Below are 42,110 nucleotides of genomic sequence, written 5' to 3' on the forward strand. Positions count from 1 at the left end.
CCCCAGTGTCGCCCCCCAGTGCTGGCCCCAGTGCTGGGGGGCGACACTGGGGGGCGGCATGGCGCGTCAGGACGCATTGCACTCGGACGGCTGGCTCGATGGCGTGCGCCGCGTGGCATCGCCGCACTTCGGTGAGCGTCCGGAGGGCAACGTCATCGACCTGCTGGTGATCCACAACATCTCCTTGCCGCCCGGGGAGTTTGGCGGGCCATGGGTGGAGCAGCTCTTTTGCGGACAGCTGGACCCGACGGCGCATCCTTACTTCGACGCCGTCGCGGGCAGCCCGGTCTCGGCGCATCTGTTCATCCGCCGGGACGGCGAGACGCTACAGTTCGTGGACCTATGGCAGCGGGCCTGGCATGCCGGGCGCTCGTGCTGGCAGGGCCGGGCCGAGTGCAACGACTACGGCATCGGTATCGAGTTGGAGGGCACCGATGACACGCCCTTCACCGACGTCCAATACCTGCGCCTCACGAGGGTCACCAGGCAGATCATGCGGCGCTTTCCCGCCATCACCCCTGAGCGCATCGTCGGCCATAGCGACGTGGCCCCGGGGCGCAAAACCGACCCTGGGCCGGCCTTCGATTGGGCACGTTATCGGGGGCTGCTGGCCGCCGCCGCCGCCGCCGCGCAAGAAGACTGACGGCGCCGGCTCATCCCGCCTTGGCCATCGCCGCCGACGCGGTCGCGGACAAGGGCCATTCGGTGGTCAGGACCTCCTGCTCCTCGGTCCAGCGCAAGAGCTCCATGGTGCCGTCGTGGTGCTCCACCAATGCCGTGCAGCTCTCCACCCAGTCGCCGCAATTGCAATAGGTGACGCCGTCGATCTCGCGGATCTCGGCATGGTGGATGTGGCCGCAGATCATGCCGTCGACCTGGCGGCTCTTGGCCTCGTCGGCCACCGCCTGCTCGAAGTCGCCGATGTAACTGACGGCGTCCTTGACCCGGTGCTTGAGATACGCGGCGAGTGACCAATAGCCCATGCCGAGGCGCCGGCGTATCCAATTCAAGCGGTGATTCACCGACAGCAGCAGGTCGTACAGATGGGCGCCGAGCACCGCGAGCCAGCGCTCGTGCTGGACGACGTGGTCGAACTTGTCACCGTGCAGGATCAGAAATTCGCGCCCGTCGCAGGTGGTGTGGACGATCTCGTCGCGTACGGCGACGTTGCCGAAATCGCTGCCGATGTGTGGTCGCAAGATTTCGTCATGATTGCCGGGCACATAGATCACCTCGGTACCGCTGCGCGCCTTGTCCAGAACGGCCCGCACGACGTTGTTGTGGGACTGCGGCCAATGCACGCCGCTCTTCATGGCCCAGAGATCGATGATATCTCCGACCAAATAGAGCTGGCGGCATTCGCTCGCTTGCAGGAAGTCCAGCAGGAATTCCGCTTGGCAGCCACGAAAGCCCAAATGGACATCCGAGATCCAGATGCTGCGGTATTTGAGGGGATGAAGGCGCTCGACGTTGCCGGCGCTCGGCTCTGCACGCATACCAACCACCACTGCGGGTTTAAATACCGCTCATGGTGGCCTGCGATTGTTGCGTTGATGTTGACGCTGCGTGAAGATCCAATGAAGCGAGCCAGCTCCAGGGCGTCCGTCGCTGCAATGGCGGCCCGCTCCATGACCGTCAGGCGACCGGCACCGATGGTGGCGTCAGTCGGCGCGCCAAAAGCCGGAGATCGCCGCGACCCCCTGGGCACCATGGGCGAAGCTCCGCTGCAGATCGCCCTCGGACAAGCCGCCGAGGGCATACACCGGCAGCGCAGCCCGATCGGCGAGCGCCGCGAAGCCGGGCCAGCCCAGGGTGGCGGCCTGCGGATGCGTCGTCGTTGGCATGACCGGGCCCAGCAGCGCATAGTCCAGCCCCAGCGCAGCGGCCCGATCGAGCTCCGCCGCGTCGTGGCAGGAGGCGCCGAGCAAGGCGACATCCGCCGGGCGCTCCCGCTGCCGCCGAAGCGCCGCCGCTTGCAGGTGCAGCCCGTGCGCGGACAGATCGGCCACCCGCTGCGGGTCGCGATTCAGCAGCAGCTTGGCGCCCGCCGCCTCGCACAGGTCGAATGCTTTGCGGGCCAGCTCGCGGTAGGCCGGGTCGTCGATGGCGTGGGCGCGCAATTGCACCAGCTCGATGCCGGCTGCCAGAGAGGTCTCTAGGCGGCACAGGAAGCCGGGCACATCGCAGGGGTCCGGGCCGGTGATGAGATAGCGCGGCGGCAGGCGCAGGGCGTCGATGATGGGCTTGTCGGCGGCGGGGAAATGCAGCGGGTCCATGGCCGCCGGGGCCACCCAGTCCAACGGCTGGCCTTCCAGTCCGCGGGGCTCACCGGCAAACGCCGACACCAGGAAGACCTCCAGCACCACGCGGCGGTCGCCGTAGTCGTGGTGGACGCGGATCAGCGGGCGCCCCGCCTGCACTTCGACACCCAGCTCCTCGCGCAGCTCGCGCACCAGCGCCGCCCAGGCCACCTCGCCGGGCTCCAGCTTGCCGCCGGGAAATTCCCATAAGCCCCCCTGATGGACATTGCCGGGGCGCCGGGTCACCAGCACCCGGCCCGTCGCGTCCAACAGGGCGCCCGCGGCGACATGGATTCGGCGCTGGGGGGCAGCGGGCTCGGTGTCAGGTCCGGTACTCGGCGTTGATCCGGACATAGTCGTAGCTCAGGTCGCAGGTGAGCAGCCGGGCTGCGGCCTCGCCCCGCCCCAGCGCCACGCGGATGCAAAAGGCGTCGCGGGCCATGACGGCGCGCCCGGCGGCCTCGGTGTAACCGGCGTCGCGACCGCCGCGTCTGACAATCAGGCAGTCGTCGAGCCAGATGCGCACCCGCTCGATGTCGAGCCCGGACACGCCGGCGCGGCCGACGGCGGCGAGGATGCGCCCCCAGTTGGGATCGGACGCGAAGAGCGCCGTCTTCACCAGCGGCGAGTGGGCGATGGTGTCGGCGACGGCGCGGGCCTCGGCGCGGGTCGCCGCCTCCGCCACCTCCAGGGTCACCAGCTTGCTCGCCCCCTCGCCGTCACGGACGATGGCCGTGGCGAGCTCGTCACAAACCGCTCGCACGGCGGCGGCCAAGGCGTCCGCCGCCGCCGTGCCCTCGGTCACCGCCGGGGCGTCCAGGGTGCCGGCGGCGCAGAGCACACAGGCATCGTTGGTGGAGGTGTCGCCGTCGATACTGATAGCGTTGAAGCTGTCGGCGACGGCCTCACGCAGCATCCGCTCCAGCAGAGCCCGCGGTACCGCGGCATCCGTGGCCAGAAAGGCGAGCATGGTGGCCATGTCCGGGCGGATCATGCCCGCGCCCTTGGCCATGCCCACCACCGTCGCCTCCCGGCCACCGACATCGCAGCGGGCGGTGGCCGTCTTGGGTCTGGTGTCCGTGGTCATGATGGCGCTGGCGGCGTCAGCCCAGCCATCCTCGCGCAGCCCGGCCACCAGCGCCGGCAGCGCTGCGGCGATGCGCTCCACGGGCAGGTATTCGCCGATGACCCCGGTGGAAAACGGCAGGACCTCTTCCGGGGCGCAGTCGCCCGCGGCAGCCAGCGCCGTACAGCAGGTCTCGGCATCCGCGAGGCCGCGGGCGCCGGTGCCGGCGTTGGCATTACCCGAGTTGATCAGCAGCCACCGCGGCGGCGTCTGGGCGAGGTGGTGCCGGGCCAGCTGCACCGGCGCCGCGGAGAAGGCGTTGGTGGTGAAGACCGCCGCCGTTTCCGCCCCCGGCGGCAGCGCGAGGAGCACCAGGTCGTCGCGCCCCTGATAACGAATACCGGCGGCCCCGGCGGCGAGGCGCACACCGGCAATACGCAGTGTCGCCACCGGGCTCAGGCCATCTTGCCGTGGCACTGCTTGTATTTCTTGCCGGACCCGCAGGGACAGGGCTCGTTGCGGCCCACCTTGCGCTCACCGCGCACATAGGGCTGATGGTCGGCGCCCGGCGCCGTTTGCTGCCCGGCGGCGGCCGCCTGGGCCTGCTGTGCCCCCTCGCCCGCCGGCTGACCGCTGCCGGCGGCTGCGGGCTCGGCGGCGGCGTCCAGCCCGGAGAAGGCCTCGTGCTTGAACTGGAAGTCCTGTTGGCGGGGCTCCGCCGGCGCCACGTCCTCCGGCGAGCGCACCTGCATGCGCGAGAGGGTACGCACGACCTCTTGCTTGATGTTCGCGAGCATGGCCGAGAACATCTCGAAGGCTTCGCGCTTGTACTCCTGCTTGGGGTTTTTCTGTGCGTAGCCGCGCAGGTGGATGCCCTGGCGCAGGTAGTCCATCTGTGCCAGGTGGTCCTTCCACTGACTGTCCAGGGTCTGCAGCATCACCGCCTTTTCGATCTGGCGCATGGTGTCGGCGCCGACGAGCTTCTCCTTCTCGGCGTAGTAGCCGGCGACGGTGTCGGCGATGCGCCGCCGCAGGGTCTCCTCGTGCAGATCGTGATCCTCGTCCAGCCATTGCTGTATGGGCCAATCACCGCCGAAGAACTCCGCCAGCGCCTCGGACAGCCCGGGCACGTCCCATTGCTCTTCCAAGCTCTGCGGCGGGATATAGCCGTTGATCAGGTTGGTCAGCACGTCCTCGCGCATGGCGGCGACCGTCTCGGAGATGTCCTCGCCGTCCATGAGCTCGCGGCGCTGCTCGTAGATGACCTTGCGCTGGTCGTTGGCGACGTCGTCGTACTCCAACAGCTGCTTGCGGATGTCGAAGTTGCGCCCCTCCACCTTGCGCTGGGCGTTCTCGATGGCCTTGGTGACCCAGGGATGCTCGATGGCCTCGCCCTCCTGCATACCGAGGCGCTGCATCATGTTGCCGACCTTCTCGGAGGCGAAGATGCGCATCAAGTTGTCTTTCAGCGACAGATAGAAGCGCGAGCTGCCCGGATCGCCCTGGCGGCCGGAGCGCCCGCGCAGCTGGTTGTCGATGCGCCGGGACTCGTGACGCTCGGTGCCGATGACATGCAGGCCGCCGGCGGCGATGACGCGCTGGTGGCGGGCCTGCCAATCGGTCTTGATGCGCTCGCGCTCGGCGGCGTCGTCGACCTCTTCCAGCTCGGCGTCGAGGTTGCCGCCGAGCACGATGTCCGTGCCGCGGCCGGCCATGTTGGTGGCAATGGTCACGGCGCCCGGCTCGCCGGCGCGGGCGACGATGCCCGCCTCGCGCTCATGCTGCTTGGCATTCAGGACCTCGTGATCGATTTGCTCTTGACTCAAGAGCTTGGAGACCAGCTCCGAGGTGTCGATGGAAGCCGTGCCCACCAGGGCCGGCTGCCCGCGCTCGACGCAGTCCTTGATGTCATCGATGATGGCCCGGTACTTCTCCTCCTGGGTCAGGTAGACCAGGTCGCCGCGGTCGTCGCGCACCATGGGCATGTGGGTGGGGATCACGACCACTTCCAAACCGTAGATGCTCTGGAACTCGTAGGCCTCGGTATCCGCGGTGCCCGTCATACCGGCGAGCTTGGGGTAGAGCCGGAACAGATTCTGGAAGGTGATGGACGCCATCGTCTGGTTCTCGGGCTGGATGGGCACGCCCTCCTTGGCCTCCACGGCCTGGTGCAGCCCCTCGGACCAGCGCCGGCCGGGCATGGTGCGGCCGGTGAACTCATCGACGATGATGATCTGCCCGTCGCGGACGATGTAGTCCACGTTCTTCTGAAACAACGCGTGCGCCCGCAGCGCCGCATAGACATGGTGCATGAGCACGATGTGGGAGGCGTCGTAGAGGCTCTCGCCCTCGCCGAGCAGGCCCATGTCCGTGAGCATGGCCTCGACCTTCTCGTGGCCCTCCTCGCTCAGGTAGACCTGCCGCGACTTCTCGTCCACGGAGAAGTCCCCGGGGCCGAAGTCCGGCTGGCCCTCTTCGTTCTTGATGGGCTCCTGGCGGGTCAGGGTCGGGATGATATGGTCGATCTGCTTGTACAGATCCGTGCTGCCCTCGGACGGACCGGAGATGATCAGCGGCGTGCGCGCCTCGTCGATGAGGATGGAGTCCACCTCGTCGACGATGGCGTAGAAGGGATCGCGCTGCACCCGCTGGTCCGGCGTGAAGGCCATGTTGTCACGCAGGTAGTCGAAGCCGAACTCGTTGTTGGTGCCGTAGGTGATATCGGCCCCGTAGGCGTCGCGCCGGGTGCAGGGGCGCAGATGGCGGTAGCCGGCCTCGCCCTGCGCGGGCTCGAAGGCCGCGTCGTAAATGAAGGACGCCGTATCCGGGCTGCCGCCGCCGGAGCTGTTGATGACGCCGACGGTGAGGCCGAGAAAGTCGTAGATTTGCCCCATCCAGGCGGCGTCGCGGCGAGCGAGGTAATCATTGACCGTGACCACGTGCACGCCCTTGGCGGGCAGGGCATTGAGACAAGCCGAGAGCGTCGCGACCAGGGTCTTGCCCTCGCCGGTGCGCATCTCGGCGATCTTGCCGTCGTGCAGGACCATGCCGCCCACCAGCTGGACGTCGAAGTGGCGCATGCCCAGTACGCGCTTGCCGGCCTCGCGCACGACGGCGAAGGTCTCATCCAGCAGGTCGTCCAGCCCTGTCCCGGCGCTGGCGCGCTCGCGCAGCCGCTCGATGCGCCCGCGCAGCTCGGCGTCGCTCGAGCGCCCGAGCGCGTCTTCCAGGGCGTTGATGGACTCGGCGGTCTTGAGCAGCTTCTTGACCATGCGGTCGTTGCGGCTGCCGAAGAGCTTCTTGAAGACGTTGATACCCATGACTTGCCCGCGAAGGGACCTCAGCGGCGTGAAGAAATCTCTACAGGATACCGGAAGGAGGGACGACGCGCTGGTGGTGCTAGGTTACGGAAACGCAACGACGCCGCGCCCGCCTGGCGGCGGGCGCGGCGTCGGGCGGGCGCGCTCGATGGAGCGCCCGATCAGGCGTCAGAGGCGTGCGACGCGGGACTTCTTGCTCAGGTCCAGATACTGCATCGGGTTGACCGCCTCGCCGTTGCGCCGGACTTCGAAGTGGATGTGCGGCCCCGTGGAGCGACCCGTGGAGCCGAGCTTGGCGATGACTTGGCCCTTGCGCACCATGTCACCTTCTGTTATCAGGTTACGGTGGTTGTGCGCGTACCGGGTCTCGAGCCCGTTGGCGTGGCGCACCTCGACGATCTTACCGTAACCGCCCTTGCGGCCAGAGAAAATGACGATACCGTCGGCCATGGCAACGATATCGGTGCCGTGCTTGGCAGCGATATCGATGCCCTTGTGCATACTGCGACGGCCGGTGATGGGATGCCGGCGGTAGCCGAACTTGGAGGTCACCACGCCGCCGATGCGCAGCGGCCAGCCCTCCGGCGTGCTGTGGCGCTTGAGGTCCCGCTCCATGATGAGCGTCTCCAGGAGCACCAGCTTGCGCTTGCGGTCATCCAGCTCCGACAGCACCTTCGCCAGATCCTGCGCGACGTTTTCAACGCTGGTCTTGTGCAGTACGGCCTCGTCCGGACCGCCCGCCGGCGCCGGATTGGCAAAGTCGAACTCTTCTTCGTCCAGACCGGCCATTTCCACCAACCGCTGGCCGAGGGCATTGATGCGCATGATCTCTGCCTGCAGCGCCCCGACCCGGGCGGCGACGGCATCGATGTCGGCGGCGGCCCGCGCCGCCGAGGGGTCAGCCGCCGGCGGCGGGGCCGTCCTTGCGGCGGCGGCGAGGTCGGCCTCGGCGATGCGGTACTTGCCGAGCCAAAAGCCGATGCCGCCGGCCACCAGGGCCGCCGCCATGATCACCAGCAGGAAAACCGAGGTCTGACCGGCCGCCCGCAATGGGCTGGGTGTCGTTGCTTTTTGCATCTGCTGCTACGCTCTTATCGGAGTTTGCTTGTCCGCGAGCTGGGCCCTGTCGGCTGCTCGCCCCCCAAGGTCTTGTCATCGGACGGAGCAGTACACGGATCTTCCAGTGGGCCGCTCCTGTCATACCGCGGAGCCTTCCATGCCGACCCGCGCCCGACACGTTCGTCGGTTCCTTCAGGGCAGCGACGCCGCCGCGGCGCTGCTGGCCGAAATCGAGCGGCGCGACGCGCTGCTCTCACGCGTGCGCGCGCTGCTGCCGGCGTCCGTCGCCCGCCACTGCACGCAGGCATCCCTCGACGAGGGTCTGCTGACGTTGGTTTGTGATTCCCCCGCTTGGGTGGATCGACTGAGGTTTCTCTCGCCTCAGTTCTTGCCGGCGCTCGCCGCAGCCGGTGACGCGGTTACCGACTGCCGCGTCCGCGCCCAGCCGACGCCAGCCCTGCCTGCGCTGGCGCCAACACCGCGCGCCGGCGATGCGCCCGAGGCGCCGACGACCCGTCAGGCCGCCCAAACCCTGGAGCACACCGCAGCCGCCCTCGGCGACACGCCCCTTGCCGGCAGCTTGCGCCGCCTCGCCGAGACACTGCGCCGCGCGCCGCGGGCCGATGCCGCGGGCTGATCTGGTGCGGCCACAGGCGGCGCCGGCCGGCTGGTGCTGGCGACTCAGCCCGCCAGGGCGGGCTGGCCGAACCGGATAGGCACCGAGTCGGCATCCTCGAAAGTGACCTCTTCCCAGGCGTCTTCCTGCGCGAGCAAGGCCCGCAGCAGCCGATTGTTCAGCGCGTGGCCGGATTTGTGTCCGATGAAGGCACCGATGAGGGGACGGCCCAGCAAGTAGAGGTCGCCGATGGCGTCGAGGATCTTGTGCTTGACGAATTCGTCTTCGTAGCGCAGGCCGTCATCGTTGAGCACGCGGTAGTCGTCCACCACCACGGCATTGTCGAGGCTGCCGCCCAAGGCGAGGTTCTGCTCGCGCAGGGCTTCGATGTCGCGCAGGAAGCCGAAGGTCCGGGCCCGGCTCACCTCTCTCACGAAAGAGGTGCTGGAGAAATCCACCACGGCGGACTGCACGCGGGAGGTGAAAGCGGGGTGCTCGAAGTCGATGGAAAAGCCCACGCGGAAGCCCTCGAAGGGCTCGAAACGGGCCAGCTTGTCACCGTCCTCGACAGAGACGGTGCGCTTGATGCGGATGAAGCGCTTGGGGCGGTTCTGCTCTTCGATGCCTGCCGATTGCAGCAGAAAGACGAAGGGACCGGCGCTGCCGTCCATGATGGGCACCTCACCGGCGCTGACGTCGACATAAGCGTTGTCGATGCCGAGTCCGGCGAAGGCCGAGAGCAAATGCTCGACGGTGGAGATCCGCGCGCCGTCGGCTTCCAGTGTGGTGGACAGCCGCGTATCTCCCACCCGCGCGGGACATGCGGTAATATCGACGGGTGGATCCAGATCGACCCGCCGGAACACGATGCCGGTGTCGGCCGCGGCTGGACGCAGGGTGAGATACACCTTGGTGCCGGTGTGCAGCCCAACGCCCGTGGCGCGGATGACGTTCTTCAACGTGCGTTGACGGATCACTGTCGCTCCCCTCGTCGCTTGGTCCCAGCGTCCCGCTCGGGGCCGTCCAGGTGGAACCGCCCGGATCGGATCCGGTTGGTGCTCTGTTCCGGGGGTCGGACGCAGCCTAAGGCCCACGCCGCGCAACCCCTCCCACAGGCATAGGTTAGGGATTTCCCGGATTTTTATCAAGCACCGAGTGCGACTGCAAGAGAAACGACTGTTTTTCCTCGTGTTACGAAGCTAGGGATTGTCCTAGATCAACCCGTTGGCCTGGCCCGGGCGACGGTGATCGCTCACCGCCGTCCGGGGCGTGGTCGGGGCGAGCGGCCGGCGCGCGCGGTCACGCACGCCCCGGCCGGGCTCGCGCATCAGTCCGCCTGACGTCGCAGGAAGGCCGGAATGTCCAGGTAGTCGAGGTCCGACCCCTGGTCGCCGCCACCGCCGCCGGCGGCCGCCACCCGCTTGTTGCGGATATAAGCGGGCTGGTCCATGTCGCGGTAGTCCGGCGTCACGCCCTCGCCGTCGCGGCTGTTCACCAAGCGCATCTTGGGCTCATCGGCGGCCATCCCGGCCTGGCGCCCGCCGAGCCCGGTGGCCACCACGGTGACGCGCAGCTCGTCCTCCAGCTCCGGGTCGATGACGGTGCCCACCACGACGGTGGCATCGTCGTCGGCGAAGTCGCGCACCGTGTTGCCCACCTCGTCGAACTCACCGATGGACAGACTCAGGCCGGCGGTGATGTTCACCAGGATGCCGCGCGCCCCGGCGAGGTTGATGTCCTCCAACAGCGGGCTGTTGATGGCGGCCTCGGCGGCCTCACGGGCGCGGTTCTCGCCGCTCGCGGCACCCGTGCCCATCATGGATACACCCATCTCGGACATGACCGTCTTGACGTCGGCGAAGTCGACATTGATGAGACCGGGCCGGGTAATCAGCTCGGCGATGCCCTGGGTGGCGTTCAACAGCACGTCGTTGGCGGCGCTGAAGGCGCTGAGCAGGGTCATCTCCTTGCCCAGCACCTGCAGGAGCTTCTCGTTCGGGATGGTGATGAGGGAGTCCACGTGCTTGCCCAGCTCGTCGATACCGGTGCTGGCGGTCTTGCCGCGCTTGCCGCCCTCGAACGGAAAGGGCTTGGTGACCACGGCCACCGTCAGGATGCCGAGCTCGCGGGCCACCTCGGCCACCACGGGTGCGGCACCGGTGCCGGTGCCGCCGCCCATGCCGGCGGTAATGAACACCATGTCCGCGCCCTCCAGGGCGTCTTTGATGCGATCGCGGTCTTCTTCGGCCGCCTTGCGCCCGATGTCCGGATCGGCCCCGGCCCCCAGGCCCTTGGTGATGCCGGCACCGAGCTGGAGGATGGTTTTGACGGTGGCGTTGTCGAGTGCTTGGGCGTCGGTGTTGCAGCAAATGAAGTCGACGCCTTCGATGTTGGCGGCGGCCATGTGATTGACAGCGTTGCCGCCGCCGCCGCCGACGCCGATGACTTTGATGACTGCGGTTTGGGTCTGGGTATCCATGAGCTCGAACATGATGCGTTGCCTCTGGTGTTGCTGTTGGCTATTGCCTGCCGGATCTGCCGTCCCCTCGGGCCGCGGGGTGGGTACGCCCGACTCCTATCGCCACCGCGCGCTCTCGCCAGGCGGTGTGCGCTTTCGCCATCCTGCGGCCGGCGGGGCAGGAGACCCCGCGCTTGTTTGCTTCCCCCTTATCGATGCCGGCCGCTGCCGCCCGAGGCGCAGCGACCGGCGGCGGTTCTTTGTGCCGCCTTTATCCACCGAGCCAGCGCCGCATTCGTCCCCAGAGCCCCTGGGCTTCCGCATATTCGGAGCCCGCGGAGAAGCGGTGCTGCTGCGCATAGATGAGCAGGCCGACCCCGGTCGCGTAGACCGGGTCGGCGATGCTGTCCTCGAGGCCGGTAACGTACTGGGGCACGCCTAAGCGCACCGGCATGTGGAACACGTCTTCGGCCAGCTCCAGTAGGCCCTCCATCTTCGCGGCGCCGCCGGTGAGCACGACGCCGCCGGCGACCAGGTCCTCGAAGCCGCTGCGCCGCAGCTCCCCCTGCAGCAGCGTCAGAAGCTCCTCGTAGCGGGGCTCGACGACCTCGGCGAGGGTCTGGCGGGAGAGCTGGCGCGCAGGGCGCTCGCCGATGCTCGGCACCTCGATGTCCTCGTTGACGCCGCGGGAGGACAGCGCACAGCCGTGGCGGACCTTGATGTCCTCGGCGTGCTGGGTGGGCGTGCGCAGGGCCACTGCGATGTCGTTGGTGACCTGGTCCCCGGCGATGGGGATACAGGCGGTGTGGCGGATGGCGCCGTCGGTGAACACGGCCATGTCGGTGGTGCCGCCGCCCATATCCACGAGGCAGACGCCGAGCTCCTTCTCGTCGTCGCCGAGCACGGCGTAGCTGGAGCTGAGCTGCCCCAGCACCAGGTCGTCCACCTCCAGGCCGCAGCGGCGGATGCACTTGACGATGTTCTGGGCGGCGCTCACGGCCCCCGTGACCATGTGCACCCGCGCCTCCAGGCGCACGCCGGACATGCCGATGGGCTCGCGGATGCCCTCCTGGTCGTCGATGATGAATTCCTGGGGCAGGATGTGGAGGATCTTCTGGTCCGCGGGAATGGCCACGGCGCGGGCCGCGTCGATGACCCGGTCCACGTCCGCCTGCACCACCTCGTGGTCCTTGATCGCGGTGATGCCGTGGCTGTTTAAGCTGCGCACATGGCTGCCGGCGATGCCGGCGTGCACCGAGTGGATCTCGCAGCCGGCCATCAGCTCCGCTTCTTCGACGGCGCGCTGGATGGACTGCACCGTCGACTCGATGTCCACGACCACGCCCTTCTTCAGGCCGTGGGAGGAATGGGTGCCAATGCCGATGATCTCGATGGTGTCGTCGGCCTTCAGCTCGCCCACCAGGGCGACCACCTTCGAAGTGCCGATGTCGAGTCCCACTAGGAGGTTCTTCTCACTACGTCTGGGCATGCCAGTCAGCTCCGTTCCCGTGAAATGTTTGCGGCCACGCGCTCGGGCCGGGCATCGGCGCGCGGCACCCAGCGCACCGCGAAGCCGTTGGTGTAGCGCAGATCGATGCGGGTGGGGATGCCGATGGCCTCCACCTGCGGGTAGGCGGCGAGCAGGCGCTGGAAGCGAGCCTCGATGTCGTCCGTGCCCAAATACAGCTCGGTGCCGCCGAGGAGCGTGAGCGTCCAGTCACCACGGGCGTTGCGCACCACGGCGTCGATGATGAGCCCGAGCTCGGCGAGCTTCGGATGCCAGCGCCGGTAACGCGCCACCACTTCGGACGCCATGGCGTCGGCGCCGTCGAGGCGCACCAGCCCGGCCGGCAGCCGGCCATCGCGGGGACGGAAGACGATCCCGTCCTTGGTCACCAGGCCGTTGTCGCCCCACTGCGCCATGGCCTCGTGCTCGCTGACCGAGAACACCAGCCGGTCCGGCCAGACACGGCGCACGCTGGCGCGATGAATCCAGGGCAGGTCTTCCACGCGCTGCTGCAGCGCTACCAGGTCCTGGGTCAGGATGCCGCCGTCGATGTGCTCGCCGATGGTCTGCTTCAGCGACTCCCGTGACAGCCCGTGCATCTCGCCGTCCACGGTGACCACGCGGATGGGCAGCAGCCGCGGCTCCCAATCCAGGGCTAGTGCGCCGGCCCCGATGAGCGCGGCAATGATGGCCAGCGCGGTGAGCAGCCGGGCAATGAGCGCGCCGCTGCTCGGTGGCGGGGTCGCCGCCATGGCCGCCGCCGCATGGGCCACCGGAGCCTGTGTCTGCGGACTGCTCACCGCGCGCGCTCCGGCAGCGTGGTCTCCAGGATGCGCAGACACAGGGTATCGAAGTCGATGCCGGCGGCCTTGGCGGCCATGGGCACCAGGCTGTGGTCGGTCATGCCTGGTACCGTGTTCACCTCCAGCAGCATGGGCTCGCCGACGGCGTCCAGCATGAAGTCCACCCGCCCCCAGCCGGAGGCGCCGACGGCGTCGAAGGCGCGCAGGCAGAGCGCCTGCAGCTCCGACTCCCGAGCCGCCGGCAGACCGCAGGGGCAGTGGTAGCTGGTGGTGTCGGAGAAGTACTTGGCTTCGTAGTCGTAGAAGCTGTTCGGCGTCTCCAGGCGGATCAATGGCAGGGCCTCGCCGCCGAGGATGGCACAGGTGTACTCGGCCCCAGGCAGCCAGCGCTCGGCGAGCACGATGCGGTCGTACTTCGCCGCGGCGCGCCAGGTCTCGGCCAGGGCCACCGGACTCTCGGCCTTGGCCATGCCGATGCTGGAGCCCTCCTGGGAGGGCTTGATCATGAGCGGGAAGCCGAGCCGCTCGGCGGCGCCCAGGTCCGCCTCGCCATGCAGCAGCACGAAATCCGCGGTCGGCACACCAGCACCGGCCCACAGCAGCTTGGTGCGGTACTTGTCCATGCCGATGGCCGAGCCCAGCACGCCGGAGCCCGTGTAGGGCATACCGATGCACTCGAGCGCGCCCTGGATCTGCCCGTCCTCGCCGCCGCGGCCATGGAGGATGATGAAGGCGCGGTCGAAGGCGCCGTCGCGCAAGACCTCCAGCACGTCCGGGCCCGGGTCGATGTCCTGCACATCCACGCCTGCACGCCTGAGCGCAGCACCCACGGCGGCACCGCTCTTGAGTGAGATGTCGCGTTCCGCCGCCTGCCCGCCGAGCAGCAGGGCCACCTTGCCGAATTGGGCCGAATCCAGCGTCATGATTGGAAATCCCCCACCCGACGCACCTCGGGTATCAGCCGGACGCCGTGGCGGCGCTCCACCTCCGCGCGCACGTGATCGATGAGCCGCGCGATGTCCCGCGCCTCGGCGTTGCCGGTGTTGATGATGAAGTTCGCGTGCTTCGGTGAGACCTCGGCAGCGCCGATGCGCAGGCCCTTGAGGCCGCAGGCCTCGATGAGCCGGGCCGCGTGATCCCCCGGCGGGTTGCGGAACACCGAGCCGCAGCTCGGCAGCCCCGTGGGCTGGGTGGCCGCGCGCCGGGCCAGCAGCTCTTTGATGCGGGCCTGGGCGGCTTCGGTGTCGCCGCGCTCCAGCACCATCTCGGCCTCCAGGAACCACTCGCCGGCCGGCATTGCCACGTGCCGATAGCCCACCTCGAAGTCCTGCGGACCGCGCTCGCGCAGCGTGCCGCTGCGATCCAGCGTGCGCACCAGGGCCACGTGGGGCCAGGTTTCACCGCCCCAGGCACCGGCGTTCATGGCGAGCGCGCCGCCGACGGTGCCGGGGATGCCGGCGAAGAACTCGAGCCCCACCAGGCCGGCACGGGTGGCGAAGCGCGCCGCCTTGGCACAGGACACGCCGGCTTCCAGGCGCAGCCGACCGGGCTCGACCTGCTCCATCGCCGTGAGGCAGCCCTGGGTCTCGATGACGGTGCCGGGCCAGCCGGTGTCGTCGATGAGCAGGTTGCTGCCGAGGCCGAGCCAGAGCAGGGGCTCGTCGGCATCCAGGGTACGCAGGAAGGCGATCAGGTCGTCCCGGTCCGCGGGCCGATACAAGCGCATGGCAGGGCCGCCGACGCGCCAGCTGGTGTGCTTCGCCAGCGGCTCGTCCCGGCGCAGCTCTCCGCGCAGCTCACCACTCAGCCCCATGCGCCCGGTGCTTGTCATGCCGGTGCGCGCTCCAGGCCCGGCGGTGGCGGCGGCGCCGGTGACTGCGGGCGGTGGGCGGTTGCGTCTTGTAGGCGCCCGTGCAGCGGCTCCCCGCAGCCGAGCCGCAGGCGCAGGCTGCCCGAGTGGCGGCTGCGCAACAGCATCTTGGCGGCAGACGCGCATTCAGCCTGCATCCTCGTCCTCCGCCGTCAGCAGCTTGGGCAGCCGTGCCGCCAGACCGCCGATGTCGCCGGCGCCGGCCACCAGCACCACATCGCCGTCGGCGAGGGTGGCGTCCAGCAGCTCGACGACCTCGTCCAGGTCCTGGGCGAAGCAGGGATCGACCCGACCGCGCGCCCGAATGGCGCGGGCCAGGCTGCGACCGTCGGCGCCGACGATGGGCTGCTCTCCGGCGGGGTAGACCTCGCAGAGCACCAGCTGATCGGGCTCCGAGAGGACGTGCACGAAGTCGTCGAACTGCTCCTGGGTGCGGGTGTAGCGATGCGGCTGAAACACCAGCACCAGCCGCCGCTTGGGCCAGCTGCCGCGGGCAGCGGCCATGGTGGCGGCGAGCTCCGTGGGGTGGTGGCCGTAGTCGTCGATCAGGGTGACGTCACGCCCGCCGCGGATGTCGCAATGGCTGACGACAAAGCGCCGGCCCACGCCCTGGAAGGCGGCCAGCGCACGGCGGATGGCGTCCGCGTCGACGCCCAGCTCCAGGCCCACGGCGATGGCCGCCAGCGCGTTCAGCATGTTGTGCCGCCCGGGTAGGCTCAGCTCCACCGCCAGCACCGCCCCGCCCGGCAGATGGGCGTCGAAGAGCATGCGCGTGCCCTGCTGGCGGATGTTGGCGGCACGCACGTCGGCATCGGCGCGGGTGCCGTAGGTCATCACCGGCCGGGCGATCAGGGGCAGCAGCGAGGCCAGCTCGTCGTCGTCCACGCAGAGCACCGCCAGACCGTAGAAGGGCAGGTGGTGCAGGAACTCGACGAAGGTGCTGCGCAGCCGATTGAAGTCGCCGCCGTAGGTGTGCATGTGGTCGGCGTCGACGTTGGTCACCACCGCCAGCATCGGCTGCAGAAACAGGAAGGACGCGTCGCTCTCGTCAGCCTCGGCCACCAGGTATTTGCTGGTGCCGAGGCGGGCGTTGGCGCCGGCGCTGTTGAGCAGGCCGCCGATGACGAAGGTCGGGTCCAGGTCGCCTTCGGCGAGCACGCTCGCAATCAGGCTGGTGGTGGTGGTCTTGCCGTGGGTGCCGGCGACGGCCACGCCGTAGTAGAAGCGCATGAGCTCGGCGAGCATCTCGGCCCGGCGCACCACCGGCAGGCGCGCCTCGCGCGCGGCCAGCAATTCCGGGTTGCTCGGGTCGATGGCGGTGGAGACCACCACGGCATCCACCTCGGCCACGTGGCCGGCCGCGTGGCCGATGAAGATCTCCACACCGAGCCCGCGCAGGCGGTCGGTCACCGCGCTGTCGCGGCGGTCCGAGCCCTGGACCGCATAGCCCAGGTTCGCCATGAGCTCGGCGATGCCGCTCATGCCGGCACCGCCGACGCCGACGAAGTGGATGCGCCGCATCCGGCCCATGTAGCTGGCGCTGTGGGTGCGGTGCGGGCTCATGAGCGACCCTCCGCGGCGCCCGCCAGCTCCAGGCACGCATCAGCAATGCGCTCGGCGGCATCCAGCCTGGCCTTCGCGCGCCCCGCTTCGGCCATGGCCAGACGCTTGTCGGAATCCGTCAGCAGCTCCCGCAGATGCTCGGCCAGCGTCGCCGGTGTCAGGTCCTTCTGGATGATAAGCCGCGCCGCACCTGCATCCGTGAGCCAGTGGGCGTTGCCCACCTGGTGGTCGTCCACGGCATAGGGGAAGGGCACGAAGACGGCCGGCACGCCGGCGGCGGCGATCTCCGAGACCGTCAGCGCCCCGGCGCGGCAGACCACCAGGTCCGCCCAGGCATAGGCGGCCCCCATGTCGTCGATGAAGGGCGTGATCTCGGCAGCGACGCCGGCCTCGGCATAGGCCGCCCGGGCGATGTCCAGGGTCTTCTCGCCGGCCTGGTGGCGCACCTGCGGGCGCGCCTGCGACGGCAGCAGTGTCAACGCCGCCGGCACCGTCTCGTTCAGCGCCTTGGCGCCGAGGGAGCCGCCCACCACCAGCAGCCGCGGCGCCCCGCTGCGCCCGGCGAGCCGCGGGGCGGGCGCGGGCAGCGCGGCGATTGCCGCGCGCACCGGGTTGCCGCTGTCCTCCGCCCGCCGCGCGGCCGGGAAGCTGCCGGGGAAGGCCTCGAACACCCGGTCCGCGAGCCGCGCCAGCCATTGGTTGGTGAGCCCGGGCACGCTGTTTTGCTCGTGAATGACCAGGCGCCGCCCCTGGAGCTTGGCCGCGAGCCCGCCGGGGCCGGCGACGAAGCCGCCCATGCCCAGCACCACCCGCGCCCCGCGGCGGCTGAGGATGCCGGCGGCCGCACGCACGGCGGCGGCGAGCTTCACAGGCGCCGTCAGCAGGGCCTTGGCGCCCTTGCCGCGTATGCCCTGGATACCGACCCACTCCATCTCGAAGCCCTGCGCCGGCACAAGGCGCGCCTCCATGCCGGCGCGGGTGCCGATCCAGAACACCTCGGCGCCGCGCGCGCGCAGCACCTCGGCCACGGCGAGGGCTGGGAACACATGGCCGCCGGTGCCGCCGGCCATCACCGCGACGCAAGGACCGAGGGGCGAGGGCCGACGCTCGGCGCGGTGCGGGCGCGCCCTGCTCGACCCTGCGTCCTGCGTGCCGGGCCGCTGCATCATCCACGTCGCCATGTCGCCCCCCGCTCACGTTTCTGCCGTTCCCGCAACGGCCGATCAGAGGGTGCCGGGCGCTCGCGGTGCAAACCGCCCTCCGGAATCGGGTCCACCGTCCGGCGCCGGAGCTCGAAGTCGATGCGCAGCAGCACGCCGACGGCCATCGCGGCCACGATCAGCGCGTTGCTGCCGTAGCTCATGAATGGCAGGGGCAGGCCCTTGGTGGGCAGCAGGCCCGTGTTGACGCCGACGTTGATGAAGGCCTGCAGGCCGATGAGCAGCCCGAAGCCGTGCGCCGCATAGCAGCCGAACAAGTCCCCCTGCCGCCGTGCCCGGGCGCCGATGACGAAGGCCCGCCAGGTGATGTACGCAAACACCGCGACCACCACCAGCACGCCCACCAGGCCGAGCTCCTCGCCCATGACAGCCAGCAGAAAGTCCGTGTGCGCTTCGGGCAGGTAGAACTGCTTCTGGATGCCATTGCCCAAGCCGACGCCGAGCCATTCGCCGCGGCCGAAGGCGATCAGTGCCTGGCTCAGCTGGTAGCCGGTGTCGAAGGGGTCGTCGAAGGGCTTGACGAAAGACGTCACCCGCTGCAGCCGATAGGGCTCGATGATGATCAGCGCCGCGAGTCCGGCGGTGAGCAGCAGACCCAGCAAGACGAAGCTCAGCACGCTGACGCCGCCGAGGAACAACAGCGCCATAGCGGTAGCCAGGATCACCGCCGTGGTACCGAAGTCCGGCTGCGCCATGATCAGCATGCCGGCGATACCGACCAACAGCATGGGCCGCAGAAAGCCCATCAGGCTGGTGCGCACATCCAGCTCCCGGCGCACCAGATAGCCGCTCAGATAGATCACGGCCGTGAACTTGACCAGCTCGGATGGCTGCAAATTGATGAGGCCGAGCGGAATCCACCGGGTGGCGCCGTTGACCGTGCGCCCGACCCCGGGCACCAGCAAGAGTACCAGCAGCCCGATGGCGAGCAGCATCAACAGCGGCCCGGCGTTTTCCCAGACCTTACTCGGCACCGCAAAGCAGACGGCGCCGCAGGTGAGCGCCAGTGCCAGCGCCACGCCGTGTCGCAGCACGAAGAAAAAAGGGTCGTCGTAGTTGCGGTCCGCCATGGGCATGGAAGCCGACGTGACCATGACAAAGCCGAGCCCGAGCAGGCAGAGCACCGCTACCAGCAGCCCTGCATCCAGTATCGCGGGGCTGCGCTCGGAGCGCCGCCGCAGGCCCGCGCTCGCTTCGGGCGCTAGTACTTGACTCATGGCACCCACCTCGCCACCGCCTCGGCGAAGGCGCGGCCACGCTGACGGTAGTCGTCGAACATGTCGAAGCTTGCGCAGGCCGGCGACAGCAGCACGCAGTCCCCGGGCTGCGCCAGCGCGGCGGCCTGGCGCACCGCAGTATCCATATCGGCGGCCCGGTGCAGCGGCACGGTGTCTGCCAATGCGGCGGCGAGGTCGTCGGCATCGCGGCCAATGAGCACCACCGCACGCGCCGCCCGACGGATGGCGTCGGGCAGCAGCGAGAAGTCCGCGTCCTTACAGTCGCCGCCGGCGATGAGCACGGCCTTGCGCCGCTTCGGCTCCGGCACCAGCCCCGAGAGCGCTGCCACCGTCGCGCCTGGATTGGTGCCCTTCGAGTCGTTGATCCAGCGGATGTCGTTGTGATCGGCCACTAGCTCGCTGCGGTGGGGCAGCCCGCGGAAGCGCCGCAGCACATCCAGCATGGGCTCACGCGGCAGCCCGCAGCACTCGCCGAGTGCCAGTGCCGCGAGTGCATTGGCCAGGTTATGGGTGCCCGGCAGCACGAGGTCGTCCACCGCCAGCACCGGCTCGCCGCCGCGGCAGATCCAGTCGGCCCCTCGATGGCTGCACAGACCCCAGTCGTCGGCTGCCGCCGGCGCCCCCAACGCAAAGCCCGTTTGCTCGGCCACCCCCGCGGCAAGCCGCTGCGAAGCGGCATCGTCGCGATTCACCACGGCGCGCGACGCGTGCCGGAAGATGCGCTGCTTCGCGGCGCCGTAGGCGGCGAGGTCCGGATAGCGGTCCATGTGATCCGGCGAGAGATTCAACACCGTCGCCACTGCCAAGGGCAGCGAATACGTGGTCTCCAGCTGGAAGCTGGAGAGCTCGACGACGTAGAGCTCGACATCGTCGGCGAGCAGACTGAGCACTGGCTCGCCGAGGTTGCCGCCAACACCGGTGCGCCTGCCCGCCGCCAACGCCATTTGCCCGAGCAGCGTCGTCACCGTGCTCTTGCCGTTGGTGCCCGTGATGCCCACCACCGGCGCTGCCACGGCCTGGGCGAAGAGCTCCACGTCCCCCACGACGGGGGTGCCGCCGGCGATCGCCTTGGCCACAGCGGGTATCGTCAGCGCCAGGCCCGGCCCGACGATGACCACGTCCGCGGCGGCGAAGGCAGCGTCGTCGAAGCCGCCGAGCATGACCGCCACATCCGGCAGCTCCTCGCGCAATGTCGCCAGCGCCGGCGGCGCGTCTCGGCTGTCGGTGACGGCGACGGTGGCGCCATGGCCGTGCAGCCAGCGCGCGCAGGACAGCCCGGTTGGGCCCAGGCCCACCACCAAGGCCTTGATGCCGGCCAGGGCGGCGGGTGTCAGGTCCGGGATTGTGGGCTCGTGCGCGGTCATCGGATCTTCAGACTCGCGAGGCCGATGAGGACGAGGACAACGGTGACGATCCAGAAGCGCACGATGACCCGCGGCTCCGGCCAGCCCTTCAGCTCGTAGTGGTGGTGCAGGGGCGCCATGCGAAAGAGGCGCTTGCCGGTCAACTTGTACGAGGCCACCTGCAGCATCACCGAGACCGTCTCCAGCACGAAGATGCCGCCCATGATGAAGAGCACCAGCTCCTGCTTGGCGACGACGGCCACGGCGCCGAGGGCGGCCCCGAGGGCCAGTGCCCCGACGTCGCCCATGAATACCTGCGCCGGATAGGTGTTGAACCACAAAAAGCCCAAGCCGGCCCCGGCGATGGCGCCGCAGAAGATCACCACTTCGCCCACATCCGGCACATAGGGGATGCGCAAATAGTCGGCGATCTCGGTATTGCCGGCGGCATAGACCATAATGCCGAGGCCTCCGGCCACCATCGCGGTGGGCACCACCGCGAGGCCGTCGAGCCCGTCGGTGAGGTTCACCGCATTGCTGGCACCGACGATCACGAAATACGCGAACAGGATGAACAGTGGCCCGAGCTGAATGCTCACGTCCTTCAGATAGGGCACCAGCAGCGCCGTCTCGCTCGGCGTCGTGGCACTCAAATAGAGGTACAGCGCCGCCGACAGGCCGACGACGGTCTGCCAGAAATACTTCCAGCGCCCCGGCAGCCCCTTGGGGTCCTTGAGCACCAGCTTGCGATAGTCGTCGACGAAGCCGATGGCCCCGAAGCCCGTGGTGGTGAGAAGCACCACCCAGACGAAGCGATTGGAGAGATCCGCCCACAGCAGGGTACTGAAGCCGATGGCCACCAGCATGAGGGTACCGCCCATGGTGGGCGTCCCGGCCTTGGAGAAGTGGCTCTCCGGGCCATCGTCGCGTACCACCTGCCCCACCTTGTAGCTGCTGAGCCAGCGGATCAGCGGCCGTCCCACCAGCAGCGAGACGCCGAGGGCCGTCAGCACGCCGAGGATGGTGCGCAGGGTCAGGTAGCGGAAGACGTAGAAGCCGCTGTCGAACTGCCCCAGCCAGTCGGTGAGCCAAAGCAGCATCAGCAGGCACTCCATCGTGGAAGGGCTGAGGGCTGAGGGCTGAGGGTCGTCTCGGCTCGGGCGGCCTCGGGCCGGCGTGTCCGGCGGATGGCTGACGCGCTTCGGTGCTTTGCTCCCGGGGCCAGACGCTCCTCGCTCCTCGCCCCTCGCCCCTCGCTCCTGCTTCCCTCCCTGGCAACGGCGTCGCGGCCGTCGCAGCGCTCCCCCCGAAGCGCAGCGAGCCACCGGCCGCGACTGTCGCCGCGCCTGTCTGCGGCGCGCTTTGCGAGGCTCGGTACCGGGATCACCGGCAGCGATAGGTCCCCGGCGAGACGCGCCAATTCCGTCTCGCCCCAGTCCGCATCGGGCTCCGCGGCATGGACCAGCCCGTGAGTGCGACGCCCGGCGCAGGCGAGGAACAGGCAGCCGGGCCGCGCCTGAGCGCTGTGCAGCGTCAGATCGGACACCCGCGGGCCGGACTCGAAGGGCAGCACGGCAAAGCCCCCGAGCAGCTCGGCCAAGGGCCAGCTCGCCGCGCTCGGCGCACGCTGAACGCCGGCCATGCTCATTCCTCGCCCTCGCGCTTGAGCCCGGCGAGCAGCAGCTCCGCCTGCGGGTCGTCCGGCGGCACGTTGTAGAGCCGCAGCGCCGCCTGCATGACCTTGGCGAACGCGGGTGCGGCGACAATGCCGCCGTAGTAGGACTCGCCGCGGGGCTCGTCCACCATCACGACCATGACAAAACGCGGCTGTGAGATGGGCGCCAGGCCGGCGAAGACGGATTGATACTTGCCGGCGGCATAGCCGCGTCCGGTGGCCTTCTTGGCAGTGCCCGTCTTGCCGCCGACGCGGTAGCCCGGAATCTTGGCGCGACGCGCCGTGCCTTTGTTCGACACCACGGTCTCCATCATGGCGCGCACGGCCCTTGCGGTGTCGACGGAAAACACCCGCTCTCCGGCAGGCACCACATCCCGTCGGCGCAGGGACACGGGCAGGCGCACGCCGTCGTTGGCGATCACGGCATAGGCCTGGGCCAGCTGCAGGGAGGTGACGTTGAGGCCGTAACCGAAGGCCAGGGTGGCATGCTCGAAGCGCGACCAGCCCTCGTAGTGCGGCAGGAAGCCGGTGCGCTCCCCCGGGAACTCGACACCCGTGATGCGCCCGAAGCCGAGCCGCCCATAGCTCTGCCAGAGCACGGCGCGGTCCATGCTGTGGGCGATCTTCACAACACCCACGTTGCTCGACTTGGTGACCACGCTGGTGGCCGTGAGCAGGCCGTAGTTGCGAATGTCGCGCACGCGGTTTGCGCCTACGCGCAGTACTCCGGGGGCGGTGCTCACGGGCGTACGCGGGCTGATGACTCCCGCCTCCAATGCTGTCGCCACCACTAACGGCTTCATCGTCGAGCCGGGCTCGAAGACGTCGGTGAGCGCGCGATTGCGGCGGCTCTCTACCGGCTCGCTGCGCGCTGCATTGGGATTGAAGGCCGGCTGGTTGACCATCGCGAGCACTTCGCCCGTGGTCACGTCCAGCAATACCGCAGTGCCGGACTTGGCGCGATGCTCGGCCACGGCGCGCTTGAGCTCACGGTAGGCCAGGAACTGCAGCCGCCGGTCCAGACTCAGGACCACGTCCTCGCCATGGGACGGGGGCTTGATCTGCTCGACCTCTTCCACCACCCGTCCACGGCCATCCTGGATCACCCGGCGCTTGCCCGGGTCGGCCCGCAGCCTGTCTTCGAACACCAGCTCGATGCCTTCTTGGCCGATATCGTCGACATTGGTGAAGCCCACCACCTGGCCGAAGATCTCACCGCCTGGATAGAAACGGCGGTACTCGGTGTCGGTGCCGATGCCGGCGATGCGGTAGCTATCGGTGACCTCGCGCACGGCTTCGGAGCAATGGGGCTCCACTCGCCGGCGCAGGTACATGAAGCGCCGCCCTTGCTCGACGTAGGCGTCGAGCCGCGCCGAGAGGTCGTCCACCGGCACCTCCAGCGCAGTTGCCAATGGCGGCAGGGCCTCGGGTCGCCGGGCGAGCTGTTGCGGGTCCGCCCAGATGGTGGACATAGACGTGCTGATGGCCAGCGGCTCGCCATTGCGATCCGTCACCATGCCGCGGCGTGCGGCGATCTCGCGCTCGCGCAGGAAACGCTTCTCGCCTTCGTCGCGCAGGAACTCGTGCTCCAGCACCTGGCGATGGAAGGCCGCACCAACCACGGACAGGCAGGCGGCGGTGAGCATCAGACCGAGCACCGCCCGGCGTACCGCGAAGTTCGGCGGCCGTCGCCGCGCCATCTCGACCCGGTGCATCCGGGCCTTCATACGCTCGCGGGCTCGGCCGGGCTCAAAGCGCATCGTCAGCCTCCGGTACGGCGACCTCAACCACCCGCACCTCGCCGCCGGCGGGCATGATCATGTCGAGCTGGGTGCGCGCGTTGTCCTCGATGCGCGTGTGGGAGGTCAGCGCCGCCTCCTGGATCTGCAAGCGCCCCCATTCCACGTCCAGGGCATCGCGCTCTGCGCGCACCTGCTGCAGGGTCCCGAACTCCTCCCGGGTCAGGTACTTCACGTGAATGACCGCCACACCGGAGGCGAGCACCGCAGCGGCGAGCATCAGGGCCACCACCAGCCCTGCGCGGGCGCCGCCGGAACCTTGCTGCCTGCTCATGCCAGGCGCTCCGCCGCCCGCAGCACCGCGCTGCGTGCCCTGGGATTGGCCCGCACCTCGTCGTCGCCGGGGCGCACCGCGCCGCCAATGGGCCTGAGGCGGCGCGGCACCTGGTCGTCGGTGATGGGCAGCCCCTTCGGCAGGGACGCACCGCGGGATTCGTCGCGGATGAAGCGCTTGACGATACGATCCTCTAGGGAATGGAAGCTGATCACCACCAGCCGCCCGCCGGCGGCGAGCCAATCACAGGCGCCGGCGAGCAGCGCGCGGAGCTCGTCGAGCTCGGCGTTCACTTGGAGGCGCAGGGCCTGGAAGGTACGTGTGGCCGGGTGCTTGCCCGGCTCTCGGGTCGGCACCGCACGCTCGCACAGCGCGGCGAGCTGCCCGGTGGTGGTGATGGGAGACTCGCCTCGCGCCGCGCAGACGGCTCGGGCGATGCGCTTGGCAAAGCGCTCCTCGCCATAGTCCTTGAGCACGCGGGCGATGTCGCGCTCGGCCGCGGCGGCCAGCCAGTCGGCGGCGCTGGTGCCGGCACTCGGGTCCATGCGCATGTCGAGCGGGCCTTCGGCGCTGAAGGCAAAGCCGCGCTCGGGGCTGTCGAGCTGCGGCGAGGACACGCCGAGGTCCGCCAACAGCCCGTTCACGCGCCCCGAAAGCCCGGCGCTGTGCACCAGGCGCGACAGCTCGCCGAAGCGCGCCCGGCGCAGCGTCAGACGCGGCTCGGCAGCCGCAAGCGCCGCACCGGCGGCGACGGCGTCCGGGTCGCGGTCCACCGCCAGCAGCCGGCCACCGGAGCCGAGGCGCTCCAGGATGGCGCGCGCGTGCCCACCGCGACCGAAGGTGGCGTCCACATAGACGCCATCCGCTCTTACCCCCAAGGCCTGCATGCTCTCCCCCAACAGGACCGGTATGTGTTCTCGCGAGTCCATGCGGATTGGTCTTATCTGATTATTTCGGCCGCCTGCCCGTCCGCGGGTGGCTGTCGCCTCGATGCATTGCCCCGCCCGGCTCGGGGTCGGGGTCGGGGTCGGGGTCGGGCGCTAAAGCCGGAAATCGGCAAGCTCCGGCTCCTCGGCCAAGGCCGCGGCGGCGAGCTCGCGATCGCGCTTCTGCTGCTCCGCCCAGGCGTCTTTGCGCCATAGCTGGTAGCGGTTCCCCACCCCGATCAGGACTGCTTCTTTCTCCAATCCCGCCAGGGTCCGCTGTGCCGGCGTCAGCAGCACCCGTCCCTGGGTATCGAGCTTCGCGTAGCTCGCGTAGCCGAGCAGGGTGCGCTGCAAGGCCTCGGTGGTGGGCTTGAGGCTCGGCAATTGGTTCAGCCGGTCCGCTAGCTCGTCGAAGTAGGGCTCGGGGTACACCAGCAGGCGGTCCCCCAGATCGGCCGTGACGACGACGCGCGAGCAACAGAGCTCTTCGAGCTTCGCGCGCTCCGTTGCCGGAATGGCGATGCGCCCCTTGGCGTCGAGGCTCAAAAAGAATGTCCCGTAGAACCTCATGGGCCTCGACCGCGTCGGCTGCGCACATCCACTCTACAATGCCCCAGAACTCCCCACTTCTCCCCACTTGCCCGGCAGTTTAGGAGAGCGGCAGCGTGCGGTCAAGGGCTTGCCGTGCTCTTTTTCGCTGCCATGTCAGAAACTTAACCTCATAATCTAAAGCGGCTAGTAAAGCACCCAATGGCCGGCCTTATCAAAGACATAGTTGTCCATCTTAAAGCGCGCACTGAGCTTGACATACGGCCACGGATGGCAGGCCGAGCGGGCGCCCGGGCGGGATCGGGGAGAGAAGTGGGGAGGGGTGCCAGGCGCCGCGTCTGCGGCAGCAAAGCGGCGTGCCAGGCGGCCTGCTCGGCATCGACCGCCCGCTGTCGCTTGGCTGCATCGGCCTCCCGGGCTGCCTGCGGTGGCACCGCGCCGCCGTCTCGGCGGCTCGCTCACCGTTTCGTGCACTAGCGCACAGCTTGCTGGGGGCTCGAACCGACATCCACACCGGATTCGGGGGCGCGCGATGTCCGCGCGCCGGGCGATGTGATGGCCAGCGCGGAAGAAGAAGAAGGAGGAGCCGGCCGATAAGCCGGGTTCTGTCGCGGGCAGTCATTCATCTGGGGCGTACGTCGCCGCACGCCTCTTGCGACCTACCCGGGAGCGCCTGCGGGCCGCAGGCTGCGGCAGCGGCTGTGACGCCGCGCCGCGTGCTCCCCTATTTGGTCTTGCTCCGGGTGGGGTTTACCGTGCCGCCGCGTGTTGCCACCGGCGCGGTGCGCTCTTACCGCACCTTTTCACCCTTACCACCTGCCGTGCAGCAGGCTCGGCGGTCTGTTTTCTGTGGCACTTTCCGTGGGCTCGCGCCCCCCAGGCGTTACCTGGCACCCTGCCCTGTGGAGCCCGGACTTTCCTCCCTCCCGCGCCCGGCAGGCCGGCCGCGGGAGCGCGACTGCCTGGCCGACTCCCCACGCAGTATTCTACGCCGAGTCAGCCTGGCGTGCCGGGAAAGACTCAGTCCCCACGCGCCGCGAGCGCCCGCCGGTAGAGGTCGTTGCGGCTGCCGCCGGTTATCCGCGCGGCGAGGGCCACGGCCTGCTTCAGCGGCAGCTCGGCGGCGAGGATGTCAAGCACGCGCTGCTCCTCGGCGGCGGCGCCCGCTTGGTCCGTGTCCCGCAGCCCGGCCACCAGGATCACCACCTCGCCCCGCTGTTGCTCGGGGTCCGCCGCCACCTGCGCCGCCAGCTCGGGCAGCGCCCCGTCCAACAGGGTCTCGAAGCGCTTGGTGAGCTCGCGGGCCAGCACGGCCGGCCGCGGACCCAGCACCGCTGCCAGGTCCGCCAGTGTCGCCGCGGCGCGCCGGCCGGCCTCGAACAGGATCAGCGTGCCGGGCTCCGCGGCCACGGCGCCGATCCATTCCCGCCGCGCCCGCTCGGTGCGGGGCGGGAAGCCGAGGAAGAGGAAGCGGTCACTGGGCAGACCGGCGGCGGAGAGGGCACAGATGGGCGCACTCGGACCGGGCACGGGCAGCACCCGAATGCCCGCGGCGCGGGCGCCGCGCACCAGCACATAGCCGGGGTCGCTCACCAGCGGAGTGCCGGCGTCGCTGATCAGTGCGATGGACTCGCCGGCGGCGAGGCGCTCCAGGAGCTTCGGTGTCTGGGCGGCCTCGTTGTGCTCGTGGTAAGCGACCAGCGGCGTGGCGATGCCGAAATGCGTGAGCAGCGGGCGGCTGTGGCGGGTGTCCTCGCAGGCGATCAGATCCACATTGGTCAGGATCTGACAGGCACGCGGGGTCATGTCGCCCAGATTGCCGATGGGCGTGGCCACCACATAGAGTACACCCGCTTCGCCGCTCACCGGCTGCCTCGCTCAAGTATCGTTTCACCCCAAGGCGGCGCCAGGCCCCGGACCGGCTCGACGCGAGCCGCCGGCATCGGCTGCCGCGCCGCCACAGGGTCAGTGTGCTGACAGCCCGCGACAAGGGCAAGGGCGCCGGCACACGCTCCCGGCAGCGGCCGCGCTATGCTAGGGATGAGCAGCCACCAGCAGCGCAGGCGCCGTCATTCAGCATGCTCCGATCACGCGGCAACAAGCAGGCCACCGGCGCCCGGCACGAGGAGGCCGCGCGCCGCCACCTGGAGCGCCGAGGACTGCGCTTCGTCGCCGCCAATGCCCGCTGCCGGCAGGGCGAGCTGGACCTCGTCATGCGCGACGGCGACACCCTGGTGTTCGTGGAGGTGCGCTACCGCGCCAGTGCTCGCTTTGGCGGCGCCGCCGCCAGCGTCGATCGGCGCAAGCAGGCGCGGCTGGTGGCCGCCGCAGGGTATTATCTGAGCCGTCACCCGACGGATCTGCCCTGCCGCTTCGACGTCGTCGCCATCAGCGCCGACGGGCAGGTGCAATGGATCCGGCATGCCTTCGACGGAGCTCCCGCATGAACGGAACCCGACCCCCGCGCATCCCCTCGCTCACCGCCGCCCTGGTCCTTGCGGCCACGGCGGTCCTGGCGCTGCCGGGCTGCGGCCCCATGGTGGTGGCCGGGGCCACCTACAGCGCCGCCGTGGTCTATGACCGGCGCAGCGCCGATGTGGTGCTCGACGACGAGATCATCGAGCTGCAAGCCCGCGATGCCTACTTCAAGAACCCGGACCTCAGCGAGGACAGCCAGCTCAAGGCCACCAGTTACAACCATACCGTCCTCATCACCGGCCAGGCCGAGACGGCGCAGATCGCCGATCGGTACGCGCGGGTGGTGGCGCAACTCCCCAAGGTGAAGCAGGTCTACAACGAGGTCGAGATCGGCCCCATGATCGGCATCGGGCAGTTGGGTAAGGACGCCATGCTCACCTCCCGGGCCAAGCTGGCCATCCAATCCATCAAGCTCCCCGGCTTCGACGCCCTGCGGGTCAAGGTGGTCACCGAAAACGGCGTCATCTACCTGATGGGGCTGGTGACGCCGGAAGAAGGCGACGCCACCGCAGAGAAGGTGCGCCGCATCCCGGGCGTGCAGCGCGTAGTGAAAGTCTTTGAATACATCGAGCCCAAACGCCCGGCCCAATCAACCGCCGCTGCCTGAGGCCGCGCGCCAGGCGCTGGCGGACGCCGTCGGCGCCGGCGGCCTGCTCACCGACCCCGCCGACTGCTGGCCCTACGGCTACGACAACAGCCGCCGGCAGTGCCTGCCGCAGGCGGTGGCCTTCGTCACCGACGCCGAGCAGGTGGCCGCCGTGGTGCGGGTCTGCAACGCGCACCGCATCCCGCTCACCGCCCGTGGGCTCGGCACCGGCACCACCGGCGCCACGGTGCCGGAGCCGGGCGGCGTGGTCGTCTCCTTCGAGCGCATGAGCCGCATCCTCGCCATCGACCCGGCGAACCGCCTGGCCGTGGTGGAGCCCGGGGTGGTGAACGACGACCTCCAGCGCGCGGCGGCCGAGCACGGCTTCTTCTGGCCGCCGGACCCCACCAGCGCCGCGGTGTGCACCATCGGCGGCAACCTCGCCTACAACGCCGCCGGCCCCAAGGCCGTCAAATACGGCACGCCGCGGGAGAATACCCTGGGGCTCGAGGCCGTCACCGGCACCGGCGAGCGGCTGCGCACCGGCGTCATGACCAGCAAGGGCGTAGTGGGCTACGACCTGACTAGGCTCATCATCGGCTCCGAGGGGACGCTGGCCCTGGTGACCCGGGCGACGCTGAAGCTCACGCCCCTGCCGGAGGCCAAGCGCACCCTGCGCGCCACCTACCGCGACATCCACAGCGCCGCCGCCGCGGTGGCCGCCATCATGGCCCAGCCCATCACCCCCTGCGCGCTGGAGTTCATGGACGCCGCCGCCATCGACATGGTGCGCCGGTTTTCCGACTTGGGCGTGCCGGACGGCACCGGTGCGCTCCTGATGATCGAGGTGGACGGCCCCGCCGACTGCGTGGACGCGGCCGCCGAGGACGTGGGCGCCGCCGCGCGCAACGACGGACTCATCGAGCTCGCCGTCGCCGCCGACAAGGACGAGATCGCAGCTTTGTGGCGCACGCGCAAGGCGCTGTCGCCGGCGCTGCGCCACGTGGCGCCGAAGAAGATCAACGAGGACGTGGTGGTGCCCGTGGCCCGCATCGCCACCTTCATCGACGGCCTGGAGCACCTCTCGCGCGAGCACGCCATCACCATCGTCAACTTCGGCCACGCCGGCAACGGCAACATCCATGTCAACCTCCTGGTGAACCCCGACGACCCCGACGAAATGGCCCGCGCCGCCGTTTGCCTGAGCGCCGTCTTCGACCTGGTCGTCGAGCTCGGCGGCACCCTCTCCGGCGAGCACGGCGTGGGCCTGGAGAAGCGCGACTTCGTCGACCGCGAGCTGGACCCTGTGGCCATGGACCTCATGCGCGCCATCAAGCGCCAGTTCGACCCCAACGGCATCCTCAACCCGGGCAAGGGCTTGCCGCCTGCCTGAGCACAGGCTCACGTCCTAGCGTGGCGGCGTGGCGATACTGGAATTTACACATCCAAGCACACCAATCAGGGTGCCAAACATACGCACAAACATCGAGCTACGACCACAAGGCATTGCGCACGGAAGACTAACGTGTATCTGATCGATACCTCGGTATGGATCGACAGCCTGCGCAATCAGGACAACGCAGCTGGCAAGATCCGACCGCCGCCTCCATAACCTGGGCAACGCCAAGCTTTCTGCACAGCCCAAAATGCTCCTCCTGCTCGACAACGGCTCCCGCCGCCCCGCCGCGACCCGCAATCTCCGCCGCCTCGCCCACCACTTGAGCGAGCAGCTCGGCACCGAGGTCCAGCCCGTCTCCGCCCTGCATGCCTCGCGCATTCCGCCCGAGGAGCTGGACGGCATGCCGGCGCAGACGCTGGAGCCCTTCCTGCGTGCGCAGGTGGCCGCCGGCGAGGATAGCTTCGGCATCGTGCCGCTCTTCTTCGGGCCGAGCCGGGCCATCAGCGCCTTCGTGCCCGAGGTCGCAGGCCGGGTCGCCGCCGAGGTGGGCCCGCTGGAGGTGCGGGTGGCCGATGCGCTGTGCCCGCTGCCGGCGGGCGAGCCGCTGTTGGTGGAGATCCTCGCCGATCAGGTCCGCAGGGTTTTGCCGGCGCACGGCAGCCCTGCCGTCGACGTCCTGCTGGTGGACCACGGCTCGCCGCTGCCGGCGGTGACCGCGGTGCGCCATTGGCTCGCCGAGGGCTTGGCTGCGGCGCTGGCCGACACGCCCGACACCAAGATCGAAGTCGGCGAGGCAGTCATGGAGCGCCGCGAAGGCGCCGAGTACGCCTTCAACGGCCGCCTGCTCGCCGAGGCCCTGGCGGAGCTGGGCGCAGCGGCCTCAGGCGAGCAGCCCCGGCAGGTGGTGCTGGCCATGGAGTTCATCTCCCCCGGCCGGCATGCGGGACCCGGCGGCGACATCGCCGACATCGTCGCCGAGGCCGAGGCCGCCCACCCCGGGCTCCAAGTCCGCATCAGTGAGCTGATCGGCGAGCATCCGCGATTCGTCGATCTGCTCGCCGCACGCGCCGCGGGCCTCGAGGAACGCGGGCCTATCGAGCTGCCGCAAGGGTGACCCTGAATTCAGACATCCGATCACGCAGAGCGGACGTTGATGAAATAGGTGGCGAAGCGCCTGCGATGATCCCACAATGCGCGCCCCATCTCGGTCCGACGCGCATCCCTCACCCGTGAAGCACTGGCTCTGGCTCTCTCTCGTCGTCCTGCTGCTGGACCAGGCCAGCAAGTGGCTGGTGCTCGCGTGGCTCGAGCCCTACCAGGTGGTCGAGCTGGTGCCGAATCTGAATCTGACGCTGATGTTCAACACCGGCGCCGCCTTCAGCCTGCTGTCGGACGCCGGCGGCTGGCAGCGCTGGCTGTTCGCGGCCTTCGCGCTGGCGGTGACCCTGGTGCTGGTGGTCTGGCTGCTGCGCCTGAAGCCGGGCGAGGGCTGGCTCGCGGCGGGGCTCGCGCTCATCGTCGGCGGCGCCGTGGGCAACCTGGTGGATCGCATGCTGCTGGGGCACGTGGTGGACTTCATCCAGGTCTACCTGCCCTTCATTCCGCTGGCGCTGTTCAATCCCTGGCCGTCATTCAACGTCGCCGACAGTGCCATCACCATCGGCGTGGTGATGCTGATTATCGAAAGCCTGAGGGGCGAGCGCAGACACGACACCGCGGCCGAGCGCTGAATCGGCGGCGACTGCCCGCCCTCGAGCCGCTTCGCGCACTGCTTTACCGCTTTGACCCCGCGAGCACCGCCGGCGGGATGCCGGCGCGGGGGTCAGCGGCTGCGGATCAGCGACTGGGGGTCATTCCTTGGGCGGCACGTAGCCTTCGGGCATCGCGGCTCCCTCGCCGAAGAAGTACTTCTCCATCTGCTCCTCCAGGAACTTGCGCGCCTTCGGGTCCATGGGGCTCAGGCGGTTTTCGTTGATGAGCATGGTCTGGTGCTTCAGCCAGTCGCCCCAGGCCTGCTTGGAGACGTGCTCGAACACGCGCTTGCCGATCTCGCCGGGGTAGGGCTGGCGCTCCAGTCCTTCGGCCTCGTGGCCGAGCTTCACGCACTGAACCATTCGTGTCATTGGGCTTCTCCGTTGTCGTGGGATGCGGTGCGGGCATCGGCGCTTTGCAGCTGGGCGACGGCGTCGTCGAGGAGCCGACGGATGGGCGCCGGCAGTCCGAGGTCGCCGGGTTGCGCCGGGTCCACCCACAGGCCCCCTAGCGCCTCGGCGACCCGGTCCGCCGTCGCCGACCCGGCGGCGCCCGCAGGCGGCGCTTGGTCTCCGGGGAGATTCAGCAGCACCGCGTCGATGTCCAAGTGAAAGTGGGTGAAGGAATGCCTGCGCGGAGCCAGCATTTCAAGCCGCGCCGGGCCCGTGCCCAGGCGCTGCCGGCACCAGTCCGCGGCGGCGTCGGCGACGGGCCGCTCCGGCTGCGGCTGCGCCAGCGCCGGCGGCACCCAAAGACCGCCCCAGACGCCGCTGGGCGCTCGGCGCTCCAGGAGCAGGCGCCCGTCCGGCGCCACCACCAGCAGCAGACAGGTGCGGCGCACCGGGTTGTCGCGCTTCGGCTTGGGCGCCGGATAGTCGCGCTGGGCGCCTTGGTGCAGTGCGATGCAATGCGCCGCGACGGGACAGCGCCCGCACGCAGGCGAGGTGCGGGTGCACAGGGTGGCGCCGAGGTCCATCATCGCCTGGTTGTAGGCGGCGACCCGCGCCGCGGGCGTCAGAGCGTCGGCGAGCCGCCAGAGCCGGGCCAGCACATCGTTCTTGCCGGGCCACCCCGGCACCGCGAAGCAGCGCGCCAGCACCCGCTTGCAATTGCCGTCCAGGATGGGCTCGCGCTCGCCATGGGCCAGGGAGCGAATGGCGCCGGCGGTGGAGCGGCCGATGCCCGGCAGTGCCGTCAGGGACGCCATGTCCCGCGGCAGCTCCCCGCCGTGCTCGGCCATCACCAGGCGGGCAGCCTTGTGCAGATTGCGGGCGCGGGCGTAGTAGCCGAGACCGGACCACAGGTGCAGCACGGCGTCCTGGTCCGCCGCCGCCAGCGCCGCCGGGTCCGGGAAGCGCGCCATGAAGCGCTCGAAGTAGGGAATCACCACGGCCACCTGCGTCTGCTGGAGCATGATCTCCGAGACCCAGACCCGATAGGGCGTCGCCGGGCGCTGCCAGGGCAGACCCTTGCGGCCGTGCTCGTCGAACCAGGCCAGCAGCGCCGCGGCGAAGTGCGCCGCCTGCCATGGCTCCGCGGGCAGCTCCGCGAGGAGATCGGTCCGGTTTGCGCGCGGCTGCATCGAGTCGCCTGCCAAGCGGGCTTAGAGCCCGAACAGGTTGCGCAGGCCCTCTTCCAGGCCCTGCACCCCAGTGGCGTCCTCCAGCTGCTCCAGCACGTTGCCGTCGCCGTCCAGGTGACGGCGGGCGGCGCGGCGCGCGGCCTCGGCCACGGCGGGGCCGAGCTCGGCATCCACCTCGGGCGCGGTGACGGGGCCCGTGATGCGGATCGGTACCTGGATACCGGCGAGGCCCTTCAAATCCGGCCCGTCCGGCGGCTGCACCAGGGTCGCGGTGACATCGGCCTGCACGCGCTCCGCGGGCAGGTCCAGGGCGCCGGTGCCGGCGAGGGCGAAGAGCCGCACGCGGCCGTCGATGTCTTGACTGCGGAAGACGCCGTCCTCGCCGTCGGCGCTGAGCCCCAGCCGCGAGATGGCGAGGGTGTCCGGCGTGACCTCGATGCCGACGGTGGACAGCAGCGGCCCGAAGCTCGCAGCCGCCCGGTCCAGCGCCGCCAGCCGGCCGTTTGCCACGCGCAGGCGCAGGCTGCCGGAGAGGTCGCGGCGCAACGCTTCCGTATCGCTGCCGGCGGCGGCGAGCTCCGCGGTCAGATAGGCGGTGCCCGTCATCTGCGGCTCTCCCTGGAGGTCTGTCAGCAGTGCGCCGAGGTCGGCGCCCGTCGCCTCGCCGCGCAGCGTCTGTCGAGGGGGTGCGGCGGGGCGCTGCATGCGCTCGATTCGGGCCTTGAGGGTGCCGCCGTAGAAGGCGCCAGCGGCGATGTCCAGGACGGTGTGTCGGCCCTGCTGGAGCGCGTTGACGCCGAGATCGCCGTAGGCGAGCGCGCCCGCCCGCAGCGACTCGGCGCCCAGATCCAGCACCAGGTCCGCTGCATCCGGCCCCTGCGGCAGCGCCGGCAAATCCGGTTGCGCCGGGCCGGGTGCCGCCGCCTCGGCGATGGCTGCGCAGTCGGCGCCGGCCAGGCTGGAAGCCGCGGCGTCCGGGGCGCTCTGTGCCGGCGCCCGCAGGTAGGGATCGAGGTCCAGCCGGTCCAGGCGCAGCGCCGCCGCGGCCCGGGGCGCTTGGCCCAGCCGCAGGCTGGCGGCGGCGCGGGCCTGGCTGTCGTCCAGGCGCAGCGCCAGGGGTGCGACGTCGAGCCGACCCGCGACGAGCTCGACATCGACGGCGGCGGCGACACACCGCAGGCGGTCCGCCGCGCCGGGGATGGGATCGTCCAGGTGGCGGGCGAGCCAGCGGCGCAGGTCCAGCGGCGCGAGCCTGAACCGAGCGCGGGCGGCGCCGACGGCGGATCGCGGCGCCGCGCCGGTGGCGGGCTCCAGGACTAGCTCCCCGCGCAGGTCCAGCTCACCCTCGGACAGCGCCAGGCCGCTCACGCGCCAGACCCCGGGGGCATTGCGCACGGCGCGCTCGGCGCTCAGCACCGGCGTCACGCCGAGCAGCGAGCCCAAGCGCAGATCGGCGCCCGCGAGCCGCAGCGGGGCCAGCGTCAGCGCCGGCAGGTCATCGGTCTCGGCCTGCGCGCCGAAGGTCAGGGTGCCGGCGAGGCGGCCGTCGTCGGTGATCAGCGGCAACAGCGCCAACACGGTGATCGGACCGGTGCCCGCCGAGCGCGGCGGCCGGCCGGGCTCGCCAAAGACGGGCCAGCTGAGCCGCCGGGCGCCCGCCGGATAGCGCAGGGTCAGCTCGGCGTCCCGCACCTCGGCGCTCGGTAAGCTCAGCGCCGCGAGCCAGTGGGGCATAGAGGGGGGCATGCGGGGGGGCGACATCCGGCGACGGGTCGGGGTCATCGATTGCAGGGCGATGCCGTCGGCCTGCAAGAGCACGGGCTCCGCGCGGCCCGACAGCAAAGGCGCCAGCGCCAGCTCCAGGCGCATGCGCTCGGCTGCGGCGAGCGGTGCCGCGGTATCACTGCCCGCCGCCAGGACGCGCACCGGACCCAGCACGATGCGCGGACGGGGCAGCAGGCGCAGATCGGCGACGGCGCCCACCCGCACCGGCAGGCCGAGCGCCAGACTCGCCTCCGCCTGGATACGCTCGCGCAGGGCCTCGCGGTCCACCAACGCCGGCGCGGCGGCGAGCAGCGCCGCCAGCACCAGCGCCAGTGCGCCCGCGGCGACCAACGCGACCCGCAGCGCTCGGCGCCTATCCGGCCCGGCGCTCATGGGCGCTCACCGCCGCAGCGCCAGCAGATGTCGAAGCTGCCGTCTACCAGCTCGCCGCAGCCGTGGCAGACCCAGGAGCCGGCGGGCTCACGATGCTGATCGTCCAGAAAGCGCCCGAGGAGCTCACGGGCGCGCTCGAGGTCGTCGTCGTGGACGATCCACACGGTCGGGTAGACATCCGCCGGCAGCTCGCCGATGGCGCCCGTGAGGTAGTCGCCGAGGATGGTGTTGTCGACCAGATGGCGGTCGAGGAAGTCGCTCAGCAGCTGGGCCTCGATACGGTTGGCGGCCTGGTAGAGTCGCTGCATGACGGCGGGGAAGCTGGAGCGGGTGATGGGAATCGAACCCACGTCATCAGCTTGGGAAGCTGAGGTTCTACCATTGAACTACACCCGCGTGGGCGGATGATTGTAGGCACGAGTTGGTTGCCGCGGCAAGGGCCGGGCGCGGGGCGAGCGATGAATTGAAGGAAAGGGCTGAGGGCTGAGGACGGGGGCTTGCGACTGAAGGTGTCTTGCTTGGCCCTCCGCCCTCCGAGCTTAGCCCCTCTCCCCCTCGTACATCCGCTCCACGGTGCCCTGATAGCGATCCAGCACCTGGTGGCGCTTGATCTTCATGGTGGGGGTCTGGAGGCCGTTGTCGATGGTCCAGGGCTCCAGCGTCAGGCCCACGCGGCGGATCTTGGCATAGCCGGGGAAGTCCGCCAGCGCCTCGCGCATGCGCCGGAGCATCTCCTTGTGCAGCTCCGGGTCGTCCAGGCTCGCCGGGTCTTCGGGGGCGAGGCCGTACTCCCGGGCCAGGCCGGGCCAGAGGTCGGCATTCAGCACCGCCAGCGCGCTGAGGTACGAATGCCCCTCGCCGATGACCATCACCTGCTCGAACAGCGGGTCCAAACCGAGCGCTATTTCCATGTCCCCCGGCGGCACCTTCTCGCCGTTGGAGAGCACCAGGATGTCCTTGATACGGCCGGTGATGTAGATGTAGCCGTTGTCGATGCGCGCTTGGTCTCCGGTGCGCAGCCAGCCGTCCGCGCTCATGATGCGGGCCGTCGCGGCATGGTTGTTCCAGTAGCCCAGCATGTTGCAGGGCCCCAGCACCTGCAGCTCTTCGTCCGGGCCGATGCGCGCGCGGATGCCCCGCAGCAGCCGGCCGACGCTCTGCGGGCGGTTGTCCTGAAGCGGGTTCACGGAGATCACGGGGCTGGTTTCCGTCAGGCCATAGCCCTGCAGCAGCGGCAGCCCGAGCCCGATGAAGACCCGCCCCACCTCGAACGGCAGCGCCGCGCCGCCGCTCACCGCCGCACGCATCCGCCCGCCGAGCCGCGCCATGACGGGCGCCGCCACCTTGCGCTTGAGCAGCGGCCAGAGCAGCAGCTTCGGGTGCCAGCCGCGGCGGCCCTGGCTCATCTCGAAGCGCAGCCAGCCGACGTCCACGGCGAGCCGAAACAGCCGCTGCGCGAGCTTGGAGCGGCCCTCCAGCTGGCCCTGGATGCGCTGGTAGACGCGCTCGAACACCCGCGGTACGGCGATGATCACCGTCGGGCGGATCACCTGCAAATCCTCGCCGAGCTGGGTGACGGAGCGGGCATAGGCCACCTCGGAGCCCGTCATCATGGGCAGGAACAGGCTCGCGGTGCGCTCCAGGGTGTGCGACATGGGCAGAAACGACAGGAACACGTCCTCCTGATAGACATCCACCACGGTGACGGCGCCGTGGGCGTTGCTCAGGATGTTGTGATGGCTCAGCATCACCCCCTTGGGCCGGCCGGTGGTGCCGGAGGTGTAGACGATGGTGGCGAGTGCGTTGGGGTCGCCGTCGCGCTGCTCCGCCGGCAGTGCGCGGCCGGCACCCGCCGCCGGCAGCCAGTCGGCGGCGGCCACCGTCCGCGGGTCCCCGGCGGCCTGCTGGCGGGCGCCCTCGCGGCCGTCGACGATCACCACCCGCTGCGGCCAGGGATCATCGCCGATGACCTCCGCGAGCCGACGCCAGCGGTTGGCGTCCTGGATGCAGAGCAGCTTCACCGCCGCGTCCTGGAGGATATAGGCGGCGTTGTCCGCACGGTCGTCGGTGTAGAGCGGCACCGTCACCAGCCCGAGGGACAGCGCCGCCTGGTCGATGACCACCCAGTCCGGGCAGTTGCGCAGCAGTATGGCCACGCGGTCGCCGGGCTCCAGGCCCTCGGCGGCCATGGCCGTGCGCCAGCGCGCCACCGCCGCCGCGGTCTCGCGCCAGGTGAGCGCCCGCCAGTCGTTGGACTGGCGGTCAAACCAACGGTAGGCGACGCGCTCCGGCGAGCGGCGCACGCGCTGGTGAAAGAGGCCATCGAGCGTGCGTGCCCGCTCGACGGGGATGAGATCCTCAGACCAAGTGGCCAACTGTCCGTCCTCGTCATCGGGCGGGCGCCGTGGGTCAGCAACGCCCGCGCCCATTACGTTTTCGTACTGCTGCAAGGCAGGGAGTCTATTGTAAAATTCCGTGCTTAACATCTCCCGCTCGACTGGTAACAGCGCCAACGCCGCCATGCAGATCACCATCAACGGCGAAGCCACCGAGATCCCCGACGACCTGTACATGAGCGCGCTCATCGACCGCCTGGGCTTGACGGGCCGGCGCATCGCCGTGGAAGTGAACCAGGAGCTGGTGCCGCGCAGCCGGCTCGATGCGCATCCGCTGCACGACGGCGACCGGGTGGAGATCATCCATGCCGTCGGCGGCGGCTGACGCCTGCGCGGGCCGGCGCCCACCCCAGGACGCTTCAAGCCCAGGACGCCTCAACAGCCAGAGACCCCCAATGCCCCAAGATCAAGCCATCCCCGCCGGAGCGGCCACCGACGGCTTCACCGTCGCCGGCCGCAGCTTCCGCTCGCGTCTGCTGGTGGGCACCGGCAAGTACAAGGACATGGACGAGACCGCCCGCGCCATCGACGCCAGCGGCGCGGAGATCGTCACCGTCGCCGTGCGCCGCAGCAACATCGGCCAGAGCGCCGAGGAGCCGAACATCCTGGACGTGCTGCCGCCGGAGCGCTACACCATCCTGCCCAACACCGCCGGCTGCTACGACGTGGACAGCGCCGTGCGCACCTGCCACCTGGCACGGGAGCTGCTCGACGGCCACAACCTGGTGAAGCTGGAGGTGCTCGGCGACCAGAAGACCCTGTTCCCGGACATGCTCCAGACCATCGAGGCGGCCCGGGTGCTGATCAAAGACGGCTTCGACGTCATGGTCTACACCAACGACGATCCGATCATCGCCAAACAGCTCGAAGACCTCGGCTGCTGCGCGGTAATGCCGCTGGCGGCCCCCATCGGCTCCGGGCTCGGCATCCGCAACCCCCTGAACATCCTTACCATCGTCGAGAACGCCTCGGTGCCCATCCTGGTGGACGCCGGCGTCGGCACCGCCAGTGATGCCGCCGTCGCCATGGAGCTCGGCTGCGACGGCGTGCTCATGAACACCGCCATCGCCGCCGCCAAGGACCCGGTGCTCATGGCCAGCGCCATGCGCAAGGGCATCGAGGCCGGCCGCGAGGCCTATCTGGCAGGGCGCATGCTCGCCAAGCGCTTCGCGTCGGCGTCCTCGCCCATCGAGGGGACGTTCTTCTAGGGCAGCGGCCACTGCGCGACGCAGCTGATCATGTCCCAAGCGCTCCCAGTCGCCCATGTCCCGGTCGCGGAGTACCTCGACGGTGAGCGCGTCTCGGACGTCCGTCACGAATACGTCGACGGGGTCGTCTACGCGATGGTGGGCGTCAGCAAGACCCACAACCGCCTGACCAAGCGCCTGTCGCGGCTCGTCGACGATGTCACCGAAAACCTGCCCTGCGAGGCATTCACCACCGAGGTCAAGGTCCGCATCAAGACCCTGGACACGGAGCGCTTCTATTACCCGGACCTGCACGTCGAGTGCGAGCCCTACACCGAAGACCCGTACTATTCCGACCACCCGATGCTGGTGATCGAGGTCCTCTCCAAACGCACCGAGCGAAAGGACCGGTCGGATAAGTTCTACGCCTACCGCAAGCTGCCGAGCCTGATGGAGTACGTGCTGGTGGCCCAGGACGAGCCCAGGGTCGAGGTCTACCGCCGGGACCGCGACTGGGAGCTTGAGGTGTACGGCGCGGGCGACCGGCTCCGACTCGACAGCATCGGCGGCGAGATGGCCGTCGATGCCGTCTACCAAGGCATCGAGCTGTCCCTGGACGACTGATCGGCGTCGATTCGCATGCCGCCGATTTCGCCGGGCTTGCGCCTGCTGTCGACAGCAGCCGCTGCCCGGGCTCCCTAATCCCCTGTGCTCTCGACCGGCTCGAAGGTCACGTCTTCGTAGATGGCGTCCAGGCCGCAGGCAAAGTCCAGCGTTTCCAGCCGCAGCCGCCCGCCCTCCGGCACGGCCTGGAACAGCCAGCCGTCGTCGCGGCGGGAGAAGACTTCGACGCTGCGGCTGCGGGAGTCCACGAGCACGTACTCCTTGAGCGTCTCCAGCCGGCGGTAGTGGGCGAACTTGGTGCCGCGGTCATAGCCCTCGGTGCGCTCGGACAGGACCTCGATCACCACGCTCGCATGCTGCTTGGCGGTGCGGCGCTCCGCATCGCCCGGGTGGCAGGTGACGAAGACGTCCGGGTAGAAGAAGGCGTCCGCCCGCTCGACGCGCAGCTTCATGTCGGCGATGTAGACGCGGCAGGGGCCGCCGCGGACATGCGAGCGCAACAGTGCGAACAGGTTGCCGGCGATGGTGACGTGCTCGTCGCCGGCGCCGGCCATCGCGAAGACCTCGCCCGCGACATACTCGTGCTTGATGGGCGACTCGGCCTCGCCGGCGAGGTAATCGTCGACGGTGATGTAAGGGATTTCGGCGAGATTGGACATAGCGGTCAGGCGCTTGGGTTTCGCTTGGCTCAATTAAAGCACGTTGACGCCGGCAAGCCAGCGCCGACCCGGGACACGCCTATGGCTGATCGGCATCACGGCGCCGGCCGCCCAGCCCGTCTGCCTGGCCCGGCCGCCCAGCCCCGCCGCCTTCAGGCGCCCGGCTTCACCAAGGCCGCCGAGAAGTCCCGGTGCAGGTAGCCGTCGACGATGGTCACCTCGGCGCCCAGCTCGGCGGCCCAGGCCTCCACCTCCGCCGGCTGGCGGTAGTTGAAGGTCTGGGAGTTGTCCTTGCCGTGCAGCAGGTTGAACGCGAAGCCCGTGCCGGCGGCGGCATAGCAGCGCCCGACGGCCTCGCGCGTCTCCTCCAGGGTCAGGTTGTTGAGCGCACCGCTGCACACATACCAGTCGGCGGGCGGCAACGGGTCGGAGAGCACGTCGGCCTGGCGGATCTCGGCGCCGGTGCGCTCGCGGGCCACCTCGACCATGCGCTCGTGCAGGTCGATGCCGATGTAGGCGCCCGGCTCCTCATCATGCTCTTGCAGGTAGAGCAGGAAGTCGCCGAAGCCGCAGCCCAGGTCCGCCAGGGTGAGGCCGCTTAGGTCCTCCGGCAGCAGCTCCCGCAGCACGCGGAAGCGGGTCTGCTGGGAGCTGGCGGACTGGTAGTGCAGCCCTTCGGCGGTGTCGCCGTAGTGGCTCAGGACGTGGTCGTAGAAGTCGTGGACGCTGATGCGGGGCATGGCGGTGCTGCTGACGGGTCTCGGCTGGCGGGTGGGGGTAGAATGGGGCGCGATCATAGCGCCGGCCCCGCGCCTGCGCAGTATTGCCGTCGCGGCGATGCGCCCACCGGTACCCGGCCGCATGCTCGGCCCGCTGCCTGCTTGCCTGACGGCGCTTGCTGCTGCACTCCGGCACACCAGACACCCGCACGCTCCCTAGCGCCCGTGACCCACCTCGCCGACCCGGACCAGCCCCATCACCGCCCAGTGCGCAGCTTCGTGCTGCGCGAAGGCCGGCTCACCGCGGGGCAGCAGCGGGCCTTCGAGACGCTCTGGCCGCGCTTCGGCGTGGACTGGCAGCCCGGCACCCTGCTGGACCCGACGGCGCTCTTCGACAGCCCGCGGCCGGTGGTGCTGGAGATCGGCTTCGGCAACGGCGAGTCCCTGGCGGCGCAGGCGGCGGCGGACCCGGCGCGGAATTATCTCGGGCTCGAAGTGCACCGCCCCGGCGTCGGCCACCTGCTGCTGGCCGTCGAGCGTCTGGGGCTCACCAACCTGCGGGTGATGCGCACGGACGCCCGTGCCCTGCTGCGGCCGCCGCCGGACGGCGGGCTCCCCGCGGCATCGCTCGCGGCGGTGCAGCTCTTCTTTCCGGACCCGTGGCCGAAGAAGCGCCACCACAAGCGCCGCATCGTGCAGCCGGACTTCATGCAGGACGTGGCCCGCGCGCTCACGGCCGGCGGCATCTTCCACGCCGCCACCGACTGGGCGCCCTATGCCGAGCACATGCGCGCAGTCCTGGAGGCCATGCCGGCCCTGTTCGAGAACACCGCCGGCGCCGGGCGCTTCGCCGAGCGCCCGGCGAGCCGCCCGCCGACGAAGTTCGAGCGCCGCGGCGAGCGTCTGGGGCACGAGGTGCTCGACCTGGTGTACCGTCGTCGCTGAGCCGGCGCGGGCGGTAACCGGCGCGCCGGCTCAGCGACGA

Annotated in this window: 40 protein-coding genes, 1 tRNA gene and 1 other RNA gene; 11 read left to right on the top strand and 31 right to left on the bottom strand. The window is 69.8% G+C overall.

Annotated elements, in window-relative coordinates; genetic code table 11:
- Window positions 1-58: 58 nt before the first annotated feature.
- Complete coding sequence (ampD, locus tag CKO31_RS17945) at window positions 59-643, top strand: 1,6-anhydro-N-acetylmuramyl-L-alanine amidase AmpD (protein WP_200240178.1); 585 nt, start codon at window positions 59-61, stop codon at window positions 641-643.
- 10 nt (window positions 644-653) lie between these two features.
- Here the strand turns inward: ampD and CKO31_RS17950 are convergent, their stop codons facing one another.
- The 5 genes from CKO31_RS17950 to CKO31_RS17970 all read right to left on the bottom strand — a co-directional run bounded on the left by CKO31_RS17950 (window position 654) and on the right by CKO31_RS17970 (window position 7,763).
- On the bottom strand, window positions 654-1,496 hold the full coding sequence (locus CKO31_RS17950; RefSeq protein ID WP_200240180.1) for a UDP-2,3-diacylglucosamine diphosphatase: 843 nt from the start codon (window positions 1,494-1,496) through the stop codon (window positions 654-656).
- 165 nt (window positions 1,497-1,661) lie between these two features.
- Window positions 1,662-2,654 carry a Nudix family hydrolase gene (locus CKO31_RS17955; RefSeq protein WP_200240181.1) on the bottom strand — a complete coding sequence of 331 codons (993 nt, stop codon included), beginning with the start codon at window positions 2,652-2,654 and terminating at the stop codon, window positions 1,662-1,664.
- The gene (gene argJ / locus CKO31_RS17960; protein ID WP_322789173.1) at window positions 2,623-3,843 is read right to left on the bottom strand and encodes a bifunctional glutamate N-acetyltransferase/amino-acid acetyltransferase ArgJ; all 1,221 of its coding nucleotides are present in this window, start codon (window positions 3,841-3,843) and stop codon (window positions 2,623-2,625) included. The genes CKO31_RS17955 and argJ overlap by 32 nt, the downstream gene beginning before the upstream one ends.
- The gene (secA, locus tag CKO31_RS17965; RefSeq protein WP_200240183.1) at window positions 3,822-6,686 is read right to left on the bottom strand and encodes a preprotein translocase subunit SecA; all 2,865 of its coding nucleotides are present in this window, start codon (window positions 6,684-6,686) and stop codon (window positions 3,822-3,824) included. Before secA ends, argJ begins: the two co-directional genes overlap by 22 nt.
- 168 nt (window positions 6,687-6,854) lie before the next feature.
- Window positions 6,855-7,763: a M23 family metallopeptidase gene (locus tag CKO31_RS17970; protein WP_200240185.1), complete on the bottom strand. Its 909-nt coding sequence runs from the start codon at window positions 7,761-7,763 to the stop codon at window positions 6,855-6,857.
- Window positions 7,764-7,902: 139 nt separating this feature from the next.
- Here CKO31_RS17970 and CKO31_RS17975 point away from each other — a divergent pair, with 139 nt between their 5' ends.
- Entirely contained in the window at window positions 7,903-8,382 is a 480-nt protein-coding gene (locus CKO31_RS17975; RefSeq protein ID WP_200240186.1) for a DciA family protein, read from the top strand.
- Window positions 8,383-8,426: 44 nt separating this feature from the next.
- On the opposite strand, the gene lpxC is transcribed toward CKO31_RS17975, so the two are convergent.
- From lpxC to rsmI, 18 genes are all read right to left on the bottom strand, one after another.
- Complete coding sequence (gene lpxC / locus CKO31_RS17980) at window positions 8,427-9,338, bottom strand: UDP-3-O-acyl-N-acetylglucosamine deacetylase (protein WP_200240208.1); 912 nt, start codon at window positions 9,336-9,338, stop codon at window positions 8,427-8,429.
- A gap of 350 nt (window positions 9,339-9,688) precedes the next feature.
- Complete coding sequence (gene ftsZ / locus CKO31_RS17985) at window positions 9,689-10,852, bottom strand: cell division protein FtsZ (protein ID WP_200240209.1); 1,164 nt, start codon at window positions 10,850-10,852, stop codon at window positions 9,689-9,691.
- A gap of 238 nt (window positions 10,853-11,090) precedes the next feature.
- Window positions 11,091-12,308: a cell division protein FtsA gene (gene ftsA / locus CKO31_RS17990; RefSeq protein ID WP_200240211.1), complete on the bottom strand. Its 1,218-nt coding sequence runs from the start codon at window positions 12,306-12,308 to the stop codon at window positions 11,091-11,093.
- Between the two features lie 5 nt (window positions 12,309-12,313).
- Window positions 12,314-13,126, bottom strand: coding sequence for a cell division protein FtsQ/DivIB (locus tag CKO31_RS17995; RefSeq protein WP_200240213.1), 813 nt, complete (start codon window positions 13,124-13,126; stop codon window positions 12,314-12,316).
- Window positions 13,123-14,052 (bottom strand): D-alanine--D-alanine ligase, encoded by a 930-nt coding sequence (locus CKO31_RS18000; protein WP_200240214.1) that lies wholly within the window; start codon window positions 14,050-14,052, stop codon window positions 13,123-13,125. The genes CKO31_RS17995 and CKO31_RS18000 overlap by 4 nt, the downstream gene beginning before the upstream one ends.
- The gene (gene murB / locus CKO31_RS18005) at window positions 14,049-14,960 is read right to left on the bottom strand and encodes a UDP-N-acetylmuramate dehydrogenase (RefSeq protein ID WP_242475476.1); all 912 of its coding nucleotides are present in this window, start codon (window positions 14,958-14,960) and stop codon (window positions 14,049-14,051) included. The genes CKO31_RS18000 and murB overlap by 4 nt, the downstream gene beginning before the upstream one ends.
- Window positions 14,957-15,136: a hypothetical protein gene (locus CKO31_RS18010; RefSeq protein ID WP_200240216.1), complete on the bottom strand. Its 180-nt coding sequence runs from the start codon at window positions 15,134-15,136 to the stop codon at window positions 14,957-14,959. Before CKO31_RS18010 ends, murB begins: the two co-directional genes overlap by 4 nt.
- A complete protein-coding gene (gene murC, locus CKO31_RS18015) occupies window positions 15,126-16,562 on the bottom strand; it encodes a UDP-N-acetylmuramate--L-alanine ligase (RefSeq protein ID WP_200240218.1) in 1,437 nt (478 codons plus the stop codon). Before murC ends, CKO31_RS18010 begins: the two co-directional genes overlap by 11 nt.
- Complete coding sequence (gene murG, locus CKO31_RS18020; RefSeq protein WP_200240220.1) at window positions 16,559-17,632, bottom strand: undecaprenyldiphospho-muramoylpentapeptide beta-N-acetylglucosaminyltransferase; 1,074 nt, start codon at window positions 17,630-17,632, stop codon at window positions 16,559-16,561. Before murG ends, murC begins: the two co-directional genes overlap by 4 nt.
- 95 nt (window positions 17,633-17,727) lie before the next feature.
- The gene (ftsW, locus tag CKO31_RS18025; protein WP_200240222.1) at window positions 17,728-18,999 is read right to left on the bottom strand and encodes a putative lipid II flippase FtsW; all 1,272 of its coding nucleotides are present in this window, start codon (window positions 18,997-18,999) and stop codon (window positions 17,728-17,730) included.
- Window positions 18,996-20,384: a UDP-N-acetylmuramoyl-L-alanine--D-glutamate ligase gene (murD, locus tag CKO31_RS18030; RefSeq protein ID WP_200240224.1), complete on the bottom strand. Its 1,389-nt coding sequence runs from the start codon at window positions 20,382-20,384 to the stop codon at window positions 18,996-18,998. Before murD ends, ftsW begins: the two co-directional genes overlap by 4 nt.
- On the bottom strand, window positions 20,381-21,463 hold the full coding sequence (gene mraY, locus CKO31_RS18035) for a phospho-N-acetylmuramoyl-pentapeptide-transferase (protein WP_200240225.1): 1,083 nt from the start codon (window positions 21,461-21,463) through the stop codon (window positions 20,381-20,383). The genes murD and mraY overlap by 4 nt, the downstream gene beginning before the upstream one ends.
- A gap of 544 nt (window positions 21,464-22,007) precedes the next feature.
- Window positions 22,008-23,798 (bottom strand): peptidoglycan D,D-transpeptidase FtsI family protein, encoded by a 1,791-nt coding sequence (locus tag CKO31_RS18040; protein ID WP_306341762.1) that lies wholly within the window; start codon window positions 23,796-23,798, stop codon window positions 22,008-22,010.
- Complete coding sequence (gene ftsL / locus CKO31_RS18045; RefSeq protein ID WP_200240227.1) at window positions 23,788-24,111, bottom strand: cell division protein FtsL; 324 nt, start codon at window positions 24,109-24,111, stop codon at window positions 23,788-23,790. Before ftsL ends, CKO31_RS18040 begins: the two co-directional genes overlap by 11 nt.
- Entirely contained in the window at window positions 24,108-25,040 is a 933-nt protein-coding gene (gene rsmH, locus CKO31_RS18050) for a 16S rRNA (cytosine(1402)-N(4))-methyltransferase RsmH (protein ID WP_200240229.1), read from the bottom strand. Before rsmH ends, ftsL begins: the two co-directional genes overlap by 4 nt.
- 111 nt (window positions 25,041-25,151) lie before the next feature.
- Complete coding sequence (mraZ, locus tag CKO31_RS18055; RefSeq protein ID WP_274607774.1) at window positions 25,152-25,607, bottom strand: division/cell wall cluster transcriptional repressor MraZ; 456 nt, start codon at window positions 25,605-25,607, stop codon at window positions 25,152-25,154.
- 557 nt (window positions 25,608-26,164) lie between these two features.
- Window positions 26,165-26,560: RNase P RNA component class A (gene rnpB, locus CKO31_RS18060), an RNA gene on the bottom strand.
- Between the two features lie 46 nt (window positions 26,561-26,606).
- The gene (rsmI, locus tag CKO31_RS18065; RefSeq protein ID WP_200240233.1) at window positions 26,607-27,452 is read right to left on the bottom strand and encodes a 16S rRNA (cytidine(1402)-2'-O)-methyltransferase; all 846 of its coding nucleotides are present in this window, start codon (window positions 27,450-27,452) and stop codon (window positions 26,607-26,609) included.
- Between the two features lie 212 nt (window positions 27,453-27,664).
- Between rsmI and CKO31_RS18070 the strand changes: the two genes are divergently transcribed.
- The 5 genes from CKO31_RS18070 to lspA all read left to right on the top strand — a co-directional run bounded on the left by CKO31_RS18070 (window position 27,665) and on the right by lspA (window position 31,779).
- A complete protein-coding gene (locus CKO31_RS18070; protein WP_200240235.1) occupies window positions 27,665-28,033 on the top strand; it encodes a YraN family protein in 369 nt (122 codons plus the stop codon).
- Window positions 28,030-28,671 (top strand): BON domain-containing protein, encoded by a 642-nt coding sequence (locus CKO31_RS18075; RefSeq protein WP_200240237.1) that lies wholly within the window; start codon window positions 28,030-28,032, stop codon window positions 28,669-28,671. The genes CKO31_RS18070 and CKO31_RS18075 overlap by 4 nt, the downstream gene beginning before the upstream one ends.
- A complete protein-coding gene (locus CKO31_RS18080) occupies window positions 28,622-30,043 on the top strand; it encodes an FAD-binding oxidoreductase (RefSeq protein WP_438874021.1) in 1,422 nt (473 codons plus the stop codon). Before CKO31_RS18075 ends, CKO31_RS18080 begins: the two co-directional genes overlap by 50 nt.
- A gap of 253 nt (window positions 30,044-30,296) precedes the next feature.
- Window positions 30,297-31,163, top strand: a complete 867-nt coding sequence (locus CKO31_RS18085; RefSeq protein ID WP_200240239.1) for a sirohydrochlorin chelatase — start codon at window positions 30,297-30,299, stop codon at window positions 31,161-31,163.
- A 115-nt stretch (window positions 31,164-31,278) separates the two neighbouring features.
- Window positions 31,279-31,779 carry a signal peptidase II gene (lspA, locus tag CKO31_RS18090; protein WP_322789174.1) on the top strand — a complete coding sequence of 167 codons (501 nt, stop codon included), beginning with the start codon at window positions 31,279-31,281 and terminating at the stop codon, window positions 31,777-31,779.
- A 120-nt stretch (window positions 31,780-31,899) separates the two neighbouring features.
- On the opposite strand, the gene CKO31_RS18095 is transcribed toward lspA, so the two are convergent.
- The 6 genes from CKO31_RS18095 to CKO31_RS18120 form a co-directional block, all read right to left on the bottom strand.
- The gene (locus CKO31_RS18095; protein ID WP_200240243.1) at window positions 31,900-32,172 is read right to left on the bottom strand and encodes an oxidative damage protection protein; all 273 of its coding nucleotides are present in this window, start codon (window positions 32,170-32,172) and stop codon (window positions 31,900-31,902) included.
- Entirely contained in the window at window positions 32,169-33,383 is a 1,215-nt protein-coding gene (gene mutY, locus CKO31_RS18100; RefSeq protein WP_200240245.1) for an A/G-specific adenine glycosylase, read from the bottom strand. Before mutY ends, CKO31_RS18095 begins: the two co-directional genes overlap by 4 nt.
- Before the next feature lie 21 nt (window positions 33,384-33,404).
- Window positions 33,405-35,540, bottom strand: a complete 2,136-nt coding sequence (locus CKO31_RS18105) for an AsmA family protein (protein WP_200240247.1) — start codon at window positions 35,538-35,540, stop codon at window positions 33,405-33,407.
- On the bottom strand, window positions 35,537-35,890 hold the full coding sequence (locus CKO31_RS18110) for a putative signal transducing protein (protein ID WP_322789175.1): 354 nt from the start codon (window positions 35,888-35,890) through the stop codon (window positions 35,537-35,539). The genes CKO31_RS18105 and CKO31_RS18110 overlap by 4 nt, the downstream gene beginning before the upstream one ends.
- Window positions 35,863-35,936, bottom strand: a tRNA-Gly gene (locus CKO31_RS18115). Before CKO31_RS18115 ends, CKO31_RS18110 begins: the two co-directional genes overlap by 28 nt.
- Window positions 35,937-36,079: 143 nt before the next feature.
- On the bottom strand, window positions 36,080-37,915 hold the full coding sequence (locus CKO31_RS18120) for an AMP-dependent synthetase/ligase (RefSeq protein WP_200240249.1): 1,836 nt from the start codon (window positions 37,913-37,915) through the stop codon (window positions 36,080-36,082).
- 145 nt (window positions 37,916-38,060) lie between these two features.
- Here CKO31_RS18120 and thiS point away from each other — a divergent pair, with 145 nt between their 5' ends.
- The 3 genes from thiS to CKO31_RS18135 all read left to right on the top strand — a co-directional run bounded on the left by thiS (window position 38,061) and on the right by CKO31_RS18135 (window position 39,747).
- Window positions 38,061-38,261 (top strand): sulfur carrier protein ThiS, encoded by a 201-nt coding sequence (gene thiS, locus CKO31_RS18125; protein WP_200240263.1) that lies wholly within the window; start codon window positions 38,061-38,063, stop codon window positions 38,259-38,261.
- Window positions 38,262-38,331: 70 nt separating this feature from the next.
- Complete coding sequence (locus CKO31_RS18130; RefSeq protein WP_200240251.1) at window positions 38,332-39,144, top strand: thiazole synthase; 813 nt, start codon at window positions 38,332-38,334, stop codon at window positions 39,142-39,144.
- 30 nt (window positions 39,145-39,174) lie between these two features.
- Window positions 39,175-39,747 (top strand): Uma2 family endonuclease, encoded by a 573-nt coding sequence (locus tag CKO31_RS18135; protein WP_200240253.1) that lies wholly within the window; start codon window positions 39,175-39,177, stop codon window positions 39,745-39,747.
- A gap of 74 nt (window positions 39,748-39,821) precedes the next feature.
- On the opposite strand, the gene CKO31_RS18140 is transcribed toward CKO31_RS18135, so the two are convergent.
- Entirely contained in the window at window positions 39,822-40,439 is a 618-nt protein-coding gene (locus CKO31_RS18140; RefSeq protein ID WP_438874022.1) for a Uma2 family endonuclease, read from the bottom strand.
- Between the two features lie 119 nt (window positions 40,440-40,558).
- Window positions 40,559-41,146, bottom strand: coding sequence for a class I SAM-dependent methyltransferase (locus tag CKO31_RS18145; protein ID WP_200240255.1), 588 nt, complete (start codon window positions 41,144-41,146; stop codon window positions 40,559-40,561).
- A 204-nt stretch (window positions 41,147-41,350) separates the two neighbouring features.
- Here CKO31_RS18145 and trmB point away from each other — a divergent pair, with 204 nt between their 5' ends.
- Window positions 41,351-42,070, top strand: coding sequence for a tRNA (guanosine(46)-N7)-methyltransferase TrmB (gene trmB / locus CKO31_RS18150; RefSeq protein ID WP_322789176.1), 720 nt, complete (start codon window positions 41,351-41,353; stop codon window positions 42,068-42,070).
- Window positions 42,071-42,110 lie beyond the last annotated feature (40 nt).

It is taken from the genome of Thiohalocapsa halophila, assembly GCF_016583825.1.
GTDB classification, from domain to species: domain Bacteria; phylum Pseudomonadota; class Gammaproteobacteria; order Chromatiales; family Chromatiaceae; genus Thiohalocapsa; species Thiohalocapsa halophila.

Bases quoted from the DNA above. Each gene is read 5' to 3' on its own strand.
- ampD (WP_200240178.1), top strand. From the start codon at position 59: ATGGCGCGTCAGGACGCATTGCACTCGGACGGCTGGCTCGATGGCGTG.
- CKO31_RS17950 (WP_200240180.1), bottom strand. From the start codon at position 1,496: ATGCGTGCAGAGCCGAGCGCCGGCAACGTCGAGCGCCTTCATCCCCTC.
- CKO31_RS17955 (WP_200240181.1), bottom strand. From the start codon at position 2,654: ATGTCCGGATCAACGCCGAGTACCGGACCTGACACCGAGCCCGCTGCC.
- secA (WP_200240183.1), bottom strand. From the start codon at position 6,686: ATGGGTATCAACGTCTTCAAGAAGCTCTTCGGCAGCCGCAACGACCGC.
- CKO31_RS17970 (WP_200240185.1), bottom strand. From the start codon at position 7,763: ATGCAAAAAGCAACGACACCCAGCCCATTGCGGGCGGCCGGTCAGACC.
- CKO31_RS17975 (WP_200240186.1), top strand. From the start codon at position 7,903: ATGCCGACCCGCGCCCGACACGTTCGTCGGTTCCTTCAGGGCAGCGAC.
- ftsZ (WP_200240209.1), bottom strand. From the start codon at position 10,852: ATGTTCGAGCTCATGGATACCCAGACCCAAACCGCAGTCATCAAAGTC.
- ftsA (WP_200240211.1), bottom strand. From the start codon at position 12,308: ATGCCCAGACGTAGTGAGAAGAACCTCCTAGTGGGACTCGACATCGGC.
- CKO31_RS18000 (WP_200240214.1), bottom strand. From the start codon at position 14,052: ATGACGCTGGATTCGGCCCAATTCGGCAAGGTGGCCCTGCTGCTCGGC.
- murB (WP_242475476.1), bottom strand. From the start codon at position 14,960: ATGACAAGCACCGGGCGCATGGGGCTGAGTGGTGAGCTGCGCGGAGAG.
- CKO31_RS18010 (WP_200240216.1), bottom strand. From the start codon at position 15,136: ATGCAGGCTGAATGCGCGTCTGCCGCCAAGATGCTGTTGCGCAGCCGC.
- murC (WP_200240218.1), bottom strand. From the start codon at position 16,562: ATGAGCCCGCACCGCACCCACAGCGCCAGCTACATGGGCCGGATGCGG.
- murG (WP_200240220.1), bottom strand. From the start codon at position 17,632: ATGGCCGGCGGCACCGGCGGCCATGTGTTCCCAGCCCTCGCCGTGGCC.
- ftsW (WP_200240222.1), bottom strand. From the start codon at position 18,999: ATGAGTCAAGTACTAGCGCCCGAAGCGAGCGCGGGCCTGCGGCGGCGC.
- murD (WP_200240224.1), bottom strand. From the start codon at position 20,384: ATGACCGCGCACGAGCCCACAATCCCGGACCTGACACCCGCCGCCCTG.
- mraY (WP_200240225.1), bottom strand. From the start codon at position 21,463: ATGCTGCTTTGGCTCACCGACTGGCTGGGGCAGTTCGACAGCGGCTTC.
- CKO31_RS18040 (WP_306341762.1), bottom strand. From the start codon at position 23,798: ATGCGCTTTGAGCCCGGCCGAGCCCGCGAGCGTATGAAGGCCCGGATG.
- ftsL (WP_200240227.1), bottom strand. From the start codon at position 24,111: ATGAGCAGGCAGCAAGGTTCCGGCGGCGCCCGCGCAGGGCTGGTGGTG.
- rsmH (WP_200240229.1), bottom strand. From the start codon at position 25,040: ATGGACTCGCGAGAACACATACCGGTCCTGTTGGGGGAGAGCATGCAG.
- mraZ (WP_274607774.1), bottom strand. From the start codon at position 25,607: ATGAGGTTCTACGGGACATTCTTTTTGAGCCTCGACGCCAAGGGGCGC.
- CKO31_RS18070 (WP_200240235.1), top strand. From the start codon at position 27,665: ATGCTCCGATCACGCGGCAACAAGCAGGCCACCGGCGCCCGGCACGAG.
- CKO31_RS18075 (WP_200240237.1), top strand. From the start codon at position 28,030: ATGAACGGAACCCGACCCCCGCGCATCCCCTCGCTCACCGCCGCCCTG.
- CKO31_RS18085 (WP_200240239.1), top strand. From the start codon at position 30,297: ATGCTCCTCCTGCTCGACAACGGCTCCCGCCGCCCCGCCGCGACCCGC.
- CKO31_RS18095 (WP_200240243.1), bottom strand. From the start codon at position 32,172: ATGACACGAATGGTTCAGTGCGTGAAGCTCGGCCACGAGGCCGAAGGA.
- mutY (WP_200240245.1), bottom strand. From the start codon at position 33,383: ATGCAGCCGCGCGCAAACCGGACCGATCTCCTCGCGGAGCTGCCCGCG.
- CKO31_RS18105 (WP_200240247.1), bottom strand. From the start codon at position 35,540: ATGAGCGCCGGGCCGGATAGGCGCCGAGCGCTGCGGGTCGCGTTGGTC.
- thiS (WP_200240263.1), top strand. From the start codon at position 38,061: ATGCAGATCACCATCAACGGCGAAGCCACCGAGATCCCCGACGACCTG.
- CKO31_RS18130 (WP_200240251.1), top strand. From the start codon at position 38,332: ATGCCCCAAGATCAAGCCATCCCCGCCGGAGCGGCCACCGACGGCTTC.
- CKO31_RS18135 (WP_200240253.1), top strand. From the start codon at position 39,175: ATGTCCCAAGCGCTCCCAGTCGCCCATGTCCCGGTCGCGGAGTACCTC.
- CKO31_RS18145 (WP_200240255.1), bottom strand. From the start codon at position 41,146: ATGCCCCGCATCAGCGTCCACGACTTCTACGACCACGTCCTGAGCCAC.